General features: G+C 51.4%; 60 protein-coding genes and 2 pseudogenes (2 of these 62 only partly in view). 38 read left to right on the forward strand and 24 right to left on the reverse strand.

What is annotated here, in order from left to right; all coding sequences use genetic code 11:
* On the forward strand, window positions 1–411 hold the final stretch of the coding sequence (locus tag EVJ24_RS07415) for an alpha/beta fold hydrolase (RefSeq protein WP_131440633.1). Its footprint begins 498 nt before the window's first position; 411 of the gene's 909 nt are visible here — the last part of the coding sequence; the start codon falls outside the window, past its left edge; the stop codon is at window positions 409–411.
* Between the two features lie 127 nt (window positions 412–538).
* Here EVJ24_RS07415 and EVJ24_RS07420 read toward each other — a convergent pair whose 3' ends face one another.
* From EVJ24_RS07420 to EVJ24_RS07440, 5 genes are all read right to left on the reverse strand, one after another.
* Entirely contained in the window at window positions 539–1,762 is a 1,224-nt protein-coding gene (locus EVJ24_RS07420; RefSeq protein ID WP_131440635.1) for an MFS transporter, read from the reverse strand.
* Window positions 1,763–1,876: 114 nt separating this feature from the next.
* Window positions 1,877–2,350: a hypothetical protein gene (locus EVJ24_RS07425; protein ID WP_233589670.1), complete on the reverse strand. Its 474-nt coding sequence runs from the start codon at window positions 2,348–2,350 to the stop codon at window positions 1,877–1,879.
* Window positions 2,351–2,403: 53 nt separating this feature from the next.
* Window positions 2,404–2,820 carry a group-specific protein gene (locus EVJ24_RS07430; RefSeq protein WP_131440639.1) on the reverse strand — a complete coding sequence of 139 codons (417 nt, stop codon included), beginning with the start codon at window positions 2,818–2,820 and terminating at the stop codon, window positions 2,404–2,406.
* A 285-nt stretch (window positions 2,821–3,105) separates the two neighbouring features.
* Window positions 3,106–3,552, reverse strand: coding sequence for a hypothetical protein (locus EVJ24_RS07435; RefSeq protein ID WP_131440641.1), 447 nt, complete (start codon window positions 3,550–3,552; stop codon window positions 3,106–3,108).
* Between the two features lie 13 nt (window positions 3,553–3,565).
* Window positions 3,566–4,021, reverse strand: coding sequence for a helix-turn-helix transcriptional regulator (locus EVJ24_RS07440; protein WP_131440644.1), 456 nt, complete (start codon window positions 4,019–4,021; stop codon window positions 3,566–3,568).
* Between the two features lie 271 nt (window positions 4,022–4,292).
* Here EVJ24_RS07440 and EVJ24_RS07445 point away from each other — a divergent pair, with 271 nt between their 5' ends.
* The 10 genes from EVJ24_RS07445 to EVJ24_RS07490 all read left to right on the forward strand — a co-directional run bounded on the left by EVJ24_RS07445 (window position 4,293) and on the right by EVJ24_RS07490 (window position 10,953).
* Window positions 4,293–4,580 carry a hypothetical protein gene (locus EVJ24_RS07445; RefSeq protein ID WP_131440646.1) on the forward strand — a complete coding sequence of 96 codons (288 nt, stop codon included), beginning with the start codon at window positions 4,293–4,295 and terminating at the stop codon, window positions 4,578–4,580.
* A complete protein-coding gene (locus EVJ24_RS07450) occupies window positions 4,558–5,310 on the forward strand; it encodes a hypothetical protein (protein ID WP_131440648.1) in 753 nt (250 codons plus the stop codon). Before EVJ24_RS07445 ends, EVJ24_RS07450 begins: the two co-directional genes overlap by 23 nt.
* Before the next feature lie 84 nt (window positions 5,311–5,394).
* Window positions 5,395–6,123, forward strand: a complete 729-nt coding sequence (locus EVJ24_RS07455) for a DUF2750 domain-containing protein (protein ID WP_158625520.1) — start codon at window positions 5,395–5,397, stop codon at window positions 6,121–6,123.
* Window positions 6,124–6,216: 93 nt separating this feature from the next.
* Window positions 6,217–6,708 carry a DUF2199 domain-containing protein gene (locus EVJ24_RS07460; protein WP_236637593.1) on the forward strand — a complete coding sequence of 164 codons (492 nt, stop codon included), beginning with the start codon at window positions 6,217–6,219 and terminating at the stop codon, window positions 6,706–6,708.
* A 14-nt stretch (window positions 6,709–6,722) separates the two neighbouring features.
* Window positions 6,723–7,175, forward strand: coding sequence for a hypothetical protein (locus tag EVJ24_RS07465; RefSeq protein ID WP_131440652.1), 453 nt, complete (start codon window positions 6,723–6,725; stop codon window positions 7,173–7,175).
* Window positions 7,176–7,496: 321 nt separating this feature from the next.
* Window positions 7,497–8,006 (forward strand): GNAT family N-acetyltransferase, encoded by a 510-nt coding sequence (locus tag EVJ24_RS07470; RefSeq protein WP_131440654.1) that lies wholly within the window; start codon window positions 7,497–7,499, stop codon window positions 8,004–8,006.
* A gap of 178 nt (window positions 8,007–8,184) precedes the next feature.
* Window positions 8,185–8,979, forward strand: a complete 795-nt coding sequence (locus EVJ24_RS07475; protein ID WP_131440655.1) for a hypothetical protein — start codon at window positions 8,185–8,187, stop codon at window positions 8,977–8,979.
* A 12-nt stretch (window positions 8,980–8,991) separates the two neighbouring features.
* Window positions 8,992–9,474 carry an SRPBCC family protein gene (locus tag EVJ24_RS07480; RefSeq protein WP_131440657.1) on the forward strand — a complete coding sequence of 161 codons (483 nt, stop codon included), beginning with the start codon at window positions 8,992–8,994 and terminating at the stop codon, window positions 9,472–9,474.
* Window positions 9,475–9,476: 2 nt separating this feature from the next.
* Window positions 9,477–9,953 carry a GNAT family N-acetyltransferase gene (locus tag EVJ24_RS07485; RefSeq protein ID WP_131440659.1) on the forward strand — a complete coding sequence of 159 codons (477 nt, stop codon included), beginning with the start codon at window positions 9,477–9,479 and terminating at the stop codon, window positions 9,951–9,953.
* A 19-nt stretch (window positions 9,954–9,972) separates the two neighbouring features.
* Complete coding sequence (locus EVJ24_RS07490) at window positions 9,973–10,953, forward strand: Gfo/Idh/MocA family protein (protein WP_131440661.1); 981 nt, start codon at window positions 9,973–9,975, stop codon at window positions 10,951–10,953.
* A 136-nt stretch (window positions 10,954–11,089) separates the two neighbouring features.
* On the opposite strand, the gene EVJ24_RS07495 is transcribed toward EVJ24_RS07490, so the two are convergent.
* Entirely contained in the window at window positions 11,090–14,470 is a 3,381-nt protein-coding gene (locus EVJ24_RS07495; protein ID WP_236637594.1) for a dynamin family protein, read from the reverse strand.
* Window positions 14,471–14,486: 16 nt separating this feature from the next.
* The gene (locus tag EVJ24_RS07500) at window positions 14,487–15,107 is read right to left on the reverse strand and encodes an NAD(P)-dependent oxidoreductase (protein ID WP_084812885.1); all 621 of its coding nucleotides are present in this window, start codon (window positions 15,105–15,107) and stop codon (window positions 14,487–14,489) included.
* A gap of 187 nt (window positions 15,108–15,294) precedes the next feature.
* Here EVJ24_RS07500 and EVJ24_RS07505 point away from each other — a divergent pair, with 187 nt between their 5' ends.
* Window positions 15,295–16,386: an FUSC family protein gene (locus EVJ24_RS07505; protein ID WP_071397493.1), complete on the forward strand. Its 1,092-nt coding sequence runs from the start codon at window positions 15,295–15,297 to the stop codon at window positions 16,384–16,386.
* Window positions 16,387–16,659: 273 nt separating this feature from the next.
* On the opposite strand, the gene EVJ24_RS07510 is transcribed toward EVJ24_RS07505, so the two are convergent.
* The 3 genes from EVJ24_RS07510 to EVJ24_RS07520 are packed head-to-tail and all read right to left on the reverse strand — an operon-like array spanning window position 16,660 to window position 19,339.
* Complete coding sequence (locus tag EVJ24_RS07510; protein WP_131440665.1) at window positions 16,660–17,715, reverse strand: DUF58 domain-containing protein; 1,056 nt, start codon at window positions 17,713–17,715, stop codon at window positions 16,660–16,662.
* Complete coding sequence (locus EVJ24_RS07515) at window positions 17,712–18,638, reverse strand: AAA family ATPase (protein WP_131440667.1); 927 nt, start codon at window positions 18,636–18,638, stop codon at window positions 17,712–17,714. Before EVJ24_RS07515 ends, EVJ24_RS07510 begins: the two co-directional genes overlap by 4 nt.
* The gene (locus EVJ24_RS07520; protein ID WP_131440669.1) at window positions 18,638–19,339 is read right to left on the reverse strand and encodes a hypothetical protein; all 702 of its coding nucleotides are present in this window, start codon (window positions 19,337–19,339) and stop codon (window positions 18,638–18,640) included. Before EVJ24_RS07520 ends, EVJ24_RS07515 begins: the two co-directional genes overlap by 1 nt.
* 392 nt (window positions 19,340–19,731) lie before the next feature.
* Here EVJ24_RS07520 and EVJ24_RS07525 point away from each other — a divergent pair, with 392 nt between their 5' ends.
* The 17 genes and pseudogenes from EVJ24_RS07525 to EVJ24_RS07610 all read left to right on the forward strand — a co-directional run bounded on the left by EVJ24_RS07525 (window position 19,732) and on the right by EVJ24_RS07610 (window position 35,199).
* Window positions 19,732–20,241, forward strand: a complete 510-nt coding sequence (locus tag EVJ24_RS07525) for a PH domain-containing protein (protein ID WP_071397497.1) — start codon at window positions 19,732–19,734, stop codon at window positions 20,239–20,241.
* Entirely contained in the window at window positions 20,238–21,728 is a 1,491-nt protein-coding gene (locus EVJ24_RS07530) for a PH domain-containing protein (protein WP_131440671.1), read from the forward strand. The genes EVJ24_RS07525 and EVJ24_RS07530 overlap by 4 nt, the downstream gene beginning before the upstream one ends.
* Window positions 21,729–22,110: 382 nt before the next feature.
* On the forward strand, window positions 22,111–23,247 hold the full coding sequence (locus tag EVJ24_RS07540; RefSeq protein ID WP_131440675.1) for an RNA-guided endonuclease TnpB family protein: 1,137 nt from the start codon (window positions 22,111–22,113) through the stop codon (window positions 23,245–23,247).
* A gap of 884 nt (window positions 23,248–24,131) precedes the next feature.
* On the forward strand, window positions 24,132–25,394 hold the full coding sequence (locus tag EVJ24_RS07545) for an NCS2 family permease (RefSeq protein ID WP_016508713.1): 1,263 nt from the start codon (window positions 24,132–24,134) through the stop codon (window positions 25,392–25,394).
* A 229-nt stretch (window positions 25,395–25,623) separates the two neighbouring features.
* Complete coding sequence (locus EVJ24_RS07550; protein WP_131440677.1) at window positions 25,624–26,199, forward strand: TetR/AcrR family transcriptional regulator; 576 nt, start codon at window positions 25,624–25,626, stop codon at window positions 26,197–26,199.
* Window positions 26,200–26,299: 100 nt separating this feature from the next.
* A pseudogene (locus tag EVJ24_RS07555) lies at window positions 26,300–26,533 on the forward strand (alpha/beta fold hydrolase); the annotation flags it as partial.
* Between the two features lie 33 nt (window positions 26,534–26,566).
* On the forward strand, window positions 26,567–27,580 hold the full coding sequence (locus EVJ24_RS07560; protein WP_071397503.1) for an NADP-dependent oxidoreductase: 1,014 nt from the start codon (window positions 26,567–26,569) through the stop codon (window positions 27,578–27,580).
* A gap of 47 nt (window positions 27,581–27,627) precedes the next feature.
* Window positions 27,628–28,413: an SDR family NAD(P)-dependent oxidoreductase gene (locus EVJ24_RS07565; protein ID WP_131440678.1), complete on the forward strand. Its 786-nt coding sequence runs from the start codon at window positions 27,628–27,630 to the stop codon at window positions 28,411–28,413.
* Window positions 28,414–28,509: 96 nt separating this feature from the next.
* Window positions 28,510–29,103, forward strand: coding sequence for an Imm64 family immunity protein (locus tag EVJ24_RS07570; RefSeq protein WP_161568739.1), 594 nt, complete (start codon window positions 28,510–28,512; stop codon window positions 29,101–29,103).
* Window positions 29,104–29,319: 216 nt separating this feature from the next.
* Window positions 29,320–29,724: a DinB family protein gene (locus EVJ24_RS07575; protein WP_236637596.1), complete on the forward strand. Its 405-nt coding sequence runs from the start codon at window positions 29,320–29,322 to the stop codon at window positions 29,722–29,724.
* A gap of 35 nt (window positions 29,725–29,759) precedes the next feature.
* A complete protein-coding gene (locus EVJ24_RS07580; protein WP_145984893.1) occupies window positions 29,760–30,212 on the forward strand; it encodes a DUF3916 domain-containing protein in 453 nt (150 codons plus the stop codon).
* Window positions 30,213–30,469: 257 nt separating this feature from the next.
* Window positions 30,470–31,441, forward strand: coding sequence for a DUF2268 domain-containing protein (locus EVJ24_RS07585; protein ID WP_131440684.1), 972 nt, complete (start codon window positions 30,470–30,472; stop codon window positions 31,439–31,441).
* A 205-nt stretch (window positions 31,442–31,646) separates the two neighbouring features.
* Window positions 31,647–32,156 carry a DUF58 domain-containing protein gene (locus EVJ24_RS07590; RefSeq protein WP_236637597.1) on the forward strand — a complete coding sequence of 170 codons (510 nt, stop codon included), beginning with the start codon at window positions 31,647–31,649 and terminating at the stop codon, window positions 32,154–32,156.
* Window positions 32,157–32,170: 14 nt separating this feature from the next.
* Window positions 32,171–32,875 carry a hypothetical protein gene (locus EVJ24_RS07595; protein WP_131440686.1) on the forward strand — a complete coding sequence of 235 codons (705 nt, stop codon included), beginning with the start codon at window positions 32,171–32,173 and terminating at the stop codon, window positions 32,873–32,875.
* The gene (locus EVJ24_RS07600; protein WP_161568740.1) at window positions 32,872–34,065 is read left to right on the forward strand and encodes a hypothetical protein; all 1,194 of its coding nucleotides are present in this window, start codon (window positions 32,872–32,874) and stop codon (window positions 34,063–34,065) included. Before EVJ24_RS07595 ends, EVJ24_RS07600 begins: the two co-directional genes overlap by 4 nt.
* Window positions 34,066–34,126: 61 nt before the next feature.
* Window positions 34,127–34,375 (forward strand): annotated as a pseudogene (locus EVJ24_RS15510) (CPCC family cysteine-rich protein); the annotation flags it as partial.
* A gap of 626 nt (window positions 34,376–35,001) precedes the next feature.
* Window positions 35,002–35,199 carry a hypothetical protein gene (locus EVJ24_RS07610; RefSeq protein ID WP_131440692.1) on the forward strand — a complete coding sequence of 66 codons (198 nt, stop codon included), beginning with the start codon at window positions 35,002–35,004 and terminating at the stop codon, window positions 35,197–35,199.
* 465 nt (window positions 35,200–35,664) lie between these two features.
* On the opposite strand, the gene EVJ24_RS07615 is transcribed toward EVJ24_RS07610, so the two are convergent.
* Window positions 35,665–36,375: a GntR family transcriptional regulator gene (locus EVJ24_RS07615; protein WP_201740362.1), complete on the reverse strand. Its 711-nt coding sequence runs from the start codon at window positions 36,373–36,375 to the stop codon at window positions 35,665–35,667.
* Between the two features lie 164 nt (window positions 36,376–36,539).
* Here EVJ24_RS07615 and EVJ24_RS07620 point away from each other — a divergent pair, with 164 nt between their 5' ends.
* The 3 genes from EVJ24_RS07620 (at window position 36,540) to EVJ24_RS07630 (ending at window position 40,582) form a co-directional block, all read left to right on the forward strand.
* Window positions 36,540–38,429, forward strand: coding sequence for a beta-glucoside-specific PTS transporter subunit IIABC (locus EVJ24_RS07620; protein ID WP_131440696.1), 1,890 nt, complete (start codon window positions 36,540–36,542; stop codon window positions 38,427–38,429).
* 12 nt (window positions 38,430–38,441) lie between these two features.
* Window positions 38,442–39,896: a 6-phospho-beta-glucosidase BglA gene (bglA, locus tag EVJ24_RS07625; RefSeq protein ID WP_131440698.1), complete on the forward strand. Its 1,455-nt coding sequence runs from the start codon at window positions 38,442–38,444 to the stop codon at window positions 39,894–39,896.
* A 422-nt stretch (window positions 39,897–40,318) separates the two neighbouring features.
* A complete protein-coding gene (locus tag EVJ24_RS07630; RefSeq protein WP_016508727.1) occupies window positions 40,319–40,582 on the forward strand; it encodes an excalibur calcium-binding domain-containing protein in 264 nt (87 codons plus the stop codon).
* Between the two features lie 33 nt (window positions 40,583–40,615).
* On the opposite strand, the gene EVJ24_RS07635 is transcribed toward EVJ24_RS07630, so the two are convergent.
* Both EVJ24_RS07635 and EVJ24_RS07640 read right to left on the reverse strand, forming a co-directional pair.
* Window positions 40,616–41,155, reverse strand: a complete 540-nt coding sequence (locus EVJ24_RS07635) for a hypothetical protein (RefSeq protein WP_071397518.1) — start codon at window positions 41,153–41,155, stop codon at window positions 40,616–40,618.
* Complete coding sequence (locus tag EVJ24_RS07640) at window positions 41,145–42,011, reverse strand: alpha/beta fold hydrolase (RefSeq protein ID WP_161568741.1); 867 nt, start codon at window positions 42,009–42,011, stop codon at window positions 41,145–41,147. Before EVJ24_RS07640 ends, EVJ24_RS07635 begins: the two co-directional genes overlap by 11 nt.
* A 193-nt stretch (window positions 42,012–42,204) precedes the next feature.
* Here EVJ24_RS07640 and EVJ24_RS07645 point away from each other — a divergent pair, with 193 nt between their 5' ends.
* Complete coding sequence (locus tag EVJ24_RS07645; protein ID WP_131440702.1) at window positions 42,205–42,963, forward strand: glucose 1-dehydrogenase; 759 nt, start codon at window positions 42,205–42,207, stop codon at window positions 42,961–42,963.
* Window positions 42,964–42,992: 29 nt separating this feature from the next.
* On the forward strand, window positions 42,993–43,913 hold the full coding sequence (locus tag EVJ24_RS07650) for an NAD(P)-dependent alcohol dehydrogenase (RefSeq protein WP_131440704.1): 921 nt from the start codon (window positions 42,993–42,995) through the stop codon (window positions 43,911–43,913).
* 85 nt (window positions 43,914–43,998) lie between these two features.
* On the opposite strand, the gene EVJ24_RS07655 is transcribed toward EVJ24_RS07650, so the two are convergent.
* Together EVJ24_RS07655 and EVJ24_RS07660 are read right to left on the reverse strand one after the other, a co-directional pair.
* Window positions 43,999–44,811, reverse strand: a complete 813-nt coding sequence (locus EVJ24_RS07655) for a helix-turn-helix domain-containing protein (protein WP_161568742.1) — start codon at window positions 44,809–44,811, stop codon at window positions 43,999–44,001.
* A 165-nt stretch (window positions 44,812–44,976) separates the two neighbouring features.
* Window positions 44,977–45,237, reverse strand: coding sequence for a DUF1294 domain-containing protein (locus EVJ24_RS07660; protein ID WP_035386026.1), 261 nt, complete (start codon window positions 45,235–45,237; stop codon window positions 44,977–44,979).
* A 208-nt stretch (window positions 45,238–45,445) separates the two neighbouring features.
* Between EVJ24_RS07660 and EVJ24_RS07665 the strand changes: the two genes are divergently transcribed.
* On the forward strand, window positions 45,446–46,228 hold the full coding sequence (locus tag EVJ24_RS07665; RefSeq protein ID WP_131440707.1) for a LysM peptidoglycan-binding and 3D domain-containing protein: 783 nt from the start codon (window positions 45,446–45,448) through the stop codon (window positions 46,226–46,228).
* Between the two features lie 170 nt (window positions 46,229–46,398).
* On the forward strand, window positions 46,399–47,865 hold the full coding sequence (gene cls / locus EVJ24_RS07670; RefSeq protein ID WP_131440709.1) for a cardiolipin synthase: 1,467 nt from the start codon (window positions 46,399–46,401) through the stop codon (window positions 47,863–47,865).
* A gap of 49 nt (window positions 47,866–47,914) precedes the next feature.
* Here cls and EVJ24_RS07675 read toward each other — a convergent pair whose 3' ends face one another.
* The 5 genes from EVJ24_RS07675 to EVJ24_RS07695 all read right to left on the reverse strand — a co-directional run bounded on the left by EVJ24_RS07675 (window position 47,915) and on the right by EVJ24_RS07695 (window position 52,473).
* A complete protein-coding gene (locus tag EVJ24_RS07675) occupies window positions 47,915–48,892 on the reverse strand; it encodes a hypothetical protein (RefSeq protein ID WP_131440711.1) in 978 nt (325 codons plus the stop codon).
* Window positions 48,889–49,917, reverse strand: coding sequence for a DUF58 domain-containing protein (locus EVJ24_RS07680; protein WP_131440713.1), 1,029 nt, complete (start codon window positions 49,915–49,917; stop codon window positions 48,889–48,891). Before EVJ24_RS07680 ends, EVJ24_RS07675 begins: the two co-directional genes overlap by 4 nt.
* Window position 49,918: 1 nt before the next feature.
* Entirely contained in the window at window positions 49,919–50,827 is a 909-nt protein-coding gene (locus tag EVJ24_RS07685; RefSeq protein ID WP_070327249.1) for an AAA family ATPase, read from the reverse strand.
* Between the two features lie 95 nt (window positions 50,828–50,922).
* Entirely contained in the window at window positions 50,923–51,618 is a 696-nt protein-coding gene (locus EVJ24_RS07690) for an amino acid ABC transporter permease (RefSeq protein ID WP_016508715.1), read from the reverse strand.
* Window positions 51,619–51,624: 6 nt separating this feature from the next.
* Window positions 51,625–52,473, reverse strand: coding sequence for a transporter substrate-binding domain-containing protein (locus EVJ24_RS07695; RefSeq protein WP_131440715.1), 849 nt, complete (start codon window positions 52,471–52,473; stop codon window positions 51,625–51,627).
* 422 nt (window positions 52,474–52,895) lie between these two features.
* Here EVJ24_RS07695 and EVJ24_RS07700 point away from each other — a divergent pair, with 422 nt between their 5' ends.
* A complete protein-coding gene (locus EVJ24_RS07700) occupies window positions 52,896–53,405 on the forward strand; it encodes a flavodoxin family protein (protein WP_131440717.1) in 510 nt (169 codons plus the stop codon).
* 255 nt (window positions 53,406–53,660) lie between these two features.
* On the opposite strand, the gene EVJ24_RS07705 is transcribed toward EVJ24_RS07700, so the two are convergent.
* Genes EVJ24_RS07705 through EVJ24_RS07715 form a run of 3 tightly spaced genes read right to left on the reverse strand, consistent with a single transcriptional unit; the run spans window position 53,661 to window position 55,472 of the window.
* The gene (locus EVJ24_RS07705; protein WP_131440719.1) at window positions 53,661–54,110 is read right to left on the reverse strand and encodes a GNAT family N-acetyltransferase; all 450 of its coding nucleotides are present in this window, start codon (window positions 54,108–54,110) and stop codon (window positions 53,661–53,663) included.
* 18 nt (window positions 54,111–54,128) lie between these two features.
* On the reverse strand, window positions 54,129–54,845 hold the full coding sequence (locus tag EVJ24_RS07710) for an MBL fold metallo-hydrolase (protein WP_131440721.1): 717 nt from the start codon (window positions 54,843–54,845) through the stop codon (window positions 54,129–54,131).
* Window positions 54,846–54,860: 15 nt separating this feature from the next.
* Window positions 54,861–55,472 carry an NUDIX hydrolase gene (locus EVJ24_RS07715; RefSeq protein WP_131440723.1) on the reverse strand — a complete coding sequence of 204 codons (612 nt, stop codon included), beginning with the start codon at window positions 55,470–55,472 and terminating at the stop codon, window positions 54,861–54,863.
* A gap of 143 nt (window positions 55,473–55,615) precedes the next feature.
* Between EVJ24_RS07715 and EVJ24_RS07720 the strand changes: the two genes are divergently transcribed.
* Window positions 55,616–56,122: a DinB family protein gene (locus EVJ24_RS07720; protein WP_131440725.1), complete on the forward strand. Its 507-nt coding sequence runs from the start codon at window positions 55,616–55,618 to the stop codon at window positions 56,120–56,122.
* Window positions 56,123–56,193: 71 nt separating this feature from the next.
* Here EVJ24_RS07720 and parC read toward each other — a convergent pair whose 3' ends face one another.
* On the reverse strand, window positions 56,194–57,671 hold the 3' portion of the coding sequence (gene parC, locus EVJ24_RS07725) for a DNA topoisomerase IV subunit A (RefSeq protein WP_131440727.1). The gene runs 928 nt beyond the window's last position; the window shows 1,478 of its 2,406 coding nt (coding positions 929–2,406); its start codon lies beyond the right edge, outside the window; it ends in the stop codon at window positions 56,194–56,196.

The following is a 57,671-nucleotide window of genomic DNA, read 5'->3' on the forward strand; positions in this document are numbered from 1 at the left end:
GCACCGAACCAATCAAAGTTGCCAGTGGACGTCCAAGCCGAATTAAAGGGGTTTGTCTGTCGACCAAACTTGTATAAAGTGATGCTGGCCGAAGTCGAGAGTTGGTATGACGATGCCCGTCTGATCAAACGATTAGGTAACCTGTCAACCACACCTCTTTACGTGATTGGGCGCGACGCTGACTTCGAGGTAGACAGAGGGAAGGCGGACGGTCTGCCTGAATCCGAGTTACGACTTTTAGAAGGAACTTGGGGTCAACTCATTCGCGAACAGACGACTCTCTCTGCGGACAGCCGACTCGTGATTGCAGAGCAGGCGTCACACGCAATCCATTTAGATCGTCCAGACGTCATCATTTCGGTCGTGGAGGAATGCTTGTCTCGTTTGAAACCGAGTAGACAGTTTGAATAAGGACTTATTCAGTATAATTTTAGATTCATATAAAAACCGGGTGATCGAGAAACAACTATCGATCACCCGGTTTTTCTATTCTAAATGTAAACGAAGTACGATTCTTGCAAACCCGTTTCATAAAATATCACGACACATTTTTTTCATCTATGTTCATTACATACAGCGCACGTTTAGACCGTTCCCGGACAACGCGAATGGTGATGAAGCCGACGAGTAAGAATGCGAGCGAGAAGGCGATATACGTCGAACGAATCCCGACATATTCAGCGAGTAGCCCGATGCCGAACGTCAACCCGATAATCAAGATTGATTCCGCTACATTGATCACCCCGGAGAAACGGCCCATCAGGTCGGTCGGGACGTTGTTTTGATAAAACGTCAAGAAGCCAGTGTTCCCGAACGACAGAGCGAACGTCAATATGAAGAAACCGATTGCGGCGACGGTGAACGATTCTGAGAAGGCGAATATGAGATAGCCGACGGGTGTCATGATGGCACCGAAACTGATTAAGAACGGTAACGTCATCCGAGCACTGAACGTCGCATTGATGATAGAGCCGGCGATAATCCCTGCTCCGGCGACACTGACGAGAAAGCCGTATCGACTCTCGGAGAAGTCGAGCACTTGCGTCGCGAACGACGCCTCGAGCGAGTCGAGCCCAGACATGAAGATCGTCATGACGCAGAACAGACTGTAGACGAGCGTGACGTAACGCCGCGTCGACGCAAAGCGGACGACTGCTTTCCAGTCCTCGATAATCATGTGCAAGCTGAACACCTCGACTTCATCTTTCGGGGTGAACAACGTCGGCAGGAGGGACAAGATACCGACAGAAATGAGGAGTGCTGCTGCATTCAACTGAATGGCGAGCGTCGGTGTGCCGATCATGAACAGGATTCCGGCGATGGCCGGTCCTAAAATGAAGCCTGCCGACTGGACGAAGTTTTTCAAAGCGTTGAACCGTTGGCGGTCGCCGCTCGACACGAGCTTCGTCATATAGACGAGCGAAGCCGATTCAAAGATTGAGTTCGCAACGTTCAACGCGAAGACGAGCACATAGATGATTGCGAGCGAGTCGATGAAGGCGAGGCTGAAGACGACTGCTGCGCGGAGTGCGTCAAGCATTATCATCAAGCGTCGCGTGTCGGCACGGTCAATGACCGTACCTGACCAAAAGTTCGCGCAAAGGGCCGCGAGCGGGACGAGGATGTATAAAACAGACACGGCGAACGGTGACTGCGTCATGTCAAGGACGATCAAATTGAGGGCGATGAAATACACCCAAGCGCCCAAATTCGAGATGCCGACGCCGGTCAGTAAGAGTATCGTATGTTTCCAAGTGTGCATACAGATCGTCCCCGTTCAAATAAGATTTTGAACAGTATGTCACAAAAATGATTGTCATGCTAGAAAAATCAAATATTTTCTTTTTATTGGTTTACGATTTTCGGTTTAGAAGTATTATTTTGTGGCGTTGAGTAATTCGATTTTTAATACACTCGTCATTCCCGATCGATCTTTCATCAGGATGACTGAGATTAAATCCTCTTCAGACAAGTCAGAAAGTTGGATGATTTTATCCTGTCGATAGATGCTCACCTGTTCTTCCACAATCTCATATCGAAGCGTGCCTTGATCAGTTGCGTCATCGAACGACATCTTTTGGACTTCAATAGCATCGTCTTCAACTTCTCGTACTTCTGCATAAAATGTTTCAATGTCAGACGGTGAAAGGACCCAGATATCTTGTTCATACGCTTTGTAGGCGTCGGTGTATCCTGCAACATAACTGATCAAGACGCTCACGACTATAGTGACGATGAATAAGACAACCGCAAGTTTATCAGGCGGTGCGATGGCGGCACCTTGGCCTGGATTTGATTGTACAGTGTTAGTTCGACGTCGTTTGTACACTGTGAAATAAATCGTGGCCATGGTTATGATATAAAGCAGAATGATAAATCCTACGACCAAATAAATTGGGAAAATCATAGAGAATCCTGCTTTACGTATACCGTTGCGTAATGGGCGGCGATATGTGAAGGGATGGCCTCGAGCGGCCCTGTCAATTGAGTGACAGAGGATAGATGATAAAACGTACTCGTCATCTCGAAGTCGTTGAACCCATTCGCTCCATCATGGATGAACAGTGGTACGTCCGCGCCGAGGGCGATCCCGAGTTCGACGTGGCTGCTCTTCCCGGCCGGCAGCAAGATGACGACAAAATCAGATGTACGAATCGCTTCGAATTCTTTAGCGCCGATGTCTCGCAAGTCCTCGATTGTCGCTGCTCGTTCATTCATGGTCCAATCGTATGTATGGGTGTGGCCTTGTTCGATGAAATGGTCCCGCAATTGCCGGACGTGATTGATGTTATAAAAACCGGACCCGATGTAAAACTTCATAAGTGGCCTCCTAAATCGTGTTCATGTTGTATGCGACGACTCGCCATAATAGAAATAGAAACGCGAGAGCATAGGTTGTGAGCAAGCCGATCCCGAAAGTAATGCCTTGTCGTCGCGTCCACTTTCGACTGTGGCATATGTGAAAGCTGAAACCGGTGGCCGAAATGATGAGCAAGGTGGCTGTACCGCCTATCCAGACGAATCCAGCATGCGTCCAGTTCGGAGCGAGTAGAAAGTAGGGAATGGCAATCAGCAGGCTTGAAGATCCGATGAGTTGCGCTCTTGTCATAGCCGTTCACGTGAAGCCGTCATTGCGACCTCGTGGATGATGAGTAACAGAATCGCGATGAAGAAAGTGATCAATGAGACGTATTCCGCTCCGACGTTCAAAAAGAAGTTGAGGCCGAACAACGGGGACACGAATAGAATGTAGAGCGGGTATTGGATTGAAAATAAAGCGTCCAAAAGAAGGATGTCACGCATATACGTCTCGAAGCTGTTCAATGTGAAAACGGTGACACTCGCGAACAGGAGTGCCGTGATAAACAGCTTGGAAACCTGATTTCGTAATAAACAAGTTCCTAGTAGACAGAAAAGGAGCGCGACTGAGGCTGCGGCATGCAGGGGACGAATCGTTGCGTCGGGGAAGGTGGCCGATGGGATAATGTTCACTATTAACGCGATGACATAAACGACTGACAACGTCACGATGCATCTTTTATTAGTTTTCACGATTTGACTCCTTTCATACGTCTTGCGCTAGTTTGGCCAACAGGAGTGTGGCTTCTTCTACGTCGAACGAGCTGTGCCACCGGACGTTTTGACGATCTAAAATCCGGTAATGCCCGCTAATCAGGTTTTGTTGCAACACATAATCTCCTTCTGTTGCGGTTTGCTTCCACCATACACGACCACCGAGTGTCTTTGACTTCGGTTCGTACGAGACGTCTTTGGCGATCAGTCTGACGAACTCGACTGGGTCGTCCCCGATTTCGCTCAAAAGAATCTCGCTATCATTAAACAGGGCGCACAATGTGACGATCGTGCTCCAGTTGGCGATGGTCCGCTCTTTTTCGATTTGAATGAGCGTCTTTTTGGATAAGCCTAAGATGTCAGCCATCTCTTCTTGAGAATATTGTCGTTCCAGACGAACCGTTTTTACTTGTTTCGATACGAGTTGGATGAAATCCGATTTGTTCATCGAGCACCTCTTTGCTTGAAAGCATTAACCCTTTTCTAGGTGTTTTATTTACAATTAGTTACAAGTGTAATTTTACACTAAGCATGAACAGTGTCAATGCGATTTCTCATTTTATGTATATAATTCGGAATCATCCTTGCTATAAAATAGATGAAGTTGGAAAGGGGAATGAGTATGACGAAAGAACAGTTGATTGAGTTGTTACCCGTTTCAGAGACGGAAGTTCAGCTCGTGGATGTAGTGGGAATCACTTTAATTTGGAGGGAATCACGTGGAGCTACGTTTGCCTAAGCGAATAAATCCGTTTTTCTGGTCGATGTTTCCGTTTGTTTTTGGGCTGGTCGGTTATTATCAAATTTTTATCAGTTGGGAGATTCCACAGTTTGGTTTTCGTGAGCTTGAAGACGTCTGGCGATTGGCTTTCATCCTATTCACGAGTTCCTGTGAGTCTGCCTGGATCATTGTCATTTTATGGATTGGGATTCAGTTGCTGAAAAAATGGTTTAAGTCAGCCAAACAAAAAGGAGTGAAACGCGATGACGATGAGCGGATCACATAACCGGTTACTTGATGCCGACTTGTGGAGCGGGACACTCATCACGCTGCATCAAGCAGACGACGCTACCATCGTGACGTGGCGAGGCGAAGAAATCAAACTCGCACTCGCATTGACAGATCCGTTCATTCGCGTGATGGATGAAACCACATTTGTGCTTGTCGACTTCACACGCGATGACTTGCGACCAAACGCCTGGGTCGTTCGAGCGGACGGTTCCATCGAGACAAGTTTTCACGCCGGTACGTTTATCGCGTCCATCGTCGTCGATGAGTCGGGTATTTGGGTCGGCTATGGAGATGAAGGAATCTTTGGCGAGGGGATATCGACCGAGGCGCTCGTCTGTTTCTCAAGAAGCGGAGACGTCTTGTTTCGCTATAACCACGACACGCGTAAAGCCCCGATTATCGTCGACTGTGAGTTGATGATCGCGACTGCCTCTGGCGTTTGGCTTTGTCCGTCCATTTGGTATGACTTGATTCATCTTCATCGTGACGGTCGACTCGTCACATACCGGACGCCGAAGATGCTACATGACAGCGAGGCGATGACGATTGAGGGTGAGACCGCGTATTTCGTGAAAGAAGGCGTACTGTATCGCTGGGCGTTCGGTCTGCGGAAGAAGGCGGTCGCATGTGGACAGCTTTCAGGAAAACTACGAGGCGTCCACGATAGCGAAGGTGCCGGTTTCCTTCAAATCGACGGAACGGATGTAACGTTTCTTCGTGTTTGAAGCGTTAAAATACCAAAGCAAACCACGAAAAACGCATTCCCTCTTTTCGCCAAAAAAAGTATACTCATGTTATTGAATGACGAAATGAGTAATGCAATGCGAATCGAAACAAATCTTCCAGAATTTACGTTAGAAACAATCGAAGCGGTCGAAAAAGAGCTCGGGAGTCGTTTTCCGAACGAACTTCGGGAGGCGTGGCGACATGATAGTAAATTCGAGGTCGGAGAGTGGTTCTTTTACCCGATTAAAGACGAACGCTTCTTCAACAAAACGTGGGACGATACCATCCGTGCGAACAGGGACGAGCGCGGTTTGCCTGAACACTTTATAACGGTCGCTACGAACGGGAGCGGGGACGAGCTCGGCTTTTTGACTTCAGACGTCGAGACGATTTATGTCTGGTGGCACGAGACGGATGAACTCGAACGAGTGGCTGATTCAATCGAGGTGTTCGTCGAGGTGACTCGATTGGAGTCGGACGTGATTGAGACGTTCTGTGAACGTGTCAATGAAAGCGAGACGGTGTTCGGGTTGTCGGCAGAAGCGAATGACGGTTGGGCATATGCGCCCTCGGTCATTGAGGAGACAGACGTATTGCTGTTCTTTTCGACTCGTGAACGTGCACTTTCTTGCAGAGTAGAGGAATGGGACAACTATCATGTGATTGAGTTACCGCTCGATTTATTCATTGCGGCTTGGTTGCCGAATATGTCAGAGGACGGGTTGTTATGCGGGTTGGACTGGCCTAGTGACTTGAAAGGGATGGAATATGATCCCGAGACCGTCCTAGAAGCCATCGAAGAAGCAGAATAATTTTATTTCACATACCTCAATTGTATTCATTTTTTTAAAGAAGAACGCATAAAATGATGAACTGTTTCAAACAGAAGCGCAAGCATAGCGCGAGTGTGCCTGCTCGGTTGCCAGACGCCGATCGACACACCGCTTGGATACGGCTCACTCATGCCGACCTATATCGAGGATTTCTCTAAGAAAGACATGAAGCGACGTGTCTTTTTGACCGAGGACATCTGCGTCCTAGACGAGGAACATTTCTTTGTGAATGGTTGCCTCGAACTCCAGATTATCGGAGAGGACGACGTCTTCACTTGGAACGTCTGGGTATCGCTCAGCGCTGATAACTTCTTTCGGATGTTTGATACGTGGGAAGACCCGGCTCGTGTCGGACTTGAACCGATGTTCGGCTGGTTTTCGACAGACTTGCCCGATTATCCGGATACAATTAATTTGAAGACGAATGTCCATATCCGAGAGGTCGGGATGCGGCCGTTTATCGAATTAGAGCCGACTGATCATCCGCTTGCCGTTGAACAGTGGGAAGGCATCACACGTGAATGGATTGAAGAACTAGCGCGTATTGTGGAAAGCGACGTGTGAGAGGAGAGCCCAATTTGAATGATTACACGGTAGGGAATATTTTTGAGCTGTACTCAGGAAACGAGGTTCTTTCGGCGGAGCAACAAGCGATGATGGATTGCATCAATGCATACGTTGAGGCAAAACAGTTCAAACAGCTCGAGTATTACCTTCAACATACCCAGGGTATCGAACAGCTGTTGATTGACCACGTGATGATGGACCCGACTGATAAAAGCCGATGGGACTGGCTCATTGGGTATAAGTTAATTGAAACAATCGAAGATTTTGCACGGGTGAACAGCTTCGCTCTCACCGCCTATACATATCATCCGAATGATACGTTCTATTATGCGCTCGCCTTATATTGGACGGGATGGAATGACTTTGTCATCACGGATGAGGACGTCGCCTTGGCAGAGTCGCTCATCGAACAAGGACCGGAAGAAGTGAGTGGCTTGCTTTGCATTGCGTTGGCGAAAATCTGAAGCAGCACTGTTATCAACTCGCCATCGAACGCTGTCCTTGGACACCAGAACCTTACTTATGGCTCGGGAAGCGCCACCTTTATTCTAATTCTGCAGAAGGAAAGATGCTCATCCAGCAAGGACTTGACCGAGTGAAGGATACATGGGGATTCGATCAAAAGGGGCGCTGGTTCAATACGGGATCACAATATTTCAATCCCACCACGTGGCGACAAGACACCATCGCTGAGCTGCTCGGTCTAAGCATGTCCCATGACGAGTATAAAAAATATGAGCGGATGATCAATAAAAAATAGTCACTTTTAAGAATGGAGCATTGGAATGACCACAATCTCTTTAGCCAAACCATCAGATGTGAATGCAATCGAACAACTGTATCTCGCCTGTAAAGACGATTTGCTCCACAGACAGATTTTCCAATGGGACGACACGTACCCGAACCGCGCCTATTTCGAGGATTGTATCAAAGAAGGCTCTATCTATATCATGAAAGACGGTGAGCAGTTGCTCGGAGTCGTCGTAATCGATGAATTACAGTCGCCGGAATGGAGAGAAATCGACTGGCGTCACGATAACCCGCTCGTCATCCATTCCTTGATGGTACATCCTGAGGGGCAAGGCAAAGGTCTCGGAAGAAACGTGCTCGAGTTCTCGGAACGATTGGCTGTCGAGCGAGGCTATGCCAGTATCCGGCTCGACAGCTTCACAGGGAATGAAGCAGCTTGCAACTTTTATAAGCGGCACGGTTACGTCGAACGCGGAAACGTCCATTTTGATTCGAAACCGAAAGGGCATGAACGGTATGTCTGTTTTGAAAAGGAGCTTGTCTAAATCATGCAATGGTCTGCCGTCACGGTTTGGCTTGAACGAAGTCCAAAATATGTTTCTATGAAAAGGAAATGGGCTACTATACCGATGTAAGAGAACTGAGTCGGAGCAACTCAAAGGGGCTACATACACGAGGGGACGTCGAACAGTCATCAACATGACAAGAAGGGGAGATTCAACGATGTGGGATCAAACAACGAAGTTACTGATGAAAAAGGCAAAGAAACATAAAAAATGGACCGAAGGCGTTTTTGTCAATCCGGTCTATTGGATGGTAAACGGAACGCCATACTACATGGCAGGCTTTACGCGAAACAATCAATCGGTGGCAAGCGCCTACTTTACAATCGGGGATGAGAAAGTAGACGAAGTACTGATTGCGCAGCCAAACCTGTCTTATTTTGCCGATTTAAGCGGCAACCTATCTCAGATGGCGACGGAACGCTTAAACATTCCGATTACTTTTTACACGAAACCGTTAAGCATACCGGTTGTTAATGCGAGTCCACAAGTTCAGCAGGGGAGAGACGCATTTGAAGATTTTTGGGAGGTTCAACAAGCGTATAACCAGGTGCTTCGTGACTATACGGCGTACTATAACGATGACGTATTGATCCGAAAACACATTACGGACACGGATTTGACTAAGATTAAAGAATTCGCCGTGCTAGCAGACATCTATCAACATCAAACGTTGAAGATTTTAACGAGCCAGGGTGAAGCCATTCAAGCGTTCGCGGCGTTTCTTGAAAACACACAAGAGTGGTCAAGTCTGTCTCGAGAAGAAAAGAAATTCATCAAAGGGATTGCGGTCGGCAAAGAAAATATGCAGAAGAACATGGACGCTTTAAACGTGCTCGAAGCCAATGATTTTGACCAAATGGTTAAGTTGAATTATGACCACTTAATTAATAAAAATAAAGCAATCATCGAGGGGCAACGACAGTATATCCGTTATCCGAAAGGGATTTCTTAAGGGGGATTTGAGGTGAAACAACTTGAAGTAGCTACATACCACATGACAATTGACGCACCAATCGACCATGTTTTCTCCTGCCTCACAGAAGATGAACATATCGTCAAATGGAACGATCATTTGATTGAAAATATTTATGAGGATGGGGACGCGTCACTCGTGACGGGGAAACGGTTCATCTCGGTCCAACAGTTCGAGAAGAAAGAGATTCGGGTCGAATCCGAATTGACATATGTGAATCGCCCTTATGAGTGTGAAGTGCTAGCGATGACGAATCAGGGAATATCGACGTCTACTTATGTGCTGACCGAGACTCCGAATGGGACGGACGTAATAATTCGCCTCACACTCATCCCATCATCATGGCTGTACTCCTTGTACGTGAAAAGCTTTGCTTGGGCGATTCGGCTCATTTACGACGATCAGTTCAAACAATTTCGGATCTATACGGAAGCGAGCGCACCGAAGCAGCCTTCCGTTCAGGGGGCGGAGTGACAATGATTCGACCTATTATTCCGACGCTGCGTGAGCCGGTGCGTGACGTCTTTATCGCTGAGTGGGGATCACCTCAAATGGTCATCTCGACCGGGACGTATGACTGCGCTACGCTCGACGGTTTCGTCGCGATGGAAGAAGCGACAATCATCGGGCTGATCACGTATGTCATTAGAGAAGAGGAACTTGAAATCATCTCGCTCGATAGTTTGCGAGAAAACCGCGGCATCGGGTCGTCACTACTCGATGAAGTAGAGCGCTTGGGCCGGCTTCATGGGCTCAAGCGTATGTCGCTCATCACGACGAACGATAACTTACGAGCGCTCGCTTTCTATCAAAAGCGGGGTTGGCGCCTCGCAGGCATCATCCCTGGTGCGGTTGATGAGGCCCGCCTACAAAAACCGTCGATTCCAATGATCGGCGAGCACGGCATCCCGCTACATGACGAGATCATTCTTAGCAAAGTCATTACAACCTAAAGAAAAGAGGAGTCTTCCTATGATTCGATTCGGTATTATCGGCACGAACTTTATCACCCATTCATTTTTAGAAGCCATCCACGAAGTCGAAGGTGCGACCGTTGCGGCCGTCTATTCACGGACAGCGGAGCGGGCGACCGAATTCGCAAAAGAGTGTGGAATCGTCCATACGTTCACCTCGCTTGAAGATATGGCGATGAGCGACGTCATCGACGCGGTCTATATCGCTAGCCCGAACTCGCTCCATGCTGAGCAGAGCATCTTGTTCATGCGACATGGCAAACACGTCCTCTGCGAGAAACCGTTCGCCTCGAACGTTGACGAGGTCAAATTGATGCTCGAGACGGCACGTCAGCATGATGTCGTCCTCCTTGAGGCGCTCCGCAACCTATTCATGCCGAACTTCCAAATATTGCGTCAAACGCTGCCTCGCGTCGGTCCCGTCCGGCGCGTCATCTTGAACAAGTCGCAATACTCGTCGCGCTACGACTTGTATAAGCGCGGGGATAACCCGAATACATTCAATCCAATGTTCTCGAACGGATCGCTCATGGACCTCGGCGTCTATTGCCTCGGTCCCGCCTTGAAACTGTTCGGTCGGCCGGACGCCGTGCAGGCGAACGCCGTCAAACTCGACTCTGGGGTCGACGGGAGTGGTTCGGCCATCTTGTCGTATGACGGCATGGACATTATCGTGCTCCATTCGAAGATTCACGGCACGGACGCACCGTCTGAAATCATCGGGGAAGCGGGCCGCATCGTCATCGACGATATCGCCTCGCTCGACCGCTTGACGTTCGTCGGGCGCGACGGGACGACCGTCGAACTTGGTTCAGAACAGGCGAGCCATATGACGTATGAGATTCAAACGTTCGTGAACATGATTGAGGCAGGGGAGCGGGAGACCGAGATCCATTCATTTGACGATATGTTCTTGCTTGCTGACGTCATGACCGATATCCGGCGCCGCATCGACGTCCGTTATCCGGCAGATGTATAAAAACAAGCCTCGAGCGCGCGCTCGAGGCTTGTTTTATGATTCTTTATTGAGATACAAATGGCGGATAAACAACCCGAGTGCGACCGTCATGATGACGGCCGGGATCAGGCCGACGAGCAATAATGAACCCATGCGTTCAGTCCTTTCTGAGTGCGTCGAGGCGCTGTTTCATGTCATCGAACGACTGTCCGTCCGTGAGCATGCTCAGTTCGCCAGTAACGAGGTCGTTCACTTCACGGTTCCAAGCAGTGCTGAGCGTCGTCTCGAGCAATTGTAAGTGCGAAGCGGTCCGTTCGGCTTGAGCGGCACCGACTGCTTCGAGCTGTTCCCGGACGGCGGCTTTTAAGCGTGCGCTCAAGTCGTCGCGCAGCTTCGTCCGACCGTCAGCTTCGAAGAATTGATTCGCGTTCTTATAGTGCTTCAACACGGGACGGAACGGGTCCGCTTCGAACGTGACCGGATCGACGGCGTCGCGGAGCCAGTCGATGTCGATGTCTTCTTCGTATGATAACGTCGGCAAGACGGGGCGCAGTTTGAGCGTCTCACGCTCGATCAACCGTTCTGTCTCTTGCTTCAAGAAGCGCTCGAGCCGATATTGGAACACTTGCAGCTCTTGGTGAATGTCATACGCATACTTGTCGAGCGTGCGTGTCAGGGCGCGCTCGAGACTCGCCTTCGAGCCGTCGACTTCGACCGGATGGAACGTCTCCTTGACGAAGTCCGAGAGCCGGAAGAGGGAGCGCGTCTCGAGGTGGGCGAGCAGTTCGTTCACTTCGCGCGTGAACGGGTCGACGAGCGTCGTGACGCTTAATCGGTTGTCGGACTCACGCAACTGTTCGAGTTGTGTACGATGTGTTTCTTTAACAGTCGCATCGGCTTCGGCTTCGCGTAAGACGTCTTCGAACGCGGCGACGAGAGCGCTCGTCTCGTCTTTGATGCGGACGGCGTTCGCTTGGCGCAGGTCATGGTCGACGAACTGCTCGAGCTTGGCCGAGAAGCGGTCGAAACCATTGTCTCTGCCTTGGATGGCGTTCCGGCTTGAGATCGGCAGGACGGTCGGATTGCGGACGCCGAGCTTCGTCAACTGGTTCGACACGTAATCGGTCACGGCATCGCGTTCCGCGTCATCGGTCGCCAAATCGGACGCGTTGACGAGGAAGAACATGTCATGGCCGCCCGTCCCTTGGACCCGCCCGAGCTGGATGACGAGCTCGCGGTCGGCCTCGGTGAAGGCGTGGTTGTAGTACGTCACGAACAGGACGGCGTCGGCGTCGCGCATATAGCCGAACTGTACCTCGCTGTGGCGGTTGAACTGGGAGTCGGCGCCCGGCGTGTCGACGAAGATGATCCCGCGCTCGGCCCAAGGGGAGTCGACATATAGCTCGATCTCCTTGACGATGCAACTCTTCTCTTCCTCGGTGACGAACGAGCAGAACGTGTCGTAGTCGACCGACTGCTCACTGCCGAGATAGGACAGAGGAGCGTTCTTGACGGCGTTGACGAACGGGTGGTCGATGCTGAGCGCTTCAAGTGAAGCGCCGTAGCCGTTCAGTTCCGCCTCGAGCTCGTCCCGTGTCTTGAACGTGATCGAGGCGCTCTTATGGGCTTGACCGTTCGGAGGCACTATCTTTGTGATCGAGGCCGTCAACGGGTTCGGCGACGTCGGGAGCACCGTTTCGCCGAGCAACGCGTTAAGCGTCGACGACTTTCCGGACGAGAACGCACCGAAGATGGCGAGCGTGTAACGCTCGGACTCGGCCCGGGCCAACTTGTGGCGCAACGACTTCACGCGTGACTTAAACAACGGATGACGTTCTAATATTTCACATACCGCATACTCGTAAGAAAAATCTAATAAAAAAGCAACAATATCATCGCCCAAAAGCGAGGTCGACGCAACTTCTTGTTGCTGGTGTTCGACTTGTTTTTTCGGTAACTGGTCGGCCTCTACGTAATGTCGGGTCTCGAGGTCGCCCAACCGGTCTTCCGAAATGTCACGTGTGGCGTAAGTAGAGAGCAGCGCTTGCTTTTCAGCAAGCCGGCGTTGGAGCGCCAGCGTATCGAGCATGTCATATAAGTCGTTTTGCTCGGCCTTGATTTGGTCGATCCGTTTTTTTCCTTCAGCCTCGAGATACGTCTCGACCGAGGTGACCCACGGGTCGGACACTTTCGTCACCCAAGCGGCGAGGGCAGACTCGATGTCACGGCTGAACTGGAGGACCGTGTCGCCACTGAGTGACGCCCCGGCCTTCACTTGCTCGCTGATTAGCGTCTTCGGTGCGGACGGCAATGTGTCGGGACGAGACAAGATCGCTTCTGGCAGCTTCAAGTCACGGACGATGTCCTCGGCGTATTTGATCAAGTGGGGCCGCAAGTTCGTATCAATCAATCGGTTGAACTCTTTGGCGGCGACGTCTTCACGCCGCACACGTTCCTGGCGCGTCTTTTCTTTTGAGAAGAACAGGCCGACTTTGAACTCAGGTGCACAACTCTCCAGATAATCCCGCAACAGTTCACGGAACTCATAGTTCATGATCGGCGCACTGACGACGATCGGGGACTGGTGTTTAAAGAACTCACGACGGAACGACTGCAGCCACGTCGATTTCTTCTCGAGTCGCTGGAGCCGGGATTGGATCTCCGCCGTCTGCTTCTCGACGACCGGAAGCTGTTCGATCGCTGTCTCGATTGACCGCACAGACCGGTCGAGCAACGTGTCGACGAGGAGACTTGCTCGCGCCTCACTCTGCTCTCGGGCGGTCTCGATGACGGCTTGGACGTGGGTCCTGAGCCGGACAACCTCGTTCTCCGGGTGGTCGAGCTCACGGAGCGAGATGTAGAACATATCGTCCGGATTGATGGCATGACGCATAAACGCCGTCTCGAGCGAGCGTTTGAACGCGTCAAACGGAAGTTCCGTCTCGTCGTGCTTGTCGATCTGATTGATGATGATCGAGTAGGGGCGGGCTTCAGCGCTGAACTGTTTCATCAACTGGATGTTCTGCTCCGATTGGACGTGATTGTAGTCCATCATGAAGAACAAATGGTCGGCGAGGAAGAGCGACCGTTCCGTCGCTTGGCGGTGACGCTCATCGGTCGAGTCGATACCTGGTGTGTCCATCAAGACGACATCACTTCCGAACGGGAAGCGCGGCAGGGCGTATTCGACTTCTTTGATCTCTTCGATTTTGCAGTAGTCACCTAAATGTTCGAGCTCATCGGTCCCGAGTCGGATCCAGTCCGTGTCATTGATTGCGACCGAGGCACTTGCGTCACCGTTACGGAGCGTGACGATGTTCGCGCTCGTCGGGATCGGGCTCGTCGGTAATACCCCGTCGCCGAGCCAGTTGTTGAGCAGCGTCGATTTACCGGCCGAGAAGTGACCGCAGACGGCGATCCAGATCTCGTCACGCGTCACTTTCCGGAGTGCGGTCCGGGCGAGCCGGGCCGACTCGGTCTCGTCTTCTGTTTCAAATACGTCGGTCAATTGCGCCAGGCGCATGCGTTGTTCGTTCATAATCCCCATCCCCTAATCATGATTCCGTCGTGATCCCGACGCGGTGTCTGATGTATGTTCTGTCTTTCCAGGCGCGAAGCACGAGCTCGGCGACGTCATCCCGTGAGATCGGGCCTGAGTTCAACGTGCCCAACACGTCGGCCGTGATGACAATCTCACCGACAGATTCGCCTTCGATCAATTGCGTCGGACAGACGATCGTGTAGTCGAGGTCGGAGGCTTCGAACAGCTCATAGGCTCGGGCGTGGTCCTCGGCTGCGGTCGTCATCGAGCGTTTCGACTCACGCGTCTCGAAGCGATAGTTGTCCGAGTCGTGTGCCCGTAAGATGCCGGCTGTGCCGACGATCAAGATGCGTTTGAGTCCTGCCTGTTGCATCGCCGCGATGACGAGCGGGGTGAAGTGCGACAAGACGTTTTGTTTGTCGGTGCCGAGTGCTGACATGACGACGTCAGCACGTTGTATCGTTTCAATGACGGCTTCCTGGTCGGTGGCGTCGCCGATGATGACGTCAAGACCGTCCCTCGGTTGAAGCGGTCGTCTCGTTAATAGGCGGACGTGATGTCCGTCCTCCAGTAATCGTTCAAGCATCCGCATCCCCGTGCGGCCGCTTCCTCCAAATAAAGCAATGGTTGACAAGTAAACCCCTCCCCATCAAGATTAAAGAAAATATCCAACGCCATCATACCACGGAAGCGCTCTCGAATCGGGCAAAATGACCTGACTTCGACCGGTTCGAAGGGCAAATGTTTCACGCACGCCGAAGTCGGCTAAAAAAATTGCATGACGTGTACAAAGGGGGAAGACACTCCGGTGTCGAGAACGCATGAGATTTGGAGCTAGAACGATCAAAACCGGGATTTCTGTCGCCCTGGTGTTACTTATTGCCGAAGCGTTTCAATTTGAACAAATCGTCGTCCCGGCACTCGCGGCCTCACTCGCCTTACTGCCGTCGGTGTATCAGACGGGTGTCCGGCTTTTAGAGGAGATGAAAGGGAACTTGATCGGTGCCTTACTGGCCGTGTTCTCGTTGATGCTGACACCGAACCCGACACCGATCGCAATCGGCGTCGTCATCATCATCGCCATCTCGATCCTGCTCTTCTTGAACCTCGAGTCGACGACGCGGACCGTCATCTTGACGACGATCTTGATCATGGAAGGGGCGAGCCAGTCCGACTTGTCGATTTGGATGTTCGCCGGCGAACGTTACTTGCTCATCATGATGGGGATCACCGTCGCGCTGCTCGTCAACGCGTTATTGTTCCCGCCGCGCTATGAACGGAAGCTCGAAGATGAGATCACGACCGTCTTTCAAATGGCGGTCCGGATCGCTCGCTTGTTCTCCGAGACGGAAGGCGGCCGCTCGTCGTTCGAATCGCTCGACGAGACGAAAAAGAAACATCGCGGTTCGAAGACGACGTATGATTACTTCGAAGAAGAGATCAAAGCCAACCGCTGGCTCGAGAAGAAGACGCCGATCTACCGTCGGGCCGTCCTCAAGTCGAAGATGATCGACACGAACAGTGCCGCCATCCACGTGCTCGACAAATTGTACGACGATTATTTGACGGTCGAACATCTGCCGCCACAACTCGAAGAAGAACTGTTGCGCCATATGCGGCACTTGCTGCGTCGGCATGAGCGTTTGTTCTCGGCGTATGAACTCGAGAACGAACACATCATCGACCGCGAGGAAGACTTGATCCACGAGAACTTCGACTTCGCCAAGCTGATGATCGAGAAGATGCGCGACGAAGAGGAAGAACTCATCTTGACCGTCGTCCCGCTCGTCGCGGCGATGACGAACTGGGTCAAGGCGATGAACGAACTCGAGCGCTACCTCATCACCGAGATGAAGAAGCATAGCGACAACTTGAAAGTGGAACCGCGCAAGAAGTGGTTCTTTGAAGACTAAAAACCGCTCTCGTGAACTGAAACAAAAAAGTTAGACACTAAATAATTTGTCAGGCGACTTCGAGAACCTGGGTCCGGTATTCCACCGGGCTCAGTTTTTTTGTCGTTTTTTGATGCGGCGATGATAGTAGGAGTCGACATAACGCTCGATCTCTTGTTTGAAATGAGTCATGTCATAAAGAAAGCGTTAGTGAAGTTACAGATGTACCATAATCAGCTGGTTGAACTGCTTTTTGAATAAAAAAAAGCATCAGCTAACTTGGCTTTTAAAAAGTCAGTTAGTTGATGCAATTTTTATGAGCTGAGCTTGTTTATTTTTTATTTTCGTCACGTAAGGGGAGAACCGGGTTGAACCCATGTAATGATCTTGTTCCGATAGACTGGAGAGTAACGCGAGGATACTTTTAAGCTGCTTCGCCCCTTCTTGGATGCTCAAGTGGTTGACATGCCCTTTCTGATCTAATCGGTTCACAAACAGCTCGACTTTCCCGCCGCTTTCAATCAATTCCCGACTGACCAATGCCGTATCCTCTATCAGTTCCTCAAACTTATGATGTAGGCCGATCCCGTTCGAAGCTGACAAATCGAGGTACACCGTGAACATATCTTGATTGACCGGCTGGTACAGTTTCGTTTGCAAGGTGGACTTCTTCGCCGTCGCATACCAATCGATTTGTCTGGACGGTTCATCCTCATAGGGCTTCGAGGAGATTTGTAATAACCGATCTTTAATTGGAGAATATTTAGAGACGCGCTCACCAAGCTTCAGGTGTGACCGGATACGTTGCGCATGAGTACTTGAAATCGATGGATAGACCGTCCAACGTAAAGGGGGAGCCAAATAGAGTGTCAACGTCCCTAACGATAGAGGCAAGCTAATCGTGATGGAGATTTCAGCTACTTCGATGGGTCCCCTTCGATTACCTGTAAGTTCGAAGACGAAATCAGACGGCAGCTCGTCCAATTCGATGATGGATTCCGTATGCCCCTCTAGATTCACGACGTAATGTCCATCCTTCGGCGTACGTATATATGTTTTCGTGCTCATTTCGTTTAACAGGTGCACGTTCGTCAGGTCGAGGGTGAACTTACACCTGTCGTCTTTGAACAGAATCGAGTCGTACTGCCTCCAGGTGACGTCCATTTGTGCAGTCAATCGTTTCGTGTAACGCTCGATGTAAAGACTTGCCGCCAAAAAAACAGCGAGAACGAATGAAAGGATCGAGAGGTACGGCACGAACAATAAGATGAGCATCACTGAAAACAAGACGATTTGGATGCGCTTCTCAAGCAAGAAGAATACATTGGTCGAGATGTTCATCCCGGTCACATGCCCATCTCGACCGGGACCGGGACGGACTCCAAGATTTCTTCCACAACCATTGCCTTCGAGGACTTGATCTCGCCTTCGAGCGTCAGTGTCAACCGATGAGCGAAAACGTATGGGGCCAAGAACTTGATGTCCTCTGGTGTGACATAGTCACGATTGTGGATATAGGCATAACTTTGCGCGGCTTTCGAGAGCGCAATCGTCGCACGGGGGCTGATTCCCGTCTGAACGTTCCGGTGACTGCGTGACGCGGTCGCGATCGAGACGATATAACGTAACACGTCTTTCGAGATGTGAATTTTCATGGCATCTGCTCGATATTGTAAGAGTTGCTCGAAGTCGACATTCGCTAAAACCGTCTTACGGGTCTCGGTGACGGATTCCTCTAGCAATTGAAGTTCGAATTCCTCAGTCGGATACCCTGTATGTAGACACATCATGAAGCGGTCAAGCTGCGCATCAGGCAAAGAGAATGTGCCGGATGATTCAATCGGATTTTGCGTCGCGATGACGAAGAAAGGGGTAGGTAGATGATATGTCTTGCCCCCGACCGTCACCTGTCGTTCTTCCATCGCTTCGAGCAACGCGGACTGCGTACGTGGGACGGCCCGGTTGATTTCATCGATGAGCACGATGTTGGAGAAAATCGGGCCTTGCTTATTTTCAAACTCTTGCGTCTTCAGGTTAAAAAAATCCGAACCGATAATGTCAGATGGTAATAAGTCGGCTGTGAACTGGATCCTTGAAAAGTCGCCATGGAAACTCGTCGCCAATGTCTTTGCCAGCATCGTCTTCCCGGTACCAGGGACATCTTCCAAGAGCACATGTCCGTTCGCCAGCAGCGACGTCACACACAGTTCGACCACTTTCGGGTTGCCCAAATAAACTTGGTTGATTTCATCGATCATCGCACGAATGTTCATCAAGATTTCTCTCCTTTATGGTGTTGTATGTACTGTCTGACAGATACTTTGAAGTCATGAAGTGAGCGCTCGTCGATCACGTCCAGTTCTCCATATCGCACATCGGCATAAGGTTTCACAGATTGTTCGAATCGAATGCGTGCAAACCACTCTGAGACGGTCTCATGTGGTTTTCGTTTTTGAGCGTCGCTCAAGGCGTCATTCAACGCCACGAGTAGTTTTCCAAGTTCGGTATCAGAGGCATAGAAAACGGTTGGTGTGGTCGTGGACACTGTGTTCATGTTGGCTTGCGCTGATAATGGTCTCTCGTCATCTGAGGACAGAGTCGCTTTGCGGCGCCGCTTATCCCACCAATCCCGTACTCGCTTGTAGTACTTGAGAAATAAAATGATCAAGAAAGCTATAACGGCCCATTTCAGGACGTCTGAAGCAGTATTTTGATTCTCACCGGTAATTTTTTTCTCAAAGCGTTCTTTCGACAAAAGGTTATGCCATTTCGGTATATCATTAGTGTCCTCAAGATTCTCTGTTTTTTCCTTAAAGGTTGCCGGCTCACCGTCAATATACCTTGGCTTCCCAGACATGTCTTGTTGGGTGGGACGATCTACAATCATTCCATATAGGAAAGTGCCCCCGATCTTAACTAAAGCGACGATGATCAAGGTCGATATGATGAAATAATACATTCTTCTTTTCTGCATAAACCCTCCTTCATTTTATTCTTCGAAAAGGTAAAAGCATAAATCAATCTTTCAAACGAGTTCAGTAGAGTAAGTTAATTTATACTTAAATATTCCATTATAAAAAAATAATGTCAATAATTGAATTTAAATACATTTAGAGGCTGTTAACCACCAACTTTTTAATTCGTCGTATAATAAAGAAATCTTAAGCGATGCGGAGAGAAGCGAATGCAGACTCATTTACAGCATATGATGAAGTTCTGGAACATCCGCGTCAGGTCCGACGAGTCAGACCTCGATTGGGACAGGTTGAACAGTTTCACAGTATCAAGGTGAAACTTTTTTCAAATAAACGACGTATACTAAAAGAGAGACGGACAACGCGTCCGAACGGATAGGGGGAAACACCAATGTCAGACATAGAAACAGTACCAGCATCACTCAGCGGAAAACTACCGATCGAAGCACGGACCGTGTTCCGGTTGTCTAGCGCCATCTTTTACTTGATCGGGCTCGTCATCACCGGCGGTCTCGTCGTCGCCTCGCTCTATTTTGACTGGCCGACGTGGCTTCAATACACGATGTACGCCTTGCTCGCCATCGATCTTATCTATAGCGCGATCGACATCATCGTGTTCCAAAAGTGGAAACAAGAACGCTTCACGTATGACGTAAAACCGCTCGAGATACGATTGCATCATGGCATCATCACGACACACGACGTGTTGATCCCGATGACGAAAGTGCAATACGTCCACGCCCAGCAAGGGCCGTTGCTCCGGAAATATGGTCTGCAGACGATCACGATTGGCACCGCGGCCGGGTCGCATGAGATCTATGCGATCGAAGAGTCGTTCGCGAAGACGCTCCGTGAACAAATCGCGGTCTACGCCCGGATTGAAGAGGAGGATGTCGTATGACGGAAGCGACGCTCACTTGGCATCGTCTACCGATTCGCGTTTTACTGTTACGTGTTTTAGAGGTCATCAAGTCGTTTATCATCCCGCTCGTACTGCTGTTTGTGATCAATAACGACTGGAGTTCGACGTTCGGCATCATTTTGCGCGTCGGGATCTTGCTTTTTCTCTTACTAGACGTGATTCAAAAATTCTTCGGCTGGCGTAATTTCCGCTACGCCTTGGACGACAAGACGATGTATATCATCGATGGGAATTGGATCAAAAAAGAGAAGTCGCTCCCGCTCTATAAAATTCAAAGCGTCCATTCGAACAGCCCGTTCCTTTATCGTCTGCTCAGTGTCGTCGAGTTGACGTTCGATACGAACGCGAACAGTGATGACGCCTCGTTCAAATTGGCCGGGGTGCTCCCACAGGAAGCGCAACGGTTAGAGGACATCCTCGACCAATCGCGGCAACGCAAGACCGAGACCGAACCGACACTCGAAGGCGAAGCAATCGAAGCCGTGACGGAAAAACCGGCCGGCGTCATGCTCTATGCCTTGTCGACACGCGAGATCATCATCGCATCACTGACATCGCTGTCGGTATTCGCCATCTTCCCGGTCGCTTCGACAGTCGTGTCCTCAATCGATGACTTCATCAACCTTGATGGAACGTTCAATCAAATCGAGGACTGGGTCGTCCATGCCTCGTTCATCGCGCTAGGATTATCTGTCCTGACGATTCTGATCATGTCTTTAATCATCGGGACTGTCATCAACTTCATGAAGTATGGAAACTTCCACCTCGAACGAAGAGGTGACCGGGTCCGCGTCGAGAAAGGACTTTTGAACCGTTCAGCGAAAGAAATCCCGTATGAGAAGATTCAAGCGATCCGCATCAAAGAAACGTTCATCCGGCGCTGGTTCAATATCGTCGGTGTCGAGCTCGTCGCAGCGGGCACGATGGACGAGTTAAAAGATGAGTCGTCGACGATTCTTCCGTTCGTAAAACGGAACAAGGCGATGGCCGTGCTGAACGAACACTTCAATCAGTTCACATGGGCCGATACGCTCCATCGTCTGCCGACACGTTCGCTTTGGATCAAGTTGATGCGCATCAGTTGGTTCGGTCTCATCATCAGTGGCGTCGTCCTTTATTTCTTCCGCGATTACGCCTGGTGGCTCGTCTTGTTGTGGGCCATCATCATTAGCGGCCGCGTGTTGAACTACATGACGACCCGCTATGCTCGGAACGATGACTTCATCGAGCTTCGGACAGGTGCGTTCAACGTCCGTTCGTTTTTAACTGATAAACCTCGGATCGAACGGGTAGAAGTGACGCAGACGCCGCTCCAACGCCGCTTTGGATTATGTAACGTCCAATTGTCGACGCGCGGCGGTCTCTTATCCGTCGAGTCGATTGAGGACATCCCGCGCCAAGAGGCGGACGCCATGCTCGCCTGGTTCTCACGCTATAACGTACAACACACGAAAAGGCAGGGCTAAATTTCTAATTGCTGTCTGTGAGTATAGGCATTGGGACTATTGTCTAAAACGTAAGGTATGTATTCAGTACAAAAATGAGGAAGGGATGATTTAGTTTAAAATAATCATAATTGATTGGAGTCGTGGTTGTCCTTATTCATTCTAGACGATAACTAAGCAAACGAATCTTAAATATATTAGGCGAGAGTTCTCGCTCCACTGAGCGGCTCGGTCATGGTCCAGCGTAGGATTGAGATGAATCGCCCGTCCCCCATTATCACGGTCATCCCTGTGACAAACATAACGAACAAAAGTTCGTGATTCCGTCAGATTTCCTCGCCTCCTCCGGGGGTATCGGATGAGGAAGAGACGCATCACGATTTTGGCCGAGAGGGGCGGAGGCATGCTGAAGGGCTACAAATACCGGCTCTACCCGACGGAGGCCCAGGCTGACTTCCTGGTCAGGACGATCGGCTGCGCCCGCTTCATCTACAACAAGCTGCTTGAGGACCACATCACCATCCACAAGGAGGCGGAGGCGGGGAACGAACCAAGGCGGAAGCCGCCGACGCCGGCCTCCTACAAGCCGCTATTCCCGTTCCTGTGTGAGGCGGACAGTCTCGCGCTCGCGAACGCGAAGCTACACCTCGACGCGGCGTTCGCGAAGTTCTTCGCCGGGACGGCCGGCTTCCCGGTGTTCAAATCAAAACGGAGGTCGCGTGCGTCCTACACGACGAACAACCAGCAAGGCACGATCCGCATCGAGGGCGGACGCATCCGGCTCCCCAAGGTCGGGTTCATCCGCTTCAAGCAGCACCGCGACTTCGACGGTGACATTCGGTCGGCGACCGTGTCGATGACGAAGACGGGTAAGTTCTTCGTGTCGCTCCTCGTCGAGCAGGCCGACGAGCCATGGGTCCCGGCCGCGCACAGGATCGGGATTGACCTCGGTCTCGTACACTTCGCCTCCACGACGAACGACGCGCTCTTTACGGAGAAAATCCCGAACCCGCGCAACCTGCGAAAGGCCGAGGCGCAGCTCAAACGGGCGCAGCGCGCGCTCGCCCGTAAGAAGCCGGGAAGCAAGAACCGTGAGAAGGCACGGATTCTCCTCGCGAAGAGACACGAGCAGGTCAATAACCGAAGACACGACTTCCTCCACAAGCTGTCGCGACGCATCGTCGACGAGAACCAAGTCGTCGTGGTCGAGACACTCCGAACGAGGGAGATGATGCAAAATCGGCGCCTGGCGAGGTCGATCGGGGACGCCGGATGGGGCGAGTTCGTCCGCCAGCTCGCCTACAAATGGAGGACCCATGGCCGCACGCTCATCAAGGCCGACCCATGGTTCGCCTCAACCCAAATCTGTTCGCGCTGTGGCGAGAACAGTGGCAAGAAAGGATTGGACATCCGGGAGTGGACGTGTGTCGCGTGCGGCGCGCACCACGACCGCGACGTCAACGCGAGCCTCAACCTGTTGCGCCTCGCCGAGGAAATCATGTCTTCAGGGCAAGGACTGCCCGACGAGCTTGGCCCATAACCGTAGCTAGTAAAAGCACGGTCTTCCCAAGCAGCTCGTACTTCAGGATGCGAAGCAGCCAAGTTGCAAGTAGTTCACTGGTGTTACTAATATCTAAATAAATGATAAAGAAGTGTTATTACAATTGAAATTCTTGAATTGTCAGGGTCGGGACGACCCATAGAGCTTGGTAAATAGTCTTAAAGTATAAGACGTTCCCAAGAAACTGCGATATAATTTATACATCAAAGTAGTCCACGAGTGGTCCCAGCCGCTTTGAAGTTTCAGATGAAATGGATAATACTATTTCTTAACTAATTTAAAATCAATTGGTGTTTCTATTACTGAAAAATGGGAACCAGTATGGTATGATACAAGTAGAAAGAGACCGGTGCTCGATACACCGGCCTCTGGCTTACAGGCTACCACTTCAAAAGTGGCCCAGCCGCCACAATGGTTAGTGAATCAGAAAGTGACCCATCTCATTGCGCCGAGGGGGTCATTTTTTTGTGCGTTCAGATTTTGCACGATCGGATGATTGGTGGATTACCAAGTGAACAATGATCGGAGCGAGAATCGGGACGATTACATAATCGCCGACCCAATTCCACAGTTGTTCCATCCGCACCACCGCCTTCCTCCATTGCGGAATTGACGGCTGACCCCACTATTGCTGCGTTAACCTGCCTCTTTATTATAGCAGATTCCGCGCAAAAAAGATGCTAAAAACAAGAACGTTTGTTCTTATTTTATAAAATGAACCTTTAGATGGAGTCGTCTCAACATTGGGTCCAAAGATGGAATTGAACTATGATAGTGTTGCATGTCTGAAGTCAGACAGGATATAATAAGTCTCGTGTGTATTCACATGGGTGGGTGAGGGTGCCAACAAAGGATTGATTCCTATGGCAAAACAAACAGAATGGAAAACAGAAACATACGGGGGCGTGCTGAACTTTCTGGCGACAGCATACATCCCGGCCGTACATGCGGCAATCTTGACACAAGCCGGACTCCCGTTCGAGGGAGCGCTCGTCGGAGCGATTTTGACAAGTATCATCGGGACGTTCATCGCGGGACTGTTCAACTTACCGTTGTTGCTCCTACCTGGTATGGGCATCAACGCGTTGTTCACGTACACGCTCGTCTTGCAGATGGGACTGAGCTGGCAGAGCGCGCTCGCCGTCTCGCTCGTCTCGGGGGCGCTCGTCGTCCTCATGACGGTGACGAAAGTGGCGAGGAAACTCGCGAACGCGTTCCCGCCGATCATTCATGACGGACTGACGGTCGGGCTCGGCCTGTTCCTCATCTTGATCGGGCTCGAAGCGGCAGGGATCGTCTCGGGCGGTGGTGGGGCACTGCTCCACATCGGAGACCTTGGGGAGCGACCGGTGCAGGTCGCGTTCCTGACGCTATTCGTCGCGATTCTTTTGTTCTTGAAGATGGGACCGAGCAGCTTCCTCTGGACGATCGCGTTCGGTGTCGGTTTGAGCGCTGTCACGGGCACGCTCGACTGGACAGGTGAGTTCGCGCTCACACCGTTCTTCGAGTCGTTCGGGACCGTGTTCGGCAACGTGTCGTTCGCGCAGTCGACATCACCGATCTTCTTGATCGCGGTCGGCGTGTTGACGCTCGTCTTGTTGATCGAGAACATCAGCCTGATCCAGAATCAGACTCGGGCGATCGGCAAGGACGATCAAGCCCCGAAAGGCTTGATCGCACAAGGATTGTCGACGATGGCCGGGGCCATGTTCGGCTCGAGCCCGACCGTCTCGACGGTCGAGGTCGCGGCCGGCATCTCGGTCGGCGCACGCGGCGGCATCTCGTCGTTCGTGACGTCAGGTCTTTACGTCGTCTCGCTCTTGCTGTTGCCGCTGTTCGCGATCATTCCGGTGACGGCGATCGCGCCGGTCTTGATCATCATCGGCATGATGATGTTCCAGAACGTGAAACATCTGCCACTCGACAATTGGGAGCAGGCCTTCCCGGCGATCCTCGTCATTATCATGATCCCGTTCACGTACTCCATCGTCGATGGCATCGGGCTCGGCTTCATCGCCTATACGATGATCGTCTTGTTCAAGAAGGGCTATCGCTCGCTCAGTCCGGTCGTCGGTGTCTTGACCGTATTGTTCTTGGTTTTCTTTTCTTTACCAGTCTGGCTGTAAACATGCTGAACGGTCCCGTTCAGCATATGCTCTCCAATCGACAGTGGAAACTTGTTCCTAACGATTGGAGAGATAATCACGAGAAGAGGAGCGTCGTCCCGGGAGGATGATGCTCCTCTTCTTTCGTGTAATCAACTTCATTCTTTACTAATCGTTCTAGAAAGGATATAGTGAGGGTGTAGTTAGAACGTTCATTCTAAAACTGTGTGGTGACCGAAGGAGGATCGAGATGGCTAGAAGTAAAGAGTTTGACGAAACGATTGTATTAAAGAAAGCGATGGAATTGTTTTGGGAACAAGGGTATGAGAAAACATCGATGCAAGACTTGGTCGACCATATGGGGATTCATCGAAGAAGCATTTACGACACGTTTGGCGACAAACGCTCGTTGTTCTTAGCATCGCTCGGCGAGTATGAAAAATTCATCACGCATGAGATGGAGACGATTATTCATCAACATGAGTCCATCAAATCAGCCATCGAGGACGTGTTCCGCTTCATCCTGCGGTCTTCTGAAACGTATCCGAAAGGGTGCCTATCAGTCAATGCGGCCGTCGAATTGTCGCTCTTGGACCAAGAAATCGACCGGATGGCGACGACGATGTTCCATCGGACCGAGAACATGTTCCAAGAGTTGATTCAACAAGGGCAACGCACTGGCGAACTGTCAACCGACATCGATGCGGAACAGACGGCGCGTTTCTTGCACAACAACTTGATCGGTCTTCGTGTCTTGATCAAAACGAACTACACGCAAAAAGAATTAGAAAGCATCATCGCGCTGGCACTCAGCGTGTTGGACTGACTTTCTTTTTTTACCTGTTTTAGAACGTTCATTCTAAAAAACATCAACAGGTTTTTATCATACTTAGGGTGCACAGTTACAAGCCGTTGCGAAATGGGCGCAACAAAAGCCGGACGAAGACTATGAATGGCTACATGCGATCGAACAACCGGTCCTTGTGACGAATGGGATTAAAGATGTCATGGTGCCGACTGAGAACAGTTACATTTTGGCCGAAAAAATACCGAACGCACAATTGATCGTCTATCCGGATTCTGGACACGGTCATCTGTTCCAGTTCCCCGAACGATTTGCCGCACACGTCAACCTATTCCTCGATTCAGATGCGATTTGATCATCTGTCGAGACAAACAAAGGAGAGTCAATCATGAACAAAATGATGAAAGCAGCTCAAATCAGTCGATATTCGAAAGTAATCGAAGCGCAAGTGAACGAGGTACGTGTTCCGGACATCGGGGACAATGATGTGTTGATCATGGTAAAGGCCGCCGCCATCAATCCACTCGAGATGTTGATCATGACCGGTAGCGTAAAACTGATTCAAGATTATGCTTTCCCGCTGACAATCGGGAACGAACTGGCGGGTGTCGTCGAACAGGTCGGGAAACATGTGACCGGTTATTCCGTCGGGGATGACGTCTACACGCGTCTGCCGATCGAAAAAATCGGGGCCATCGCTGAATATGTAGCAGTCGATGCATCTGCCATCGCAAGGATGCCCAAAAACTTATCTTACGAAGAGGCAGCAGCTGTCGCTTTAACGGGACTCACAGCCTACCAAGGACTACATGAAGAGTTAAACGTCCAGTCCGGACAATCTGTGTTCATTCCGGGGGGATCGGGTAGTTTCGGTCAAATGGCCGTTCCGCTCGCGAAGTCGTTAGGTCTGACAGTGATCGTCAGTGGGAATGCGGAGTCACGCGAACGGACGCTGAAGCTTGGTGCCGATCAATATTTGGATTACACGACGCAAAACTATGAGGACGTCCTGAAAAACGTGGATTATGTCATCGATACGTTAGGGCCGACAGAATTCAAGAAAGAGCTGAGCATCCTCAAACGAGGCGGACGACTCCTGTCTTTGCGGACAGGACCGAATAAACGTTTCGCAAAAGACCGACAGCTCCCGTTCTGGAAACAAACGTTATTTTCGATGGCGGGTGCGAAATATGACCGGATGGCCAAAAAACATGACGTCGAATACCGCTTCATCTTCGTACGTGCGAATGGGTCACAACTCAAAGAAATCACGAGCGTCGTGGAGGCGAACCAAGTCGTTCCTGCCCTTCATCCGAAACGATTTACGATTGATGAAGTGAACGAAGCACTACAGTTAGTTGCGACGGGTCGGCCGAAAGGAAAGGTCATCATTACGTTCTGAAGTATGTGAGACTACTGCTTGTAGCAGAAAAAGAGGGAGAGACTGCCATGAAAAAAACGGTTCTCATCACAGGCGTGTCAGGTGGGATCGGCAAAGAATTGGCCGATCGCTTTGCCCGGGATGGACATGAGATGGTACTCGTGTCACGGAATGAAGCGAAACTGTTAGAAATCGCTAAAGATTATCGGATCAATCATGGTGTCGGCGTCACCGTCATCGCCAAAGACATCGCGTCACCTGGAGTGCCAGAAGCGATTTACAAGGAGCTCCAGGAGAAGGGGATCCACGTGGACTACTTGGTCAACAATGCCGGGTTCGGTCTGTACGGGACGTTCTTAGAGACAGACATGAACCAAGAGGTGAATATGATTGACGTCAACATCAAGGCGTTGACGGTGATGACCAAATTGTTTTTACCCGGTATGGTTGAACGGAATCAAGGGGGCATCATGAATGTGTCTTCCATGGTCGGTTTTTTCCCGGGACCGTTGATGTCGGTGTACCACGCGACGAAGTCATACGTGTTATCGTTCTCAGAAGCGCTCGAAAATGAAGTGAGCGGGACGAACGTGACGGTGACCGCTTTATGTCCAGGGTTAACATCGACCGGTTTCGTCGACCGCTCCGGGATGCAGGCGTCAAAACTGTTTCAAACGGGCACGATCATGGAAGCAGGACGGGTCGCGGATATCGGGTATCGTGGCTTTATGAACGGAAAGACCTTGATCATCCCAGGGAGACGGAATCGGCTCGTTGCCTTCCTGCCCCGACTGCTTTCGCGTAAGCGAATCACTCGCATGATGCGAACTATGCAGGATGGATCGAAGCAGTGAATGAATAGGGCGGCATAAACATCTGAGGCTCAAACATAGCGCGGTACCGTTCCTAACGGGGCCGTTTTTTGTATGATTGAAAAAGGAGGTGTTCGAATGGATCAAGCAGGCGGATTCATTTCCATCGGGATGGCTTATCCGAACCATTATCCGTTACCTAAACTTGCTCAAAATGTATGTGAGGAACTGTTAAGTAGCGGTGGAGAAATCATAGACGTGACATTCAGTCAGGATGAAGCGGGGAACGATTGGACGACAACGACAGATACCGACTTTGCTCGGATCGGGCATTTTGGATCTATCCATTTACGAAGCAACTATTTTGGAGGCGCAGATATGGTGATGACCGTGTCTCTTCAAGAGATGGACACTTATGTCGGGATACTCATCGATTTGAACTGGGGGGATGTCGTTTCACATCCTGCATCGAGATCCGCGTTCACACAGCAAATCGAACGACTGCTCGTCGACGTGTATCGTCATGTGCCATTCTCCTACGCGATTGCTGGGCACGAACTTGAACTGGATTGGGCCCCTGGGGTATTTCCGACGTCAGCGGACTGGCTAAATGCGTTTTCCCTTTCTATTGTCCCGACGCCAGAAGGCTTAACGGTCACTTACGGTTCGATTTCAATCGACGGGATAACTCCACAATGCAAAAAGAAAGTGTCCATCTCGCTAGATGTATAAGTCATCATTGTGAGAATCAATCGCTTCCGTCAAGCGTTCCTTGATTGACCAAGGATAGAAAAATATGACCGGAACAGAAGTAATCGAACATGATACAATTTCCTTACCTTATGAATTGAGGAGGGACAGATTCATGACTAATCGTTCAAACGTCATCGACGAATTTGCATCCTATACAGATTGGCTAAACACGCTAGAGAGATTGGATGAATCGATGTGGGAAACGCAATTGCGACCGACAAATGGTCAATCAAAGCAGTCGTCCTTCACATCGCCCATTGGGACAACCATCTGTTGAATGTCATCATCCCAGCCGTGAAGAACGGAGAAGGGATGATCTTCCCTGAGTTCGACTCGTTTAACGCGCGGGCGACCCAAAAAGCGAAACGTCTCTCGGGAGAAAACGTTCTCCAATTAGCCAAAACGAGTCGGAGTTCACTCATAGAAGTGCTGCGGTCATTGCGTCAAGAGACGCTGACTTCGCACACGACGGCGAACGGGGTGACCCATTGCCCGCATCAGGGTGTTCCGTATACGCTTACTTATATCGTCACCGAGTGCATCGGACATGACCGGCATCACCAGCAGCAAGTCGACGCCATATTGGGAAGAACATCTTGAAGAGACGAGCGAAAGTGCGCGGTATCAGACGAAGATTGAAACGGTTGCACATGTATATCGAAGACCAGACCCATCCGTTCCCGACGACGTTCCATGACGGGTATTGGCACAACAAAATCCCGATTGATCAACCGTTCTTACTGTTGATACAGGAGAACAGCCGGATTCAATATGCGGTCATCGAGGCGATGATGGAGGGGGCCTCCCGTCTCGTGCGTCTCCGAGAAGAGGAGCGGAACCGGGTCGTCGTCTTGTTGGACCTTCCGACGCTTTGGCAGTCCGAACTCCTCGTGTTTGAAAATGATGCACGATTGAAGGTGTTTATGGAACGAGAGACGCCAGAGCAGACGTGGACGCGCTTGCCCTTAGATGATGTGTTTCAACAAAAGCTCGTCGCCTCAGCGGATGTCGAGGTGCATCGGTTCCACGAGCGGATTCAAGATGAGGATGATATTTATACAGGAGAAGTCTGGTTGCTCGTTCAATGAACGGGCAATTTTTTTGTATGACGAATAATAGGAAGTTAAGCACAACGTCTCAACGTAAACCCAAAAACAACAGTGATATTTACAAGTTGATTAAAATGTCGAAAGGTAATTTGATAGAAAATATGGTACAATTTAACATGTAAAAGGAAGATGACTCATAATCTTTACTACACAGTCTTTCGAAGAGAAAAAACATCATCATGATAAAAGCTCACGATAAATGCTTGATGGTTTAAAAAGAGACGGAGGTCGTTCAGTTGAAAAGATTCACACTTCTTCTACTTTGTATTCCTTTGATTCTGTTATCGGCATGCATTGGTGACAAAGAAAATGTCGAAGCTATAAAAGAGAACGTTAACGTGCAGCCTAAGACTATAAAAATAAGCGACGATAGTGAATTAAAAATCGTGCCACTTTACACACAGTATCAAAAGTATTTGGAGGCATCTCTAGAGACGAATGATTCAGAACAGAAAAAGAAATTTTTTAGAGAATTTGTTCTCGATTACATAGGGAAGATTGGAGAAGAGGAGAAGTTCGGAACAGCGGATTTGAAAGGCAACTTTTTGATGAAATCGACATCCTATGAGCAACAACTCCTAAATCGAATCGATGTGCTGATGAGCAAACATGGTGAGATTGAAGAAACGATTATAAAAACTTACATCGCTTCCCATCAGGCACTTCCTAAAAAGAAAAGTACGATTTTTCTCGTACCAATCAATTCAGAATTTGCATTTATCGGTGAGTCACTGGGTGGGATTAGTGGAAATGCATATAAAGATACTTTTGTCTTTTATCTGAATGAAGACTTCGATAAAGATATCCTTGCTTATGCGACTGCACATGAATATCATCACTTGATTCTTCGCGACACACCAAACTTTATGGTTAGTTCGGTTTTAAATTCTGTCATATTAGAAGGGAAAGCAGATGCTTTTGCAGATCGAATTGTCAAAGGCGTCTCACCTCCTTGGCATGAACCAATGGATGAGAAGACGAAGGAGCATGTAGCCAACCTTGTTAATGATTATGAAACAACATTTAACGATTTTGTTATCGGTAATGAGCAAAAGAATCTTCCTCGCTGGAGTAACTATATTTTAGGAAAAGATATTCTCAACCATTACTTAGAATCAAATCCAAAGCTTTCGATTCAAGATTGGACATTCAAAGAAGATCATGAAATCTTAGAGGGCTACAAATATCAAGAGATTCTTCAGCAATGACGAAACAAGTCACATGATTTTCCAGTATCGCAGTCGTGATACCCGGTCCCCAATCAGTTCGCTCTATTGATTGGGGGCTTTTGTTTAAAGGAAAGATTACTGAGCTGTGATTATGAAGGGTGATGTTTGACGAAAATCAGCGCGTGCATTCCCTACAACTTCGTGACGAAGCGACCTATCTACTTCCGATTCACGCCTGGTAAGGATGGGGGATCGACTCGTCAAACATTCACCGCTCCACGACCCGTTGATGATCCAAAGCTCAAAACAATATGAGCAAGAGCCGGTGAAACAAATTGACTGGGTCGCTACAGCCAAGACAGGGAAGCTACAGGCGAAAGTATATGAGCGCCAAAACCTCGATACGTTCACATTGATGCTTGACTTGAGCGGTCCGCTCGGGAATGGTCTCCACGCCCGTTACGAAGAGTTGATTCAACAGGCCGCTTATCTGGTATCCTATTTGGTGAAGGAAGAGTGTAAAGTCGAGCTGTTCATCAATCGCCTAGATGCTGATAATAAAGTCGATCACCTTCGGATGAGTGACGGTCGTAAGCAGTTGCGCCTCGCACTCGTGCGCCTGGCGTGGATTCACGAGTCGAATCGATTCGTCGCCTCAAAACGGTTTGGCCGAATCATCGAGCGCCAAAAACATCCACATGCGGAACTGATTCGGATTGATGCGTCATTCCTAAAACAAATGTCTGTCGGTTGAAAGGAGAAAGAAACATGTTCCGCCTGATCACAACATTCGCTTTAGCCGGGGTCTTCACGCTCGGTGCTACGTCGGCAGCTGCGGCGCCGACAGAACGATCCGCGGAGCGTTTCGCTGAAGAACATTTCGAGTCAATCGTCCTCGACCATATCGAAGGAGACGACCCGAGTAACTATCACTTGACGGAAAGTCGCACCGTCTCGTTCGGTCCGCTCCATGAAGTATTGATTGCCGCGCAATCCTGTTATTCGTTGGACGAAATGTGTACGTTCGTCTCGAGCAAGGAGTACGTATCAGCCGTCCTACAAGATGGGGAGCCGAGAAACGTCATCGGTACGTGGGAGCAAGAACCGGGCATTTTCGCCTTCTCCACGTTCGGGTATGGCGACGAGTTGGCCATTGCCTTAGCTGATGTGTCCGGCTCACTCGTCCATTCTGCTCAAGAGAATGCCTGGTTTGACTTAAACGGGGAGACGTTGACCGCCATGACGACCGATGCGAAACGGTTCATCAGCGGAGACACGATCACGCTCGAGATGTATCAGAAACTCTTGGTCGAAACACATTCAAACGATCAAGGTTCTGTGGAGGATGCCCTTACTGGTGGTTCAGGTGACGTTCAGACGATAGAGCCGAAATCTTTTCGGATGATTGGACTCGCGTTGTTGACGGGACTCCCGCTCGGTTATCTTTTTTACCGGAGGCGATGGAAAAGATGAATGTGAAACGTCCGTGGTTACGTGAAGTTGACGCGACCACGGCTTTATTTGTGCGTCGACACGCAGTGGACACGGATAAATTTGAACAAAAGACGGAAAGATTATCACGTTCGAACGATGGTACGTTATGGAAAATCGACCGTTATCAATTCGACCAAGTCTATGATCAAAGGCTTGATGAGGTGTATCGCTCGATTCGTCGACAAGATGCTGACATCTTTTCATTTCATTCGGATGACATACAGATCGATAAGGGTTTTACCGATGTAACGATACTACGTTACCTCATCTTGCATCCGTTCACGCGAGACGTCTATGTCGATGCCGCATCATCTGGGGTCGTTGAGACGGTGTATGTCTGGATGCATCCGATTGAGGTGTGTAAACAGAGAGACCGAATCACTCGTGTGACGCTAGACGTCTCGGACATCGCGACATGTTTTACGGACTACGAGAAAGAGCCGGACTTGAAACTTTGTCGAATCCTCTATCATCAGACAGAGATGCTGATTTTACCGAGCCATGCATTCAAAGAGGGAGAAGCAAATCGCCTAATTTACCGACATCTCGCCGACGCAGAGTTCCCGTTACGCGTGGAGCGGAAAACAAAGGTACTGTTGCCGAAGAGACATCGTTTCTCGTTTGAACGCTTAGAAGAGGATTCTGTCACATCCGGAATCGTTCATAATCATGAGACGATCGCCCCATGGCTGACACTTTCCCGTGACGAACATCGCCAAGACGTCGTCACGTTCTCAAATGAAACGGATTGGCTGTTGAGCTATTACCGTGAGGGACTGACACTACAAGGGACGACAATTGAATCCGTTGAGTCGATTGACACAGCGGATTATGAGACGTTCTTTCACCACGTGACAAAGGGTGTGTTTCCAATCGAGTTGACGTTCTGTCTCGGAGGAACGTTCGGCCCGAGGGAGAAAGTGTATCGATTGACGCTTCATGATGACGACTGGAAGAAGTTGATTGAAGACAAGCTGCTGCCCCAGCTCGGCAATCTGAAAGCAAGCGGGTTTTGGCAGTCCCTCTCATCCCCTACATCTGTACAGACACTTGAAACGTTCATGGGAGAGTATCATCCTCATATCTTCGGAAACTTCGCACTGGCGCATGATGCGCACGACGTGTATCACTTTCTCGACCATGTGAACGTGGCAATCAAGCGGTTTTGAAGTAGTAAGCAGTGCTTTTACATTGCTTGTTGCATATTTTTTACGAAATGGAGCTGTACAAATGAAAACATATACGTGTCTCTGTTGTGGTTACAAAACGCTGGAGGAAAAGCCGCCCGGAACGTTTTTGATTTGTCCGAACTGCTTTTGGGAGGATGATAGCGTAGGCCCCGACGATTGGGGAGGGGCAAACGGTGTTTCTTTACGAACGGCGCAGCGAAATGTGATTCGTTTCGGGTTTTCCGAGGAACAGTTGGTCGGCGATCGTCCATCGAGAGAATATGAAAAGGACGCGACATGGAAACCCGTATGGGAAGCGAATCCGTCGATGTCACCCTCCTTATTAATCGATGGTGTAGTCTTGCATCGAAAAAAGAATAAGCCTATTGATATCAACCGGTTCAATGAACAGTTTGAAAAAATGTTGAAACAAAATGGATGGACGTTTGGCGGAGAATTTGTTCAGTCTGAAGAATAAGAGACTGTTTCGAAAACTACACAACGCATCAAGCCATAAGGTTATACCTCGCTGATCTTGTTTGGCATTTAGAGTAAGAGAACATACAGAAATCAGGTGAAGTTATGTACCGATATAGAATAACCAAATACAATCCCGCCTTTCGAGACGAACCCTATGGATATGAAAAGGACGAATGGACAGCCATTTCTGACATCGGAAAGTCGTTTGAAGGCGTCACGCTTCACTTCGAAGAGTACATGAGAGTTGAAGATGCCTATGTGACCTCGGTCAAGTGGGTCATGAATCATTGCAATGTGACTTCCCTAAGAGTGTCTTATATTGAGAAGCGAGGTCGACTTTCACGTCATGAAATTCAACGGCCTGACCTTTCGGAAATCGTTTATACTGCAAAAACGAGAGATTTGTATAAACGGGTAAAGAAAGGAACTGTGCTGACTGGGTGGAGAATCGAACATATGATTCGCTTGATGTTGCGAGAAGAGCTTTATGCGCAACTCGTTGGGAATGAATCGCATCATAAAGATGAACCGTTTAAAGTGTTTATCGGATACGATTATTTGATGGGGATTCATACGAATATAAATCTTCAGCACCTGAAAGAACAGCTCTTGAATATCGGAATGTATCTCGAAAATCCGTCTGGGGAGAGTTGACTTGAACATACTTAGAGAATTCAAATCAATCGATAGTGAAGTTTGGCGAGTGCAACTCGACGAGAGTGACGCATTCCTCATCATCAAAGATGAGAGAAGGAGGAGTGATCTCACCGATTATCCGTGGTTTTCTGAACATGAGGCTTCTATTTTTGAATCAAAAGAAAACGTGATTCATGTCAGTTATCTCGTCACCCCGGACGTCCGATTGAGTCCGGAACACTTGGCTGAAGTGTATGTAGTTGTCGAACAGCTATTGCATCACATCGCCCAGGCCTCATGTGATATCGTATTCAGCCCATACAGTTTCCCTACCAAAACGGAGATACATACTCATATAAATGAGACGTGTAAGATTGATTCGTATTCAGTCGATGCGTATCGACACCTGACTCAAGTACAGTCCAAATAGATTACGGTTATACAAAAACACCGCCCTTACGCCAATGCGTAGGAGCGGTGTTTTCACATGTACGGCCCGTTCGCCTGAACGACGAACTGCGAGTGCTCGTAATGATAGGTGATACGGGAGTAGTCGAACGGCTTCCCGTTCGTGAGATGAAAGATCGTCTCGATGCGAAGCGTCGGGTCGTCTGCCTGCAAGCCGAGGTATCCGGCTTCCGTCGCGTTCAACCGACCGACCTGCATGTACATGTCGGAGAAGCCGATCGTGACGCCGAGCGCGCTCTGGACATAGTCGAAGATCGAGTCGGCAACGATCTCCCGGTTCAAATACGGGACGATTTGCTTCACGTAATACGACTCCTCGTGACAAAGCACCTCGCCATCGACGAAGCGGACCCGTTCGACGTGATAGACGTCGTCCGTCACGTCGATCCCGAGGTTCTGCGCAACTGTCTCGTCAGGTTTTGTGACCGAGACGTCGAGCACGTCTGACGTCAAGACGCGGTCGCCGAGATTGCTCTTGAACCCTTGCGTCGAGAACAGGCTCATGTAGCCCGGGCGGTTATGACGCCGGACGAAGATGCCGCTCCCGCGAAGTTGGAAGACCACCCCACGCCGTTCGAGCAGTTCGAGCGCTTTCGTCACCGTGCTCTTACTGACGGCATATTGGCTCATCAACTGTTCGAGCACGGGAAGTTTATCGCCTTGTTTCAAATCATGTTGACTGATGTACTGTTCGATCTCTGCTGCAATCTGTTGGTATTTTAGCACGTTCATCCCTCATCTACTTGAAAATGTTGTCTTCATTATACCACACACATGTTTGCTAAAAGTTCACAAACTTTTTTATTGTATCGCTATTGATTAATTGTACCGGTACAATTATAGTAAGAGTGTACAAAATGTAAGCGTTATGAAAAAAGGAGGGTATTCACTTGAGTAAAGTTCGGGATTATTCAAAACTCGCCAAGGACATCTTGGAGGCTGTCGGCGGGGAAGACAACATCATCAACGCAGCCCGGTGTGCGACACGGCTTCGTCTCGTCTTGAAGCGGTCAAACCCGCAGGCGAAAGAGCGTGTCATGGCGATGCCAGGCGTCATCACGGTCGTCGAGACGGGCGGACAGTTCCAAGTCGTTATCGGACAGCACGTCGGAGAAGTGTTCGAGGAGTTCACGCAGCTCGTAAAAATCGAAGGCACTGAAACGGAGGCGGACCAAAAAGGAACGATACTCAACCGGATCATCGCGACGATGTCCGCGGTGTTCGCGCCGTTCATCTATATTTTAGCGGCAGCCGGGATTTTGCAAGGTGTACTCATTTTAACGACATTGGTATTTGAAGGTTTCGCCGAGACGGGGACGTACGAAGTGTTCAGCTTCATCTCATGGGCACCGTTCACGTTCTTACCGATCTTTATCGCCATCACGGCATCAAAACACTTCAAGACGAACACGTTCATTTCCGTCGCGGCAAGTGCGGCCTTGGTCAGTCCGACATGGGCCGAGATGGCGGCACGCATCACGTCAGGGGAGGCGATCAGCTTCCTTGGGATTGCCTTGTCCGGTACGACGTACACGTCTTCCGTCTTGCCACCGCTCTTCCTCGTCTGGATCTTATCTTACGTCGAGCGGTTCTTGAACCGGCATATGAACGAGGTCATTCGTCCTTTGTTCGTCCCATTCTTCAGTTTAGTGCTCATGGTGCCGCTCACGATCCTCGTCATCGGACCAATCACGACGATGGGTGCGGTCGGGATCGCCAACGGCTATAACTTCCTAGCTGAAAACGCGCCGTTGCTCGCTGGCGCCATCATCGGTGGACTCTGGCAAGTCGTCGTCATCTTCGGGGTCCATTGGGGCGTGACGCCGATGGTGCTCGCAAACTTCGACCTATACGGCCGTGACTCGTTCCAAGCCTATCAGACGATCGCCGTCATCGCCCAAGTCGGCGCCGTCCTCGGTGTCATCTTGAAAGCGAAAAGTCAGGAAATCAAAAAAGTCGGAGTCTCGGCAGGAATCACCGGTCTGTTCGGGATCACCGAGCCTGCGATCTACGGGGTGACGCTACGCTTCAAGAAACCATTCATCTTCGGATGTATCTCGGGTGCGGTCGGTGCCATCGTCGCAAGCTTCTTCAATCCTTATTACTTCGCCTACGCCGGACTCCCGGGCCCACTCACTCTTGTGAACGGAATCAGTGAAGACGTGCCGACATCGATTTGGGGACTGTTGATCGGGACGGCGATTGCCCTCATCCTCCCGGTCGTCTTGATTCAAATCTTCGGCTTCGGGGAAGACACTGCCAAACAGGCAAATGAAGAATTGGCGACGCCAGCGACAGCGGAAGCGAGCGCGACGGTCGTCCAAGAAGAAACGATCTCTGCACCGCTCTCAGGCCGAGTCATCGCCTTGAGTGATGTCCCGGACGACGTGTTCGGCTCGGGTGCAATGGGAAAAGGTTACGCTGTCGAACCAGACGGGAATGAAATTATTGCACCGTTCGACGGGACGGTCGTCATGGTCGCACCGACAAAACATGCAATCGGACTGCGTTCGAACTCAGGGATCGAGCTCTTGATTCACGTCGGGCTCGACACAGTGACACTTGACGGGAAACCGTTCACTGTCCACGTCAAAGATGGGGACAGCTTCAAAGCGGGCGATGTATTGATGACGTTCGATCGCGACATGATCGCCGCCCATAACTTATCAAGTATCACACCAGTCATCGTGACGAACAGCTCGACTTACGCCGATGTACTCGTTCAACCAGGCGATGAGACAGACACAACGAAGCCGATGCTCACGATTGTTCATCAATAAGGAGGAATAAACATGAAGACATTACCGAAAGATTTTCTATGGGGTGGCGCCCTCGCCGCCCATCAATTTGAAGGCGGCTGGGACGCCGACGGCAAAGGCCCGAGCGTCGTCGACGTCTTGACAGCAGGCGCCCATAGCGTCGCACGCCGGATCACGGACAAGGTCGAGCCGGACGAGTTTTATCCGAACCATGAGGCAATCGACTTCTACCACCGCTATAAAGAAGACGTCGCCTTGTTCGCCGAGATGGGTTTGAAGTGTCTCCGGACGTCGATCGGCTGGAGCCGCATCTTCCCGAACGGTGACGACGCCGTACCGAACGAGGCCGGGCTCAAGTTTTACGATGACTTGTTCGATGAGCTGTTGAAGCACGGCATCGAGCCGATCATCACGTTGTCCCACTTCGAGATGCCGCTCCACCTCGCCCGTGAGTACGGCGGGTTCCGCAACCGGGCCGTCGTCGACCATTTCGTCCGCTTCGCCGAGGTCTGTTTCGACCGTTACAAAGACAAGGTCAAATATTGGATGACGTTCAACGAGATCAACAACAAGATGGACGTCAACAACCCGCTCTTCCTCTGGACGAACTCAGGCGTCATCGTCGAGGAAGGCGAGAACGCCCGTGAGGTCATGTATCAGACGGGGCACCATGAGTTGATCGCGAGTGCGCTCGCCGTCGCCAAAGGGAAAGCGATCAACCCGGACTTCGAGATCGGGGCGATGGTATCGCACGTGCCGATCTATCCGTATTCGTCGAACCCGGACGACGTCATGCTGGCCGAGGAGATGATGCGCCAGCGCTACTTCTTCCCGGACGTGCAAGTACGCGGGTTCTATCCGAGCTACGCCTTGAACGAGTTCGAGCGGGAGGGCTACAACATCCCGTTCCTGGACGGGGACGACGACATCTTGAAGAACGGGACTGTCGACTACCTCGGTTTCAGCTACTACATGTCGACGACCGTGAAGAGCGACGTCGTCGCCGACAACAGCGGCGACATCGTCAACGGTGGCCTACCGAACGGTGTCGAGAACCCATATATCAAGTCGAGCGACTGGGGTTGGGCGATCGATCCGGTCGGTCTTCGCTACGTGCTGAACCGGTTGTACGACCGCTATCAGATCCCGCTCTTTATCGTCGAGAACGGTTTTGGCGCCGTCGATGAGATCGTCGACGGAAAGATTCACGACGCGGCCCGCATCGATTACTTGAAGGCCCACATCGAGCAGCTGAAACAAGCGGTCGTCTATGACGGCGTCGACTTGATCGGCTACACGCCGTGGGGCATCATCGACATCGTCTCGTTCACGACGGGCGAGATGAAGAAGCGGTATGGCATGATTTACGTCGACCGTGACAATGAAGGCAATGGCTCGATGGAGCGGATGAAGAAAGACTCGTTCGATTGGTATAAGCACGTCATCGAGACGAACGGGGAAGCGTTGGAATACGAAGCGACAAAATAATTTTCCATGAATAAACCCACCTCTTTCAAAAAAAAGAGGTGGGTTTATTCCTTCTACAGATGTTGCGGCAATAGGAATTTGCAAAAGTCACTGATTATAGCCGACGAATAACGTAAATGTGATGAGCATGACGGATGAAATCATGAGAACCACAGCGAGTGAGCTGGCGAACAGCAAAAAAAGTTTTGAGAAGTTGATCCGTTTCTTCCAAACCCCTATTAGGAATGCAAGATTCAGTACCAAGAAAAATGTGAGCACGAGCAGAGGTACTGCGCGCTCTTGCATTAAAATAAACAAATCCATAATAAAACACGTTCCTTTCTGTCTTTATCATATTTGCAAAAGAGGTATATTGCTCGTAATCAACCGTATAATGATGAAAACTGCTAGACGTATCGTCTGCTAATTTGGAGGAAATAAGAATGAAGAAACTGCTTCGTGCAACTGTGGCCTGTCTCGCTTTGTTTACGCTGAGCCTTGCGCCTGCGAATCCGGCTGATGCCGCTGCCAAAAAGTTTAAAAACTGTACCGAATTGAACAAGACATACAAGGGTGGTGTCGCGAAAAACAAGACCATCAAAAACAAAGGCGGCAAGACGCAGTATAAGCCGCTCGTCAACGCGGCACTCTACCAAGCAAACATTGGGAAAGACCGTGATAGAGACGGGATCGCCTGTGAACGTTAAGAGATTTGGGGACTACTCCCCGAATCTCTTTTTTCATTGAGGATAGCGATACACGACGTCACCTGAGGCGTCATAACCCGTGATGGCGTCAATCGATTCGATTTGGTCGACGACGACGAACCAGACGTCATTCCCGGCTTTCGTCTTCATTAATTCCGGCTCGAAGCGGTCCCCGTCCAACTCGACGACGACACGTGTCGTCGTCCCATGATTCATCCCATATAAGATATCAAACGGAACACAGTCTGGCTCATCCCCGCACGTCCGTCCGTCGACCGACCAGGTGAGACCATCATCTGACAGCGAGCGGGACGTGACCGATTCGACACGGTCGTCGATGGTAATCTCTAAGCCGATGCCTTCGATGAACAGTTCATCGCTCAGCTCGTCCGTTGAGTAGCGTTCTGTGAAGAAACGGATTGTCATCTCAGGGTCAGCGACCTGATGGACCAGGATGGGCTCGGCCGTCGCTGATAATTCGGGTTGCTCGGTCGATTCCACTTGCCAGACAATCCCGGCAGAGAGTAGCAACACAACGACGATGATGAGCACAATCTGTTGATTACGCTTCATAAGAACTCGCTCCTTGTGTTGATAATAAAAACTGACGCACCCGCTCGAGCGGGAACTCCGGACTCCAATGAACGAAGTGACCTCCGGGAACGGACTGATAGGTGACTGGAGGTCGATCTTGCTGAAGACTCGAAACGGCAGACTTCGTCAATTCAGCTTCTTTCGTGTCCACGCCGATAAAGTCGGCGTAGACGAGAAGCGTCGGTACGCGGAGCATCCTCATGAGCTGGCTCATGTCCAAGTTATAGTAGCCGAACAGTAAGTTCATTCCACCGGGACCTAGTTTGGCAGGAGCATCCAAGGCCCGGCGTACTTCGTCCCGCTCAGGTAACCCCGTCTGCGTGCAGAACGCTTTGAACTGTTCCTCTGAAATCGATTCTGCCGCTTTGTCCGTTATGAATTTCGCCTCGATTTTCCGGACGGCTGTCGGCCCAAGCATGCGGTAGATCACGTTCAAGAGCGGCACGACGAGCCCAAACGCGCCATATTCTTGCAGCGGGACTCGCGGGAACGGCTTATGTCCGGCGTCGAGCAAGACGAGCCGTTCCAGCTTTTCAGGGTAATGGGCGGCAAACGCGAGGGCGACCGCGCCCCCGAGCGAGTGACCGCTAACATGGACAAGGCCGAGTCCTGCTTCCACGATATAGCCGTTCACCCAATCCGCTAATTCCAAAGAAGTGACTCTTCCTTTGAGTCCTTCGCTGCGACCGAACCCTGGCAGGTCGAGCAGATGGACCTCGAAATCGTCGGCAAGCGCCTCGGCGAGCGTCAGTCCCTCGTTCCCCAAGAACCCCCCAGCTGGTAGGAACAAAAGCGGAGGTCCGCTCCCGATCACTTCCGCATCATATCGTCCCAAGTCATCAATCCTTCCTTAAATCCTAATATATGTATTCCTTTCATTGTAAAGGAGATATCGTACGAAAAGAAGAACATTCTTCCATAACAGCACGCAGGTCACTTAAAATTCGGGTATAGACTACTGACACGTGTTCAGTCCGCACTTGTCGTTTTGCTGTGTCGTCTTCTACTTAGCCAAGGAGGAATGCTGTGTGAAACTATCAGGCAAGACAGCGCTCGTGACCGGTGCCGGTTCTGGAATGGGGCGGGCCATCGCCAAGCTATACGCCGCGGAAGGTGCTCGCATCGTCGCCGTCGATATGAACGGGGATACGGTCGAGGCGGTCGCAAGTGAGATCAAGTCGTCCGGCGGGGAAGCGGTCGGTATCGCCGCGAATGTGACGAAGCAAGCGGACATCGACAACATGGTCGCGACGGCGACGAGCCAGTTTGGCTCACTCGATATTTTAGTGAACAACGCCGGCATCATGGACAACTTCATGACGGTCGGTGAAGTGACCGACGACGTATGGGACCGTGTCATCGCCGTCAACTTGACCGGTCCGATGAAGATCGCCCGGGCCGCCATCAACGTGATGGAGAAACAGGAGTCGGGTGGGGTCATCATCAATATCGCCTCGGTCGGCGGCTTGTTCGGGACACGAGGCGGGGCCGCGTACGTCGCATCAAAACATGCGCTCATCGGCCTCACGAAAAACATCGCCGCGACGTATGGCACGTTCGGTAAGATTCGGGCCAACGCCATCGCACCAGGCGGGGTCAATACGAACATCGGGGCGACGATCACGGCGCCGAGTGAGCTCGGGATGCGCGCCATTCAAGCGGCAGGGGAAGCACCGATGGGGGAACCGGATCAAATCGCAAACGCCGCGCTCTTCCTCGCTTCGAGTGACTCGAGCTTCGTCAACGGGGACGTGTTGAAAGCAGACGGTGGCTGGACCGCCCGCTAAGAGACAAGCGACTTGTGAGGAGGTACACGATGAGAGCAGTGATTTGTACCGCATATGGCCCGCCGGAAGTGTTACAGCTTCAGGAAATTGAAAAGCCTGTGCCGAAAGCAACCGAACTGCTGATTAAAGTGCACGCATCAGCCGTTCAATCCGGGGACCGCCGGCTTCGTGCGTTGGATGTACCGGCAGCAGGTAAGTTGCCGATGCGTGTCGTCGTCGGCTTCAAAGCGCCGAGACAGCCTGTCTTAGGTGTCGTCCTAGCAGGTGAAGTGGTCGAGACGGGCCGACGTGTGCAACACTTCAAGGTGGGAGATCGTGTCTATGCGCTGACCGGGATGCGATTTGGCGGCTATGCCGAATATGCATGCATCAACGAGACGAAGTGTGTCGCGCTCATGCCTCACCACGCAAGCTTTGCAGAAGCAGCCAGTCTTCCGTTTGGCGGAACGACAGCCCTTCATTTTTTGCGTAAAGTGAACATCGAACAGGCGAAGTCCGTATTGATTTACGGAGCTTCCGGGGCAGTCGGCTCCATCGCGGTACAGATCGCCAAACATTTCGGTGCCCACGTGACAGCCGTCTGTCGGGAACGGAACTTCGAATTGGTCAAACGCCTTGGCGCAGCCGTCGTCGTCGATTATACAAACGAGGGCTATGACAGCGAACTGACAACGTACGACGCTGTGTTTGACGCGGCAGGAAAAATCGATAAACGGATGGCTCGCAAACATGTCGGGGGAACAGGCCGGTTCAGTTCGGTTGCCGGACAGGGAGTAGCGAGTGAACGAAAAGAAGATCTGACCCTGTTGAATCAGATGTTTGAAGCCGGAGACCTGAAGGCCGTCATCGATTCGATCTATCCGATGGAGGAAATCGTCGCAGCGCACCGCTATGTGGACGCCGGCCAGAAAGTTGGAAATGTCATCGTGTCGGTCGTACATGAGGAATGACATCGTCTCTCGTCCATCGAGAACGCAAAAAGAAGGAGTCTAGCCATCGAAATTCGGCGGCCAGACTCCTCTTTTCATTTTCTCTTCACTTGGTCTTCTTGCCCTTGCGGTAGACGAGCGGGGTGACCTTATGTACTTTCTTGAACGTCTGGACGAAGTGACTGACGCTCGTGTAGCCGTAGTGACTCGCTATTGCGGCGACCGACTCCGTCGTCTCTTGTAACTGATGCGCCGCCGCTTCCATGCGGACGTCACACGCATAGGCGAGCGGGCTCGTGGCGGTCCACTTCGTGAAATAGCGGCAACATTCCGCCCGGCTCAAGCCACCGACCTCGGCAATCTGTTCGAGCGTCACGCGCTCCGTCACATGTTCATGGATATAAGCGAGCATCGCCTTCATCCGGTCTTGACCGACTAGTCTCGGTTGCTCGTTTGTCTGTTGAATCCAGTAACGCCAGACGACCGCCATCTGCAGCGTGGCGTCCAAGAGGGTGAACGATGAGTCGCCATGTAAACTTCGGGATACCTTGTCGATCGTATCTAACACGGCCTTCTCCGCGCGCTCGGTCGGCGTGAGGAGTTTTAGGGGCAACGTCGCCCCCGTCATGAACGGTGTGACGAACCTTTCGGCAAGCAACGGCGCGAACAAGTCGTATGGATCGACACGGACGTCGACGAACCGAGTCGCTTCTTCGGACGAAACGACTTGATACAGTTGCCCCGGCGCTAACAAAAGGCCCGACCCAGTGCGGAGACTATGACGCTCCCCGTTGACCATCAAGTCGACGCGACCTGCCCTCACTATAAAGGCGTGGAAGTGATCGGTCACGTGGATCATAGCTGTCATGACCGCGCCTGTTGACGATTCCACGCTCTGAAGTGAACTTTGTTCCAACATCTTCATCCCACCTCAATATTTGAACATTTGTTTCGGGATTACACCGGGCTGACAGTCTTGAACCAGATGAATTCATGATTAATCCGACATTTATATCTCTATTGTCACGAGACGTCTTATCACGTTCCTTCTATATAATTGAGCAGAAAAGATAGCCAGCTCTATTCAGAAGATGAAAAGTGACGTGATCCCGGCGTGAACGAGAATCGCGACCGGGACCCCGATCCGAAACTTCGGCTTCAACGTCTTGTGACGGAAGAGGCGCATAGCGACATAAGCCCCAAACGCTCCCCCGATCCAGACGAGAATGAGCAACGTTTGTTCCGAAATACGCCAAGCTCCGGATTTTGCACGTCGTTTATCGATGAAAAATGACATAAACGCTAGTAAATTAGTCACAATGTAATACAGCAGTAATAGTTCCAAAGACTAAAACCTCCTTTCTCACCTTATCAGTATAGCTGAAAACGGCTCAACAAAGCCATTTTCATCTAGATTGTAAGAATTCAGACTCCTCTCATCTCCCTGAAAGCTTCTGTAACTGAACTGATATCACTCTCATATCAGCCTGTAACGGCAGTGAAATATAGAGGTGTTACAGTAAGGGAGCGTTAGAAAAGGGAGGAATATTCTTATGAAAAAACCACTATTGACACTAACGGCACTCGCTGGCCTTAGTTTAGGAGTCGCTGCTCCAGCTTCGGCAGCATCAACACACACGGTTCAGTCTGGAGATACTTTGTACCGTATCGCCGTGAACAACGGTGTATCTGTGAACGACATCAAACAAGCAAATAGCTTAAACTCGAATATGATTTATCCTAACCAAGTGTTGAAGCTTGCGAAGTCGGAAGCAAAAGCGACAGCTTCTTCAAACACTTATACAGTTAAATCAGGCGACACGTTGTATCGGATCGCGACAAACAACGGTGTCTCTGTCAATCAATTGATGACATGGAACGGTCTTAAATCAGATCTCATTTTCCCTGGTCAACAATTCGCTGTGAAAGGTGCCAAAGCAGCATCGGTTGCGAACAGTGCACCAGCAGCTAAACCAAAAGCATCAACGTCTGCACCGGTGACAAAACAGTCTACGTCTACAACGCAAACTCAAGCTCCGGCTTCGGGTAAGACGATGACAGTTGAAGCAACGGCGTACACGCCATATTGTGCAGGTTGCTCTGGTATCACGGCAACAGGTATCGACGTTCGTTCGAACCCGAACCAAAAAGTCATCGCGGTTGACCCTTCAGTCATCCCGCTCGGCTCTAAAGTATGGGTTGAAGGCTACGGCGAAGCAATCGCTGGAGACACTGGCGGCGCAATCAAAGGGAACAAAATTGACATCTTGATGCCGACACAACAGCAAGCGCTCAACTTCGGTCGTAAATCAATCACAATCAAAGTCTTAAACTAATCGATCGACCCCAAAAACACCGCAGGCGCGGTGTTTTTTTGCGTTCTATTCGCTCAAACCTGCAAGCTCGTATACCTTTCTCCTTCGAAATCAGGCAAACTAGATATATCAGGTCTTGTCTGGTCAGAAAAACCGGGCATGTACCAAATCGTAAAAGGGGGGAGAACCTGATGCTCACGACAGAAATCATCATCAGCGTGTTCGGCATCCTGCTCGTCATCTTGAACATGACGTTCGCCATCACGATCATCTTCTTTGAACGGCGCGACATCGGCTCGACATGGGCCTGGCTGCTCGTCCTCTTCTTTTTGCCGCTCATCGGCTTCTTCATCTATATCTTCTTCGGTCGTTTGATCAAGTCGAACAACTTCTATCAAGTCGATGAAGAGCGGCGTAGTGAGTATGCGTTGCACGTCCAACAACAGCTCGATGAGTTGGATGGGAACCAGCTGATCTTCAAGCAAGACCCGCTGTTAGCAAAATACCGGCGTCTCGCCCGGCTGAACCTGTCGTCGACGAACGCGCTCGTCACGTATCATAACGACATCCAAGTCATCCATGACGGGAAACAAAAGTTCGCGGCCTTGTTCGACGATATCGAGGCGGCCAAACAAGAAATCAATATCCAATACTACATCATCCAGAACGATTCGCTCGGCCAGGCGTTGATTGCGGCGCTGACCAAACGGGCCCAAGCCGGTGTCCGGGTCCGGTTGCTCTATGACGCCGTCGGCTCGAGAGGGCTGAGACGTAAACATTTCAAAGAGCTGCTTGAAAGCGGAGGCGAGGTCAAGTCGTTCTTCCCGTCTAGCCTCGGCATCAACTTCCGCGTCAACAATCGCAATCACCGCAAGCTGTGTGTCATCGACGGGGACATCGGCTATATCGGCGGCTTCAACGTCGGCGACGAGTACATGGGGACGAACCAGCATTTCGGCTATTGGCGTGACGTCCATCTGCGGATGAACGGGGAGGCGGTCCAAGAGTTGCTTGAACGGTTCTTGCTCGATTGGAACCGTTCCGTACCGACGAAACGAAAAGCGTTGAAAGAAGAGTTCATTTGGCCAAGCAAGACACTCGAGGCGTTCAAGTCACCCGTCCAGATCGTCACCTCCGGTCCGAACTCGACGACGGAGCATTTAAAGAACATGCTCGTCAAGATGATCGGGGAAGCGAAAGAGACGATCTACATTCAGACGCCATACTTCATCCCGGACGCGAGTTTCCTTGACGCTTGCCGGATCGCGCTCATGTCAGGGACGAAGATTCAACTGATGATCCCGAACAAACCGGATCACATGTTTGTCTACTGGGCGACATACGCCAATGCGGCCGAGCTCGTCCGGTACGGGGCCGAGGTGTATACGTACGAGGGCGGTTTTTTGCATGCGAAGACGCTCGTCATCGACGGCGAGGTCGCTTCGATCGGGACGACGAACATCGACGCCCGCAGCTTCCACCTCAACTTCGAGATTTCGGCCCTCGTCTATGATGAGGCTGTCGCCCGGTCCGTCATCGACGCATTCGACCGCGACAAATCGTGCGCTGAGCTGTTGACGCTCGAACGTTATGAGACACGGACGAAATGGATTCGCTTCAAAGAGAGCGTGTCGCGTCTGTTGAGTCCGATCCTATAAAAAAACCAGCCAAGACGCTCGGGTTCAATCCCAAACATCTTGGCTGGTTTTATTTTTTCAACACGTGTTTGACGTGTCGTTCAAACGCCTCGACGACCGTGGTCGGCGCTTCTTTCTCACCGTACTCGGCCGCCTCGAGCCAACTTGCGAACAAGCTTCCATCGGTAAAGTCGATCCGTTCCAACCACTCGTGCGCGGTCTCCTCGCGATGGCGAGGGTGCACCTGTTCAAGCCGGCGTCCGGCCTCGAGCAAGCGGACATCACGTGGCGTCCGCGTCAAGCGACGTTCCGTCCGTGCCGTCTGATGGGCCTTTTTCGGGACCGACAGCACTTCGTGGATGTCTTTTCGCTTTTGTAAATAGAAGAACAACAGGACACCGCCGACGAGCAGGACGATGAAGAAGATGACTAGCGCGGAAGACTGATTCTTCGCCGATTCGAGCAACGTCTCGTTCGCGATCGTCTCGGCATCGAGGTTCGGGTTGTCCGGTATCATGAATCGGTTGACCCGGTCGGACGGGTCGAGCGTGATCCCATCGAACCAGCCGCCGATCCAAAGCAGAAACGGTCGGATCCAGGTGATGAGGTCGCCGAACAACAGCTCTTTGACCGTCCGGATGACAAAAGCCAGTCCGAGACCGACCGCTAAGCCGACGACGAGCGTCGACAACATCCGTTTATAGTCGCGACGGTAATATAGGCTCCGTTGCCAAAACAAAAACAGGAACGGGAACACGATCATGAGGAGCGGTTGCTCGGCCGGTGGGAACAGCCAATCCGTGATCAAGAACAACACGCTCGCAATCGCGTAACGGTCGGTCCAATCGAGCGTGCGGATGAAGGCGTGCACATACGTGAACAACAGCAACGTGATGCTCATCTCATACGAGAACCAGAGCGCACCGATACTGAGCAAAGTCTGGATGCCGAGCTGCCAGTTCCGCGGCAGACGGAGCGTCAACAGGAAGACGAGCGGATAGACGTGACCGACATAAAATGCCGCGAACAACCACCAGAGCCAGTTCATTTGCCGTCACCTCCGAGCCGAAGAATCGATTGGCTGCCGCCGTATTTGGCGACTTTCCGTTCGAACAATGACCGGGCCATCGGGAAGTCTCGTTCCGACAGACAAGCGAGCGTCGTCATGACCTTGCGGAAATGGGTCTCGCCGCTCCCGGGTGCGAGGTCGTACGTGATCCCGTCTTTCGTCAGCGTCGGGACGATCAGTCCGTAGCTCGCGTTCTCTTTCTCGAAGTCACGGCACAGCGCCGCGGCTTGCGAGATCACGCGTTCCATCTGATGGGTGAGGGAGCGCCCGTCTTTCGTCAACAAGTCCAAGACGACGACGTACTCGTTCGCCTGGACGGGCTGTTCGGTCCGGGCCAGCAGTTCGCCCGTCTTCGCGTAAGCCGACCAGTACAGTTGACGCATCGGTTGACCGTGATACGGGGCGACCGACTGGAACGTCTCCGGGTCCCGGTAGGCGCTATGACGCACCATCTCCTCGCCCGGTAGCGTCGGCGGACGTTTCGGGATCGGATAAGGCAGAAACTCTGGGAAGACGTACCCGATCCTTGCGAGCGGTTCCTCTTTATAGAGCGAGAACATGCGGAGCGGGTCACGGATCTCCATGCCGATCGCCTCGACACGGATCGGACCGCGCTTGATGGCTTTGAGCGGTAGGTCGTAAGAGACGACCGCCTCGCCGCCGACATAATTCTCCTGGCGCCAGAAGGCGTGGTTTTCCACTTCGACGGTCGGGTGGAGATAGCCCGACAAGCGGACGACACCGAGCGGGACTTTCGCAGTCGAGATGAGGCGGATGACGTACGACTCTTCGTCACCCGGAAACAGTTTCAGTTCGTCCGTCACTTCGACACGGACGTGTTCGGCCAGGCGGAACAACAGCTCGGGCATGACGAGCGCGTAGATGCTGACGCCGAGCAAGGCGCTCGCGAGGAACACGTTCCCGTAAAGCGCCGTGAAGACCCCGACGACGAACAAGAGCCACATGTAGCCGGATTCTAGATAGCGCGGGCTGACGAGTTGCATGTCACACCTCGGATGGGACCGCGATGGTCTCTAACACAGATTTGATCAGCTTCGACGGTTTCGTCTTGAGCGACGCCTCGACCGTCAAGACGATGCGGTGCCCGAGAATCGGCAAGGCGAGCGCCCGGATGTCTTCCGGTGCGACGTAGTCCCGTCCGTCCATGTAGGCATGGGCCCGGGCCGCCATCGTGTAGGCGAGCGTCGCCCGCGGGCTCGGCCCGACCTCGATGTCCCGGTGGTGCCTTAGCGCCTCGACGAAGTCGAGCAGATAGTCTTCCATCGCCTCGTGCAGCGTCACGTCACGGACGGCTTGCTGCATCACGGCGAGCTCTTCATGTTTCAACGTGAACGGAGCGGCGCTCAAATGCTCGTTCCGGAGAAGTCGACGCTCTGACTCCCGCGACAGCGGGGCGAGCGAGAGCTTGAATAAGAACCGGTCAAGCTGTGCCTGCGGAAGCGGGAACGTCCCTTGTCCGTCGAACGGGTTCTGCGTCGCGATGACGAAGAACGGGTCCGGCAAACGGAGCGACACCTCACCGAGCGTCACTTGACGCTCTTGCATCGCCTCAAGAAGCGCAGACTGTGTCCGTGGCGTCGTCCGGTTGATTTCATCGACGAGTAAGATCGATGTGAAGATCGGCCCGGTCCGACGTTCGAACGCACCTGTCGTCGGATTGAACAGTTCCATCCCTAAAATGTCACTCGGCAACGTGTCCGGCGTACATTGCACGCGCTGGAAAGCGGCTGATACGGAGGAGGCAAGGCTTCGGGCGAGCGTCGTCTTGCCCGTCCCCGGCCGGTCCTCGAGTAAGACATGTCCCCCTGAAAGCAAGGCGATCGTCGACAGCTTGATCGCTTTCGATTGCCCGATCACTAAACCATTTAAATGTGTTGTCCATTGTTGCACCATAATAAAATTCCCCCGTCTGTTTTCTGATAATTAAGAAAATCATAGCACACTCGACGCTTACACAAAAAGGAAAACAAAAAACGATGACCGCAAAGTCATCGTTTCGGTGTATCCAAATAGCGTTCGAAATGCCGCTCGAGCCAATCTTGGAAGAACGACATGAACGTACAGATGCCCCAGTAGATCAGGGCGACGACCAAATAGACGGTCATATAGTCGAACTCACGACCGCCGACGATCTTCGCCTTGTTGAAGATCTCAGGGACGGTGATCATCGCGGCGAGCGAGCTCGCCTTGATCAGATCAAGGAACACGTTCGAGAGCGGGGGCAGGGCGATCCGCGTCGCTTGAGGCAACGTGACCCCTTTCAACGTCAGCCACTTGTTCATGCCGAGCGACCGGGCCGCTTCAATCTGTCCCTGATCGACGGCACGGATCGAGGCGCGGATGATCTCCGCGATATAGGCGGCCGAGTTCAAGCTGAAGCCGATGATCGCTGCCGTCAACGCCGCGAACTCGATCCCGATGAACGGGAACCCCGAGTAGAGAATGAACAAGATGATCAAGATCGGGACGCCGCGCATGAACGAGACGTAAAACGTCGACGGATAACGCACTAGCCTTGACGGAGACAGCTTCCCGAGCGCGAGCACGAGTCCTAACACTAAACCGAAGAACATGCTGAGGAAGGAGATCCAGAGCGTGTTCGGCAGCCCACCTAGCAAGTATGGGAACGAGCGGATGGCGAGGTCGGCGTCAAAGATCGCTTCCCACTTCACACCTTCGAACATATCGCCTTAGTCCAATTCGACGATTGTCGCGTCGACGTCCGGTTCGACGGATACGTCAGCACCGTTATAGAACTGTTCGGACAGCTCCTTCACCGTGCCATCCTCAAGCATCTCTTCAAGGACGCGGTCGATGTTCTCTTGCAAGTCGACGTTGTCTTGATTCATCAAGAGTGCGACGTCTTGCGGGTTATAGGCGATATCCGGATGGATCGTGATATCGAATTCCGGGAAGAAGGCGAGGGCGAGCGTCTGGAGATAGTAGTCGTTCAAGATGACGTCGGTCCGACCTGTCGACACGTCACGAAGATATTGGTCGTTCGTCGCGTTGTCGTAGATGACTTCTTCAGCCCCATACTGGCGCGCCACGTCCATGAAGACGGTCGTCGCTTCACCAGCTGCCTTTTTACCTTTCAAGTCTTCGAGCGACTTGATGCCTGAAAGGTCGCTCTTCCGGACGATTGCCGTCCCGTACGTGTGCTTATAAGGTACGGAGAAGGCGAACTTCTCTTTGCGGTCGTCCGTCACCGAGATGTCGTTCGCCACGACATCGACTTGTCCGTTCTGGACGCTCGTCAACATGTTGTCGAACGCCATTTCTTTGAACTGGACCTCGAGGTCGAGACGTTTTCCGATCTCTTTCATGACCTCGACGTCAAACCCCGTCAAATCGTCACTTTCTTCTTCGCGGAACGAGGCGGGATAGAGTGTCCCAGCCGTACCGACCGTGAGCGTCCCTTCTTCTTTGATCTCATCCCAACGTGTCGTATCGGCCTGATCGGTGCCAGAATCACCACACGCCGCGAGCGGGACAGCGAGCAAGATAACCGCTGCTAAACCTTTTGTCATACGTTTCATTCATGTTCCTCCTTAAAGTATCATCTGTCTAAAAATAGCATGATGAACGCCTAGAGGCAACTGCGAAGAACATAGAAACAGCAGGTAAGATATTTTTGAAACGTTTATTCTAAAAGCGCTATCATGTCATTGAATCAGGGTTTCATACAGGTAATACAGATAAGCATAATTTATGGAACAGCATGCGATTCACCAACCTTCAACCTCTAGAGAATCGACAGGTGCGCAAGTGGGAGAAAGAGGCAAGATGAGTCCACAGCTTTTTAAATCAGGTGAGAGGACTGTGCTAGGTCCCGAGAGGAATGCCTATGCTACCCTGTCCAAGAACAGGCGAGGACAGTTAGGTTCTTTGCCATCGTTTAAGGGTATTTCCTCTGTAGATAGAGGGAGGGAAAACTAAAAACGATGGAAGGAGTGACATAATGAAGAATAGTAGCTTGATTGTGTATTACTCATGGATCGGCAGTACAGAAGTAGTCGCGAAAGAAATTCAAAGGCTTACAGAGTTTGACATTCAAAGAATCGAAGATAAAAAGAAGCGAAAACTCGGTAACATCGCCGGTGCAGCAATGGGAGCGTTTTTTGGTCTGAGAGGCGTTATCATGCCAATGGACTTTGCATTAAAAGAATATGAGCATCTATTCCTAGGAACCCCAGTCTGGGCAGGAAAGACGCCCCCGGCCATCAATAAATACTTAAAAGAGACTTCCTTTAAGAACAAGAAAGTTTGGCTGTTCATAACTAAAGGTGATGAAAAAGTTCCCCAACAGGTTATCGACTCAATTACAAAAAGGATTGAGAAGAAAGACGGAAAAGTGATAGGCAGTATTTCGATAACGACAAAATGGGATCCCAAGACGAACATTCCTATTGCGCTTGAGGATGTCCAGAAACCGATCTATGACTGGCTGAAAAGAGGAGGCATTTTATAAAATTTGAACGGAATCAAGCTGTGCCAAAGTCTGAGCGAGGAACAACAAAACGAATCGATGGCTAAGGGAAGCACGACCTGCCGACATAACTGATCACGTGAATGTGGGAAGCAGGTGAGTCCTGAAAAGTACCGGGGAATCGGTTCAAATTTTACTAGTTTACATAACATATATTATCAGTAAAAATAAAACTCTGTCTCAATCCTTTAGTATACTTAAAGTAGTGAGACAGAATCTGAAATTATGAGATCGGGATCAAATTCGCGTAAAGCGGATCAATGTGACACCTGGTTCCGGTTCGAACTCGGCGCTCGGCTCGAAGCCAAGCTTCGAATACAATCGTTTGGCCGGACCGTTATGTTTGCCGGTATGCACGTAGACAAGTTTGCCCTCGTGTAGACTGAGCACGTGTTCTAACAACGTCGTCGCGAGCCGCGCCCTGAAGTATGTCGGATCGATGCACAGCTTCGTGATTTCGACCGTGTTCTCGGCCGCCTCGATCGTCACAAACCCGATCATCCGCTCCTCGTTGTATAAGCCGTAGCTCAGACCCGGCAAGTTTTGAATGACCTCGACCGTCTCATATCGGGCTGGGATCTCGTCAAATCCGATCAGTTCGGCCTCGACCGCATAGGCGTTCCGTTGAATCTCGAGCATTTGCTCGGCTTGCCGGTAATCCGTCGTCCGAATCTCCCGTAACTCCATCTGTCATACCCCCAAAGATTATCGTGAAAAGCGACGGGCTTGCTTACGCTTAGCCCGCTTCAGTGCCAAATAGAGCCGATGTGTGCCTTCAAGCGCTTTGCCGTGACCGACGAACGTGTGACGCGGCGCCAAGTCAAGCAAGCGCTCGGCATGGTCGACCGCGGCCCGCTTGTCCCATGTCGCCAGACCCGGGAGCGGGAACAACGGACGCGTGTCCCCTGCCACTGCGACTCCCCCATGTGATTGGAACGCGTCACCGGCGAACAACAAGCGATGGTGTTCATCAAAGTAAGCGATCGACCCTGGCGTGTGGCCGGCGGCGGCATAGACGCGAAGACCGAACAGCCGCTCACCTGGGTCGAGCAGCTTGTCCGGTAGCGATCGGATCGTCGGCAATGATCCTTTGATTTTGAGGCTCCGCTCATCCGGATCAGTCGTCCGGTCCCCCTCTAACAGCCGAGCGTCGCGGCGTGAGACGTAAAGCTCGGCGTGCGGATGCGCCTTCAGGATCGTATCGACCCCACCGACGTGGTCCCCGTGGGCGTGGGTGAGCAGAATCGCGAGGAGGGGGCGGTCTTGTGCCTCGATATACGTTAAAATGTCAGCGGCGTTCTGCTTCAACCCGGCATCGATCAAGACGAGGCCGAGCTCTTTCTCGATCAATTGGACGTTGATCGGCAAGACGGGTGAATAGAACGTCAGCTGGTGGACATCTTCAATCCGTGTGACTTTCATAAGACCTCCCCTTTCCTAGTCGAACAGTGTGACCCAATCGTCCTGCCACCGGGCGTCAAAGCACATATGGAGCTGTTCGAGCGTGTTGCGGGCGAGCGACAACGGCGGCAAGGCGTCACGCGAGAAGAAGCCGATTTCGCTCGTCTCATGGCTGACTTGAGCTTCCCCGCCGATCAGCTCACACTCGATGAACAGTTTATAATAATGTTGTGACAACGGCGGGTGCGGGTGACGGTGCATATCGAACAAGGCGACGAGGCGCATCGGGGCGACATCAAAGCCTGCCTCTTCCCCGATTTCCTTGATGATATTGTCTGACGGTGACAGCCCGACCTCACAGAAGCCGCCTGGCAGTGTCCACAGCCCGTCCGACCGCTCACGCACGAGCAACAACTCGTCGTCTCGGAAGACGACACCGCGTACGTCGAGCTTCGGTGTCGGATAGCCGTTGACGTGCGTCAGTTCAGTGATCTCATGCAGGGCGAGGTTCGACTGTCGGTCGAACATATCGGTCGCAATCTGCTGGAGCTCGAGATAACGCTCGCGGTCGAACTCGTCCTTCGTGAACGTCAAGCCCGCTTGCGACAGTGCTTGTAGCCGTTTGGCCCAAGTGAGCCAGTCTGACATAGAAATCCCTCCATCGTTTGTCCTGCTTATCCCATTCGCCATCGGGCTTGATTGTTCCTTTTCATAATACCCGCTCCCACAAGAAAGTACATGTCGTCTCCGTGATATACTGAAGCGAGAATAGTAGCCAAAGGAGGAACGTTATGGCGATTGCAGTGTTATCCCAGTTCAAAGCAGACTTGGACGGCTATACCGAGCGGCAACTGCGCTATAAAGTGACAGAAGACGTCTGGTCGATCGGACAGATGTACGACCATATCATCGTCGTGGCCGAGGAATACGCGGACGAGATGGAACGGTGTCTCGCTTCGAGCGAAAAGCAATCGCTCGGGAAGACCGAGTTCGATGAACGATTGTTCCAAGCAGGTGGCTTTCCTCCGATCAAGATCCGCTTGCCGGACGAGATGAACCAACCACCGAACAATACGGACAGCCGCGAAACGCTCGAGCTGCGGATTAATGAGTTGACTACAAGGTTAAAGCGTCTCGAGCCGCTCGCCCGCTTGGCAAATCCTGACGTCAAAGCATTGCATGGCGGTTTCGGCTGGCTGAACGCCCAGGAGTGGTATGAACTCATCGAGATGCATACCCGTCATCACTTGCGGCAACAGACGGACTTGGAACGGTATCTTAGAGCGTTCCATGACTGACAAAGACGAATAGAGACAAAAAAAGCCTGCACACGCGACAGTATATGTCATGTGTGCAGGCTTTTGCTGAATCAATCGAGATAGACGTCCTCGATGTCACCGAACGTCTCCTCGTCGAAGACGAACGAGCCGTTGGCGTAGCGGTCGAGCAGTGTCAGTTGTTTCGCGTTGACCGTCTTCGCGGTCTCTTTGCCGACGATGTGGATCGTCTCATCCCCATGCACCGGCAGCACGCGGCGGATCTGGTGCGGTTTTGATTTGACCTCACGGATGAGCATCGTGCCACGCAGGTTGCGGTTCGTGCAGTCGAACTGGTCTTCGAGCTTCATCTTCTTGACCGCTCCGCGTTGCGTCACGAGGACGAACAGCGGCGGTGTGAAGAAGGCGAACGCGTCGGCGACGACGTCACCGTCTTTCAAGTTCATCGCTTTGACACCGGCGGCACGCTGTCCGACGACCGGGACGTCGTCTTCTTTGAACCAAAGCCCGTATCCACGCTCAGAGACGAGGAAGAGTTGGCCTGGACCGTCACTGATGCCGGCGAAGACGACCTCGTCGTCCCCTTTCAGTTTCAGCGCCATGAGCGCCTTCGACTTGCGCTGGGCGTCATAGTCACGGAGCGGCGTCCGTTTGACCATGCCGTCTTTCGTGACGAACAGGCAGTGTGCGTCCGTCTCGAACGTCGAGACGACGTCGGCCGAGACGACTTGCTCGCCTTCGATCGGCACGAGGTTGGCCACGTGTTGGCCCGCGTCTTTCCATTTCGTCTCCGGGATCTGGTGGACCGGGATGAGCAGATAGCTGCCTTTGTTCGTCCAGACGAGCAAGTGGTCGGTCGTCATCGCCTGGGTGAGGAGGACGGGCCGGTCTTTTTGTTTCATCTCCGGCATATCCTCGCTCGAGGCGCCGTATGAGCGCATCGACGAACGTTTCACGTAGCCGTCACGGCTGACGAACACCATCGTCTCTTCGACGGCGATCATGACCTCGGTCTTCAGTTTCAATTCTTCGACTTCGGCCTTGATGACCGAACGCCGCTCATCACCGAACTCGTCGCGGAGCGCCGTCAACTCTTTTGAGATGAGTTTCCGCTTCGTCGCGTCGACGTTCAAGATGTTGGCGAGACGCGCGATCTCTTTTTGCAACACTTTCGCTTCTTTTTGGAGCTCGACGATGTCTGTGTTCGTCAAACGATACAATTGAAGCATGACGACCGCTTCGGCTTGACGGTCCGTGAACGAGAAGCGATCCATGAGCTTCTGCTTCGCATCGGACTTGTCCTTGGCCGAACGGATCAGTTCGAGCGTCTCGTCAAGCACTGAGATGGCTTGTTCGAGCGCGTCGACGATCTCGGCGCGTTTCTTCGCCTGTTCGAGCTCGAACGTCGTCCGGCGGGTGACGACTTCCTCGACATGTTTCAAATACGCATCGATGATCGGTAACAGACCGAGCTGTTTCGGTGTCCGCTGCACGATCGCGACCATGTTGTAGTTATAGGCGAGCTGCAGGTCGGTATGCTTCAAGAAGAAGTGGAGCACACCTTCCGCGT

Origin of the sequence: Exiguobacterium sp. SH1S21 (genome assembly GCF_004337175.1) — a bacterium.
GTDB classification, from domain to species: Bacteria; Bacillota; Bacilli; order Exiguobacteriales; family Exiguobacteriaceae; genus Exiguobacterium; species Exiguobacterium aurantiacum_A.

Coding starts and splice junctions, on each gene's coding strand:
- EVJ24_RS07420 (WP_131440635.1), bottom strand. CDS start 1,762: ATGCACACTTGGAAACATACGATACTCTTACTGACCGGCGTCGGCATC.
- EVJ24_RS07425 (WP_233589670.1), bottom strand. CDS start 2,350: ATGGCCACGATTTATTTCACAGTGTACAAACGACGTCGAACTAACACT.
- EVJ24_RS07430 (WP_131440639.1), bottom strand. CDS start 2,820: ATGAAGTTTTACATCGGGTCCGGTTTTTATAACATCAATCACGTCCGG.
- EVJ24_RS07440 (WP_131440644.1), bottom strand. CDS start 4,021: ATGAACAAATCGGATTTCATCCAACTCGTATCGAAACAAGTAAAAACG.
- EVJ24_RS07450 (WP_131440648.1), top strand. CDS start 4,558: ATGACGATGAGCGGATCACATAACCGGTTACTTGATGCCGACTTGTGG.
- EVJ24_RS07455 (WP_158625520.1), top strand. CDS start 5,395: ATGAGTAATGCAATGCGAATCGAAACAAATCTTCCAGAATTTACGTTA.
- EVJ24_RS07470 (WP_131440654.1), top strand. CDS start 7,497: ATGACCACAATCTCTTTAGCCAAACCATCAGATGTGAATGCAATCGAA.
- EVJ24_RS07475 (WP_131440655.1), top strand. CDS start 8,185: ATGTGGGATCAAACAACGAAGTTACTGATGAAAAAGGCAAAGAAACAT.
- EVJ24_RS07485 (WP_131440659.1), top strand. CDS start 9,477: ATGATTCGACCTATTATTCCGACGCTGCGTGAGCCGGTGCGTGACGTC.
- EVJ24_RS07490 (WP_131440661.1), top strand. CDS start 9,973: ATGATTCGATTCGGTATTATCGGCACGAACTTTATCACCCATTCATTT.
- EVJ24_RS07495 (WP_236637594.1), bottom strand. CDS start 14,470: ATGAACGAACAACGCATGCGCCTGGCGCAATTGACCGACGTATTTGAA.
- EVJ24_RS07505 (WP_071397493.1), top strand. CDS start 15,295: ATGAGATTTGGAGCTAGAACGATCAAAACCGGGATTTCTGTCGCCCTG.
- EVJ24_RS07515 (WP_131440667.1), bottom strand. CDS start 18,638: ATGAACATTCGTGCGATGATCGATGAAATCAACCAAGTTTATTTGGGC.
- EVJ24_RS07520 (WP_131440669.1), bottom strand. CDS start 19,339: ATGCAGAAAAGAAGAATGTATTATTTCATCATATCGACCTTGATCATC.
- EVJ24_RS07525 (WP_071397497.1), top strand. CDS start 19,732: ATGTCAGACATAGAAACAGTACCAGCATCACTCAGCGGAAAACTACCG.
- EVJ24_RS07530 (WP_131440671.1), top strand. CDS start 20,238: ATGACGGAAGCGACGCTCACTTGGCATCGTCTACCGATTCGCGTTTTA.
- EVJ24_RS07540 (WP_131440675.1), top strand. CDS start 22,111: ATGCTGAAGGGCTACAAATACCGGCTCTACCCGACGGAGGCCCAGGCT.
- EVJ24_RS07545 (WP_016508713.1), top strand. CDS start 24,132: ATGGCAAAACAAACAGAATGGAAAACAGAAACATACGGGGGCGTGCTG.
- EVJ24_RS07550 (WP_131440677.1), top strand. CDS start 25,624: ATGGCTAGAAGTAAAGAGTTTGACGAAACGATTGTATTAAAGAAAGCG.
- EVJ24_RS07560 (WP_071397503.1), top strand. CDS start 26,567: ATGAACAAAATGATGAAAGCAGCTCAAATCAGTCGATATTCGAAAGTA.
- EVJ24_RS07565 (WP_131440678.1), top strand. CDS start 27,628: ATGAAAAAAACGGTTCTCATCACAGGCGTGTCAGGTGGGATCGGCAAA.
- EVJ24_RS07570 (WP_161568739.1), top strand. CDS start 28,510: ATGGATCAAGCAGGCGGATTCATTTCCATCGGGATGGCTTATCCGAAC.
- EVJ24_RS07590 (WP_236637597.1), top strand. CDS start 31,647: ATGGGGGATCGACTCGTCAAACATTCACCGCTCCACGACCCGTTGATG.
- EVJ24_RS07595 (WP_131440686.1), top strand. CDS start 32,171: ATGTTCCGCCTGATCACAACATTCGCTTTAGCCGGGGTCTTCACGCTC.
- EVJ24_RS07600 (WP_161568740.1), top strand. CDS start 32,872: ATGAATGTGAAACGTCCGTGGTTACGTGAAGTTGACGCGACCACGGCT.
- EVJ24_RS07610 (WP_131440692.1), top strand. CDS start 35,002: ATGATTCGCTTGATGTTGCGAGAAGAGCTTTATGCGCAACTCGTTGGG.
- bglA (WP_131440698.1), top strand. CDS start 38,442: ATGAAGACATTACCGAAAGATTTTCTATGGGGTGGCGCCCTCGCCGCC.
- EVJ24_RS07630 (WP_016508727.1), top strand. CDS start 40,319: ATGAAGAAACTGCTTCGTGCAACTGTGGCCTGTCTCGCTTTGTTTACG.
- EVJ24_RS07635 (WP_071397518.1), bottom strand. CDS start 41,155: ATGAAGCGTAATCAACAGATTGTGCTCATCATCGTCGTTGTGTTGCTA.
- EVJ24_RS07650 (WP_131440704.1), top strand. CDS start 42,993: ATGAGAGCAGTGATTTGTACCGCATATGGCCCGCCGGAAGTGTTACAG.
- EVJ24_RS07655 (WP_161568742.1), bottom strand. CDS start 44,811: ATGTTGGAACAAAGTTCACTTCAGAGCGTGGAATCGTCAACAGGCGCG.
- EVJ24_RS07665 (WP_131440707.1), top strand. CDS start 45,446: ATGAAAAAACCACTATTGACACTAACGGCACTCGCTGGCCTTAGTTTA.
- cls (WP_131440709.1), top strand. CDS start 46,399: ATGCTCACGACAGAAATCATCATCAGCGTGTTCGGCATCCTGCTCGTC.
- EVJ24_RS07675 (WP_131440711.1), bottom strand. CDS start 48,892: ATGAACTGGCTCTGGTGGTTGTTCGCGGCATTTTATGTCGGTCACGTC.
- EVJ24_RS07680 (WP_131440713.1), bottom strand. CDS start 49,917: ATGCAACTCGTCAGCCCGCGCTATCTAGAATCCGGCTACATGTGGCTC.
- EVJ24_RS07685 (WP_070327249.1), bottom strand. CDS start 50,827: ATGGTGCAACAATGGACAACACATTTAAATGGTTTAGTGATCGGGCAA.
- EVJ24_RS07690 (WP_016508715.1), bottom strand. CDS start 51,618: ATGTTCGAAGGTGTGAAGTGGGAAGCGATCTTTGACGCCGACCTCGCC.
- EVJ24_RS07695 (WP_131440715.1), bottom strand. CDS start 52,473: ATGAAACGTATGACAAAAGGTTTAGCAGCGGTTATCTTGCTCGCTGTC.
- EVJ24_RS07700 (WP_131440717.1), top strand. CDS start 52,896: ATGAAGAATAGTAGCTTGATTGTGTATTACTCATGGATCGGCAGTACA.
- EVJ24_RS07705 (WP_131440719.1), bottom strand. CDS start 54,110: ATGGAGTTACGGGAGATTCGGACGACGGATTACCGGCAAGCCGAGCAA.
- EVJ24_RS07710 (WP_131440721.1), bottom strand. CDS start 54,845: ATGAAAGTCACACGGATTGAAGATGTCCACCAGCTGACGTTCTATTCA.
- EVJ24_RS07715 (WP_131440723.1), bottom strand. CDS start 55,472: ATGTCAGACTGGCTCACTTGGGCCAAACGGCTACAAGCACTGTCGCAA.
- EVJ24_RS07720 (WP_131440725.1), top strand. CDS start 55,616: ATGGCGATTGCAGTGTTATCCCAGTTCAAAGCAGACTTGGACGGCTAT.